Raw genomic sequence first — 57671 nt, forward strand, 5'->3', positions numbered from 1 at the left:
CTATACCGAGGAAGAGCTAAAAGTCAAATTAGAGGAAGCCCTCGAAGCTTATCGAGAGCAATTGGCAAGCTATGGTGAGGCAGAAGCGAACGGATATGCAAAGGGTATTCTTTTCCATCCTAAATCCTACCAGAAAAGGGAGGCCTTTGTAAAAGTAATCGAGCCTTCCGGAAATGGCCAGAATACCAGTTCCGTACCATTCGATAAAAAGAAAATGGGCGATTGCACGCCGAAGGAGCAGATCATCAAAATGAACCTGCGCGAAAACCGCAAGAAGCAGATAGAAAACAACAGGCAGTTTGAGGAAGTGACCAAGATGATCAGGGAAACCGACTATGTGGATATGAAGAAACCGCTTTCGGTGGATGAAATGGTGGCCATATCGATTTCGCTCCTCGAAAACAATGTGGGCTATGGGGGCGAGGAGAAATATTTTTCGGATCTGTTCAAGGGCACGGCAGAAATGACCGAGGCCGAAACCGTCGAGAGCTTCCGGAAAAACTTCAAAAAGGAAACGTTCCACAGGCTCATCCGGTTCATGATTGCCAAGCAGGTGCGTTTTGGAGAGAGCAACCATACCAACGACCTGACGAACATAGCGTTTTATAAAGCCGCACAGCGGTATTATGGAAAAGAGATGGCGGCTATCGAAAAGGGATATGCCGAAAAACGCGACAAGCGAGAGACACGCCTGAAGGAGCGTATCGCCGTCCTAGAAAATAAAATCCAGGAACACGGTGATTAGCATTTGTTGTCAGTAGGAGAGGTCGGCATCCGTGCCGGCCTTTCTTTTTTTGTTCAAAACACTTAAATGTCGCTTATTTGCAACATAATTATTATATTTATCGTTAATAAGCGACAATATGAATTCAAAGAAAGCAATAATACTTCCAAAATATCAAAAGATATTTGATGGTGTCGGTGAAAATATCAAACTGGCACGTAAGCGCAGAAAGTTGACCATGGAACAGGTTTCGGAACGAGCAGGCATACACCGTGCCACGCTGCATCGCATTGAAAAGGGTGACCCTACTGTGGCCATAGGTATCTATTTCAATGTGCTCAAAGTGTTGAATCTTGAGGGCGATTTTTCAAAAATTGCCCAAGATGATGAATTCGGTCGCAAACTTCAAGATTTGGATTTATTATAGGTATGGCACAGGGGAAATTTGATATTTATGTGTATGCGGATTGGATTGGTCTAAATGGTCCGGTTCAAGTAGGGGTGCTGTCGGCACATTTTGCGAAAGCTAAAAAAGCGTTCAGTTTTGAATATAATAAAAATTGGTTGGAAAAGGGTCTTTATCAAAACCTGGATCCAGATATTGCATTCTACTCTGGGCCACAATACCCTACTGACAAGGAAAATTTTGGAATATTCTTGGACAGTATGCCCGATACTTGGGGGAAGACGCTGATGAAACGCCGAGAAGCCCAAAACGCAAGGGAACGTGGAGAGAAGGCTAAAACACTTTATGAAATAGATTATTTGCTAGGGGTTTATGATGTAAGCAGAATGGGAGCATTGCGTTTCAAGAAGGATGTTGATGGTCCGTTCTTGGATGATGATGACCGCAACCCTACACCACCTTGGTCGTCCCTTGGCGATTTGCAAGAAGCCGTAGAACAATTGGAAAGCGATACCCAAAATGATGAAATAAGGCAATGGTTGGCTGTACTGATAGCTCCAGGCTCGTCTTTGGGCGGTGCGCGACCAAAGGCAAATATTTTGGGAAAGGATAAGAGTCTATGGATTGCCAAGTTTCCTTCTAAAGCAGATACGGTGGACAAAGCGGCTTGGGAATTTTTGGCCTATAAATTAGCGACCGCCTGCGGTATAGAAATGGCCGAATCAAAAATTGAAAAGATTTCGGGCCCTTATTACACCTTTCTCACCAAACGATTTGACCGTTCAGTAAATGGACGAATTCATTTTGCGTCGGCGATGACAATGACCGGGAACAACGAGGAAACGCTCAAAACCCAAACGGCAAGTTACCTAGATATCGTTGACGTCATCGAGAATTACGGAACCAATGTAGAAGCCAATTTACATCAGCTATGGCGTAGGATAGTCTTCAACATCGCCATATCGAACACGGACGATCACCTGCGTAATCACGGATTCATCCTAAACGAAAAAGGCTGGAAGCTATCGCCAGCTTATGACTTGAACCCATCCATTGAAAAGGACGGGTTGGCACTCCATATCGATATGGATGATAATGCCCTGGATTTTGAATTGGCGAAGAGTGTTGGGGAATTTTTTAGGTTGAACGAAGATGAAATGGATGCCATCATCAATGAGGTTATTACTGTGGTCAAGAATTGGAAGGTGATAGCTAAGGGAATTGGAATTGCTAATAAAGAAATCTTATTGATGGAGCCTGCTTTTAATACTGAAACTTATAATTAAAGGAAATGAATTAATAAGTTTAAACAAAATATTAGGGCAATACTTGAGTTTGGAAACCCGGGTTTGATTGTCCGCTCAGCACATTCCCCTGCGTTCCACGGCTCCCCGCAAAAAGGCGGATGGCCAATCCACTTCGGGAAAAGCGCTTCACTAAAAAACATCTTGAACACCATCCCCGTTTTTGCCACTCCATTGCGCTAACCCTTCCCGCGATGCTGGGAAGGAACGCTCCATTCCCTAGCCAAAAAGAGGATGGAGTCCGCTTGCCAACGGAAAGCCACCGGTGCGGTTTTCTTGACGAGATTTTTGGCAAGCCCTTCTTGGGACCTTGCTCAAAAATCCCTAAAAACCGAACCGTTGGCCTGCACATTTTAAGGGGTTTATAATGGATAAAGCCTTTTGCTGTTTTTCGGAGCATCGAAAAACGGGCAGGGCATAACCCATTCTAGATTAAATCCAATCGCTCGCCTCGCTCAACTTTCCGTATGCTCGGGTCGCCACTGGCTTTAAAAGAATTGCTAATGCCCTTGTGGAACCCGTCAAGACCGTGCAGGTTTCAGAAAAAAATAGGGTCTCTACTTCCTTGAAATCCCAAGGGATTTGCTACGTCGCAGACACTCCCGATTTTTTCCTGAAAGTCTTGACAGAACCCACTTTATCCATTGTGCTGCGCACGAAAGAAATCATACAACGCACCCCTTAAAATTCAGTTGTTTCCCTTGTGGTCACTGAGCGAAGTCGAAGTGAAGAAGGGAATTTCGGATGGACAGGGGAAATTATTAACCTTTTAAATTTTTTAGTTATGAGTACGATTAGAAACCATGTACAGTTGATCGGGAATGTTGGGCAAGAGCCAACGGTTACGAACCTAGAGAGCGGAAAGAAAGTCGCCCGTTTTTCATTGGCCACGAACGAACATTACAAGAACGGTAAGGGCGAGAAGCAGACGGATACCAATTGGCACAACGTAGTGGCCTGGGGCAAGACCGCTGAGATTATCGAAAAGTATGTCGAAAAGGGCAGGGAAGTCGGTGTGGTCGGCAAGCTGAAGACAAGGTCCTATACCACCAATGAGGGCGACCAACGTTACGTGACCGAAGTGGTTAGCGATGAAATCCTTTTGCTTGGAAGCAAGGGCGATTAGTAGAACCTAAAGGCAAAGGGGGCGTAACCGTCACGGTAAACGCTCCCTTTCTTTACAATGACAATCAAAAAACCAATAATTAAAATTTTAGAACGATGGACAAAAAAGCAAATATTATAAATGAGCGGCTCCAATATTTCAACGGAAGCGAAGTGTTTTACCAAATCCCCTTGCTCCGTACCCGTTTTACGGACGGTATAAAGTACCTCGCCGATGCAGCCGAATGTTTTTGGCTGGTAACGGACAGCTCCGTGGTCGCCAAAAGTCTAAGGGATCGCAGCAGTTGGGTGACCATAGACTTCAAACGGTTACCGAAGGACAAGCGGGAAGCCTCGGGCTATGAAGCCGAGATCATCTACAGTGATGGGAACGACAATGTTCTGGAAAGGCACGGGTATAATGTGACCGATTTTCCATTGGACGAGCTACGGTTGTTCTTTGTTAACGATACGCTGATGTTACCAAGCGAATATTGATACCCAATGGGAAACTTTACAGAGCTATGTGTCTGCACTTTTGTGTTGAATGTTTGAGAACACCAAATAACCACAAACAAGCCCTTATTAAATGAGGGCTTTTTCTATGTGAAAAGGTTAAAAAAGCATATCTTTATATCGCTGTAAATCAGTATGCAAAATTATATGGCTATCCCATTTTTGACTTTCGCCGATAGCCGTATCCATCATTTTTGAACATATCGGAATTTTTGGAATTCCGAAAAAAGGCAATCCATCTTTGGACTGGATTGTTTGGAATTTTGTTCGCCTTGCGGCGAACGAAATGGAAAAGCAAGAGGGTAACACGCGCAGCGGTGTTACATTTTTGATGTTCCTCTAGAACGCTTATATAATAAGGGTTTTGGGGCGGTGGCCGATTTGTGGTCTGGGCCTTTGGCCAAGATTTTTCAGAAAAAACCTTGGCAGCCCAATAAAAACAATAAAATTTTTCAGAAAAAATGGATAAAGGCTATGAAAAAGAACGATTTGAAAAACTAGGAATCAAGGCTTCGGTGGCCAAGAGGTTCAGGGTATTCTGCAAAAAGATGTCCTGTTCCCAATCGATGGGGCTGCTGATGATGGTCGATTTTTTCGAGGAGCACGGCATTTCGCCAAAGGAATCTTTGGGGCCAAACATGCAGACGTTGGAAAGTAAAATCAAGAAACGAATTAATGCCGTCATCGCCATCATGCGCGATGTGGAAAAGACCCAGACCAAGCCCACGGTCGCCATGTTACAATCTTTATTTGAGGTTGACGAACCCAAAAAGAAACCACTCATTCGAGAAAAGAAATATGCCGGGGATAAACAGAAAGAGCCCAAGTTCAGGGAAAAGAAGAGCACCAATGATAAACCTTAAACCAATCTACCATGTACATTACCATCACGCCCCAGAAATTGGGAACGGACTATCCGCAAAGTTCGGCCGACTTTGTGGGCTATCTTGAAAAGGAAAACGATGGCCTGGCCAAAGAAGATATGGAGCACTTTTTCAACCAGTACGGCGATAGAATATCGGCTGGGGAAGTGGTCAGGGAAATTGACGGCAACACCGCCAAGCTCAAAAAGAAAGAGCCCAAGTTCTATTCAATAACGGTCAGCCCCTCTAAATATGAACTGCGGAAGCTTCAGGACAGCAGCAAGGACCTTAAGCGCTATACCCGCGAGTTGATGAAGGACTACGTGGCCAGTTTCAACCGTGAGATCAATGGACGCCCCATAACGGTCGATGACATCAAGTATTTCGCAAAGATCGAGCACACGCGGACCTTCAAGGGCACGGACAGACAGGTGGGCGAAAATCAGCCCTTTGCCACAAAGATACTCGGGCTCAAGACTGAGATACGACAGATAGAGAACGGTAGCTTGGCGGGCAATGTCGGACAAAAACGGGTCCAGATTGCCAAATTGGAACGGGAGGCACCCCACCAACAGAATGGCAAGCGCATAGTTCAAGGCATGGAAAAGGCGGGCGACCAAAGTCACGTACATATCATTGTTAGCCGAAAGGATGCCTCCAACACCTTTAGCCTGTCCCCGGGCAGCAAGCACCGGGCCTCCCAAGTGGAGATGCACGGCAAGGTGGTGAAGCGGGGCTTCGACCGTGACCGGTTCTTTGAACGTGCGGAGCAGACGTTCGATAGGACGTTCGGTTACAAACGTAACTATGCCGAGACCTATAAGGCCAAAAAGAACTTTGTGCAACACCCGAAACTTTACTTTGCTGCCCTTATGGACCTGCCGGCCAACGAGCGGGCCATGGCCTTTAAGATCATCGGCAAGTCGGGGGCGCCAATGCTGCCCAGTATCCCCACCAGTCAGGCTCAAATGGCATTGCGGATATTCAAGCGGTTACGACGAGGCGCGGAAATCGCCGTGAAATCAAGCTCAATAGGAATCTAAAATCAAGATTATGGACAATTATATTCAGGTCATATTTGCAGTAACCGGTATGGGCGCCCTGTTTTACGGCAGTTTTGGTATGGTCAGATATGCATTTGCCCTAAACCTGTTGTTGACCGGTCTATTGGTGTTCTATCTATCAAGGGAGTTGGAAATGGCCCTAGCGTTGCTCTATTACGCCTGTCCGTTATTGCTTATCAACACAGTGGGCTATGTGTTCCTGCACAGGGCTGACCAATCAAAAACAGGAAACGATATATACCGTGTGGGTTTTGCCACTACCAAAGGCCGTTTCGAACTGAACAACATCAAGCGTGGTGCATCGGTAATCGGTTCCGCCGGGAGCGGAAAGACCGAAAGCGTGGTCTATGGTTTCCTAGAGCATTTCCAAAAACATGGGTTCTGTGGTGTCATCCACGATTATAAGGATTTCGAGCTCACCGAAATGGCCTATCCGCTTTTTAAGGATAGCGAGGTGCCGTTCAAGGTCATTTCCTTTGAAAACATCATCCATAGAGCCAACCCCATTGCCCCGCGCTATCTGGAAAGTGAGGAAAGCGTCAATGAGGTTTCCCGGGTACTGATCGAGAACCTATTGGAACAACGGGAAAGTGGCTCAACGGGCACGACAAAATTCTTCAACGATGCCGCCGAGGGACTTGTGGGAGGTCTGATCTGGAAACTGAGGACGGATTACCCCCAATACTGTACCCTGTCCCATTTGATAGCCATATACCAATTGCTGGACACGGACAGCCTGATCGGATTTTTGGAGACCAACACTACATCGAGGGCCATGGCGGACGCATTCATCAGCGGAAAGGATTCCGAAAGGCAGACGGCGGGTGTTAAAAGCACCCTGGCCAATGCGCTGAAACGGATCAGTACGCAACGTATTTTTATGGCGTTGTCGGAGGATGAAGTACCGTTGGATATCAACAGCGAAGAAAACCCTGCCGTTATTTCCGTGGTGAACAATCCCAAATATGAGACATCCTATGCACCGGTTATTGCCACCATCATCCACACCATCACCAAACAGATGAGCGTGCGCCATTCAAGACCGTCCTTTCTTTTGATGGAAGAAGCGCCGACCATTAGGTTGTTGAACATGCACCGTATTCCGGCAACGCTCAGGAGCTATGATATTGCTACGGTCTATGTGATGCAGGACAAGATACAGAACGATATGATGTACGGCGACAAGGCGAGCCGTGCGATCTTGGGCAACCTGTCCTATCAGTTCTTTGGGAAAGTGAACGACCCGGATACCGCCAAGTATTACGAGCGCTTTTTTGAAATAATAAAAGATCCGACAAAGAGTGTCAGCCGTGGGCACAACCTGGATTTTGATACGCGGGTTACTACAGGCGAAAAGGAAATACCGAAGGTTCGGGCGGACGTTTTTTTCAGGTTAAAGCAGGGCGAGTTCATTACCTATGCAGATGGCAGGGATAAAAAGGTACAGTTCAAACTGGCCAGAATACAGAGGGAACTGCCCAAAGGTGAAAGGCCATATTCAAGTGCCGACCTACAGGCCAATTTTGATAGGATATATGATGAGGCCCGGTCGATTTTTTCCTAACCCATCACATATTTGGTCAAAATTCTGTTTTCTTTTTAAGAGCTTCCAGTTCAACCCCCAAAGCATTGAACATCTGAAGAATACTGCTAATCTTCAATTCGTCGGGACTATATTCCTGTGTTTGGATGGCACAGGTGAACTCCCATAGCTCCAGGATTTCATCGGCCTTGATTTCATAGGGGAGGTATTCCCTGTTATCCGAAACCAAGAGCAGCGTCCCTTTGGAATGCAATTGGTCAAAGACCCGTTTATAGACCATGCCATCGTTTTTGGTCAAAAGCACATAGGTCGTGCCGTTTTTGATGTCTGCCATGTCCTCAACATAGCGACCAACAATGAACGAACCATCTTTCACGGGCAGCATCGAATCCCCTTTAATGGGAAAGGCGCGGTGCTTGCCAGAGGGAAGGAACGGTAACTTTATCTTCTCCAGTTGTTCGATGTACTCCGGATCATCATATCCGGCCAGATACCCAGCGGAAGTCTTTACGGGGACCACCTCGATCAGGTCCTCATTTTCTGAATCCACCATAATGGGGAACAGCACCCGTTGGTTGCCCAAGTCTATAAAAGAAAAATCTTTGGCCTTGGTGAGGTCCTTTTTGATAAGGATATCGACAGGTATCTTGAAGAAATCCGATAGGGTTACCAATAGCTCCAGATTGGGTTCGGAACGTCCTTCCTCTTTGGAGCCGAGGTTCGATCGGGAAATGCCCAATTCCTCAGCGAGTTGTTCCTGGGAAAGACCTTTTAAATCACGAAGATGCCTGATGTTTTTGGATATAAAATTCATAATACTACAAAATTAAGCAATAAAAACTACATATTGTAGTTAATTTTGCTTTTCCAATGGAAAATAAAATTCTACATCTCGATTTGGATACTTTTTTTGTGTCCTGTGAACGGCGACTGGATTACAGTTTACAGAAGCATCCTTTGTTGGTAGGCGGAACGGGTGATCGTGGCGTGGTTTCCGCTTGCAGTTATGAAACCCGGAAGTTTGGCATCCGCTCTGGTATGGCGATGAAGTTGGCCAGACAACTCTGTCCCGAGGCAGTGGTCATAAAGGGAAATGCTGGGACGTATACTAAATTTTCACAAGAGGTCACGGAAATCATCAAGGAGCAGGTGCCCATTTTTGAAAAGGCGAGCGTAGATGAATTCTATGCAGACTTGACGGGAATGGACAAATTCTTTGGCTGCTACAAATACGCCACAGAGTTGAGGCATAAAATCATCAAGGAAACGGGACTGCCCATTTCCTTCGGACTGTCATCCAATAAAATAACCTCAAAGGTGGCCACGGGTGAGGCCAAGCCCAACAACCAGATGAAAATCGATTTTGGTCTTGAAAAAGCGTTTTTGGCACCGCTGTCCGTGCACAAGATTCCTTCCGTAGGCGGCAAGACCTTTCAATCCTTAAAGAATATGGGCGTTTTTAAGGTGCAGACCATTCAGGAAATGCCGGAGGAAATGATGATCAGTGCGTTCGGGAAAAATGGGCAGACCATTTGGCGGCGAGCTAATGGCATTGATAGGCCGCCACTGATCCAATACCATGAACGGAAATCCATTTCAACGGAACGCACCTTTTGGGATACGACCGATATGGTAAAGTTGCGAACCACGTTAACGGCGATGGCAGAAAATCTGGCCTTTGCCCTGCGGAACGGCAATAAGCTCACTTCCTGTATATCCATTAAGATCAGGTATGCCGATTTTAACACGTATACCAAACAAGTAAAGATACCGTATACCAGTGCCGACCATATCCTGATTCCAAAAGTATTGGAGCTTTTTGAACAGTTGTACCAGAGGCGGTTGTTGCTGCGGTTGGTAGGTGTGCGGATGGGCGATTTGGTTTCCGGGAACTACCAAATCAACCTGTTCGACGATACCGAGGAAATGTTGAACCTTTACGGCGCAATGGACCATATCCGCAAGCGATTTGGTGAAAACAAGATCATGCGGGCATCCTGTATGGGTGCGAAATCCATCGGTAGATTTTACAATGCGTTCAATGGCGAACCGCCAATGGTGTTGGCCCACAGAACCCAATAGCCTATGTACCTGAACTGCCATACTTATTATTCCTTACGGTTCGGGACGTTTTCCGAAATCGACCTATTGCAGCTTGCCAAGGACAACGGTGTGGGCGAATTGGTGCTTACCGATATTAACAATACATCGGCCTGCCTCAATTTCATCCGTAAGGCTCTTGATTTTGGCATTCGCCCGATGGTGGGCATTGATTTTAGGGATGGGGCAAAACAACTCTACGTAGGTGTTGCAAAAAACAATGATGGCTTCCGTGAGCTGAACGCATTTTTATCGCAGCATTCCCATAATGCCATCAAACTTCCCGAGGTCGCACCGGAGCTGAAAAATGTTTTTATCATTTATCCTTTTGAACAGCTTTTGCAGCTTGATAAGACCTGTTTTTTGGACAATGAATTCATCGGCATTTCCATAGAAAATTTAAGAAGACTGCCGTTTTCCGCCTATCGGAATTTTACCGATAAATTGGTGGTGCAACAACCCGTAACCTTCCGAAATAAAAAGGATTTTAACGCCCATAGGTTACTTCGGGCCATTGACAACAACACGCTATTGAGCAAACTATCCACTACGGAAGAAGCCAGTGAAACCGAACGGATGCTGCCCTTGGAAGATTTGTTGGGGCGTTATCAAGACTTTCCCCATATCATCCAAAACACAGAAAATCTCTTGTCGGAATGCCACATTGATTTCAGTTTTGGTACTAACAGGGTATCGCAGAACCAACAGGTTTTTAGCGAATCAAAGGAGCAAGACTATAAGCTATTGACCGAACTCTGTAACAAGGGCCTGCCCAAACGCTATTCAAATCCCAATGACATCGTTCTTGCCCGACTGGAAAGAGAATTGCAGGTCATACGAAAGTTGGATTTTGTGTCTTATTTCCTGATTAACCATGATATTGTGAGCTATGCCAAGAGACAAGGGTATTTTTACGTAGGCCGTGGCAGTGGAGCAAACAGTATTGTAGCTTATATCATTGGGATAACCGATGTTGATCCCATAGAACTCGACCTATATTTTGAACGCTTTATCAATCCGTTCCGGGCTTCACCACCCGATTTTGACATTGATTTTAGCTGGCGTGACCGTGATGATGTTACCGCCTATATCTTCAAACGCTTTCCAAATACGGCATTGTTGGCTACCTACAATACCTTCAAATATCGGGCTACGGTACGGGAATTGGGCAAGGTGTTCGGATTGCCGAAAAGCGACATTGACCAATTGAGCGATGGAAACTTTCCACCCTCAAAATTGAACGACATCCATAGGCTCGTCATCAAATACGGTTCACTTATCCAAGGGATGCCCAACCACCTGAGCGTACATAGCGCAGGAATCTTAATACTGGATAAACCCGTTCATTATTATTCGGCGACCGATTTACCGCCAAAGGGATTTCCAACGGTACAGTTCGATATGATTATTGCCGAGGATGTGGGCATTTTTAAGTTCGATATCTTGGGGCAACGGGGGTTGGCGAAAATCAAGGATGCCATAGACATCGTAAAAGAGAACCGTCCCGAGCTTCCCGAAATCGACATTTCGCAAATTGAAAAATTCAAGAGGGACGACAACCTGAACCAAATGCTTTCCAAGGGAAAGGCCATAGGGGTGTATTATGTGGAATCCCCAGCAATGCGTGGGCTGATGAAAAAGTTGCAAGTAAGTGATTATTTAAGTTTGGTGGCCGCCAGTTCCGTAATTCGTCCTGGTGTTTCCTCATCAGGGATGAAAACCGAGTTTATCCGTAGGCATAGGGAACCGGAACGAAGAAAGGAAGCCCATCCCGTTCTGGCTAAGATTATGCCAGAGACCTATGGCGTGATGGTTTACCAAGAAGATGTGTTGAAAGTGGCCCACGAGTTTGCCGGACTGGATTTGGGCGAGGCCGATGTATTGCGACGGGGAATGAGCGGTAAGTTTCGCTCCCGGGAGGAGTTCAAGGCCGTGGAATTGAAGTTCAGGAGCAACTGCTTGGATAAAGGCTATTCGGAAACGGTCATCAATGAGGTCTGGGAACAGATTGCCAGTTTTGCGGGTTACGCCTTTGCCAAAGGGCATTCGGCCAGTTATGCCGTGGAGAGTTACCAAAGCCTCTATTTGAAATGCTACTATCCCTTGGAATTTATGGTGGCCGTACTCAATAACGGTGGTGGCTTTTATAGCAGCGAACACTACATTCAGGAAGCCCGGATGTGCGGTGGCATTATCCACGCCCCTTGCATCAACAATAGCGACCACGCCAACAGTATAAAGGGGGAACATATTTACTTGGGATTTGGCTACCTGAAGCATTTGGAAACTTTTTTGGTACAGCGGTTATTGACGGAAAGACAGCTCTACGGGAAATTTGAATCGTTGGATGATTTTATTGACAGGGTTGTGGTAAGTATCGAGCAACTGACGATTTTGATTCGCATCGGGGCGTTCCGGTTTACCCATAAATCGAAGCCTGAATTGCTATGGCAGGCTACGTTCAAATTGAATGCTTTGGGAAAGCGGAGCGCCCATCCGCAGTTGTTCCGTCCCAAACACCGAAATTTTCCCTTGCCCGAGTTCAATCAGGGATGGTTGGAAGATGCCTATGACGAAATGGAGCTTTTGGGCTTTCCGTTGTGCAGCTATTTCGACCTGATTTCAGAAACCCCAAAATCCAATTGGATGACCAAAGATATGCCCAAGTTCAAGGGCAGGGAAATGTTATTGTACGGCATTATGGTGAATTCAAGATTCCATAAAACAAGCCAGGGCAAGCGGATGCGATTGAGTACGTTTATCGATGATCAGGGCGAGTATTTTGATGGGGTACATTTTCCAAAAGTGGTCGATAAGTACCCCATTCATGGTAGGGGCGTATATGCCTGTTATGGCAAGATTACCGAAGAATTCGGGCATTTTAGTATGGATGTGATGTGGAGTAAAAAAATGCCCTTAAAGACCGACCCTCGCAGCCCTGATGAACCGACTTATGAGGATGTCTTTAAACTAAAATCCGCCAAACGAAAGGAAATTAAAAGCTAATTCGGTATATTGTAACAAACATTTTTTGTTATGTGTTACCGGACCAGACTCAACGCCAAATTAGAGGATATAGAAAAATCGTTCGATGCCTATTTTGAGGAAAAGGAGCGTTACCAACCCAGTGAGGAAATCAATGGTTTTGCACATTCGCCCTATCCTGTTATCGTGGATGAAAGCCCAGGCGAAATCCAATTTTATAGTTGGGGCTTGATACCGTTTTGGGCAAAGGATAGAAAAATCCAAAAGGCGACCTTGAACGCCAAGGTGGAAACCCTTGACGAAAAACCGTCTTATCGCAATTCTGTACAGAAACGGTGTTTGGTAGTGGCGGATGGGTTTTACGAATGGCAATGGTTGGATCCAAAGGGCAAGGCCAAACAAAAGTTCGTCATAAAACCACAAGACCAAGACATTTTTGCACTTGCGGGGATTTATTCGCTATGGAACAACCCCGAAACCGGGGAGGAATTGGGAACATATAGTATCGTTACTACCGAGGCAAACGAGCTGATGAGCGAAATACATAACACCAAGAAAAGAATGCCCATAGTTTTAAGGGAACAGGATAGAAACCGTTGGCTGACCAATGATGATTATAGCTCGTTCGCTTTTCCCTACGAAACCAATTTGGTGGCTTCCAAGTGTTAGATTTGCCAAAAATCAAAACGGGGATTTTTCACGTAATCCTTTTTCTGTAACCTTCCAGTGGCCATCCACTTTTACGAGTTTTAAGGTTTCGGGCTCATCGCTGTATGAAGTGGAGAACCTTACCCAGGCCGTATCGCCGTTAACGGCTTCATCCAGAACCTTGAAATTTGATGCGCCTTCCATTTTGGAGGGAACTAGTATATCATGAACGGCCGTAAAGGCTTCGTAGCTTTCGGGCGTGGTGTTCTGTTTTAAGGCGGAAAGGTCCTTTAGGTAAAAGCTTTCGATAACGATTTGGGCGGTTTCAACGGGTGATTTTTGTGCCGCGGTGCAGGCCATAAAAAGTATCAGCCAGAGGTAGGGGACTATTTTTTTCATCTGTTTGGGTTTTGGTAATAATCTGTTTTATTAATGTTTAAATGGTATGGCCTGTTGCGGGTTATCATTTAATAGTCTCAATTAGGGTTGTTAATGGTTCTGTGCGATATTTTCAACTTTAGGTTACGCTCACCGTTCCTTTCATTGAGTTCCAATAGGACCAAACGCTCGTCACTAATGGAAAACTTCGGTACAGCATAGACCACTTTGGCCTTTTGGCCTTCCTTGATTTTTGACGGTGCACCATAAATATAGAGCGGAGCGACATCCAAACGCTGTAATGATTTTTTTCTGCCCTTATTTCTGGTCTTGATGCTTAGGTCCAGAAAGTTTACATCATAATCCAATGACGATCGGTTCTCGATGGCCATCACGAAATACAGTTCCTCCCTGTCGAAAACAATATTCTCGACCCTCAGCACTATGCCGTCGTGCCGTTTTTTAAGCTTGCCGATGCGCTGCCTTCTCTTGACCAAATACGAACAGAACCGTTCATAATATCTGGTCTTCGGATCGGCGGAAGGCACCGATTGTATCGTTTTGTCCAAATGGGATGCCTTCGGTTTTTCATTACCAATGGACGCCGAACCCGGAATGAAATAATTCAGTTTTTCCAGTGTAGGACTATATCTTATAATATACGAAAAAATGTCACCATTATAGTTGATTATCAAAAGATTACTTTCTTTTCCAGGGGTGGCCTGCAACAATCCGAAATACTGCTGTTTTTCACGGTTATAGGTGAAAACGAAGTTGTCTGCACCGGTAATACCCTGTCTAATGGGATTGGGAAAGAACAGGGCCACGTTCTTATGTTCGTTGGCATAGATGGTGTCCAAGGTCATTTTGGGCTGGGCACTTAAAAAGGCCGTGGCCAAGAGGAAACTGAATAGGATGGATGGATGTTTCATGTGTCTGGATATTTATGGTTCTGGTTTCAATAGGAGCCTGTAGTTGTTGACCACGGTAACCTTTACGGTCCGGTTGTTGCGCTGGAACACTTTTTTGATGCCGCCGACCTGTGGAAGCCCGACGACATTGATGTCGTCGACAATGTCCTCCACGATCTCACGGCCGGCCTCGGCACGGAAACTGTTCTCCACATAGATGCCCTCAGTGCCGTCCTGTAGGTCAAAGGCCTTCAGTTTGATGGGGTGGTGCCCGATGTTTTCAATCCTTATCATCGCGCGATTGGGCTGGAAGCTGATAAATCCATATATCGGAGTGTTTTTTGGAACAACTTTATTCCCAATCTTGGCATCCTTTGCGAGCCGCATCCGTAACCGATGGTTGGTACTCACGGTCTGGTCGCCATCCACCGTCACATGTATTACGGAATCCGTATGGCGTAGGTCCAAAATAGGATTTTTGACCGGGGCAGAAGCAAAGAAGAGTTGGTGCTCCAGTCCCATTTCTTTGGCTCCAACTTTCGCATCCGTTTTGACCACGGTGTCCCTATCCTTTTTCGGCTTACGGTCAGTTGAACTTGGTATGGTCTTGGAATAAGTGTTTTCGGAATAACTTATCCTGTTGGCCCTATAGATGCTGTCCACGATATGGCGTTTCCTTTTGATGGGCAGGTCGGGGTCGTAAGTGCCGGTGGAGTCCAATAGGCTCTCGTCATAGATACTGGGCGCATTGGTCTGGCGGACTTCCTTCAGGTCGTCGATGGCCTCCAATTTGGAGTCATACTCCTTTTGTTCCGCTTCCAGTTCGGGCACCTGGACCTGCTCCAGATTTTCATCCCCATCACCGGCCCCGTCCATCAACATGGCGGAATAGGCGATCAGGAATATCACCACCGTGGCCAGTACCACGGCGAATACTATTTTGTTCTTTTCGATTTTCATGGTGTTCCGTTTTGTATTTTTCTAAGGCGCTTTTCAAAATAATCCGTGATGAGCAGGCCGTGCGGGTTGTTGGGAAAGTGACGGTCCACCCGTATGAGCTTCCCCGTGGTGATGAGCTCGTAGGTATCGGTGGTCGCCCCGCGGTTGATTTCAAAGACACACCTGGTCTCGAACCCGTAAGGTTCGTTCTGCACGTCCACTTTCGATTCAATGTCCAGTACCCTTTGCACCAGTGAGTACTGGAGCAAGCGGTTGAAGACCCCGTCCGCCTTTTTCTGCCGATAGAGGTTGTCCACCGAACTGTTGCCCAACCAAAGCGCCTTTTCGAGGTGCCTTTCATAATTGCTGGCATCGATGTCGTAGAAATAGGTATGGAACAGTTCCAGGTGCGACAATATCTCCACCTTCAGGTTCTCGTTCTGCGAGACCAGTTTCAGGGGAATGGCACTGCCATCGGTATTGACCACAAAGGCGCTGCCCACGGTGTCCCTGTGCAGTTTGATGACCATCAGTACGGATACGATGGCCGTGACCGCAGCGGCGATGACCGAGGCCAGTACGATGAACCGGTTCAGCTTTAGCACGTCGTAGATGTTCTTATAAGGTGTTTTCATTCATTTGGGTGTTGGTTTAAAAAAAAAATCAGCATGATTTGGTCTACCCGCCACTGAACAGCCGGAGCGTGAACGAAGTGGCCTTGCTGTAGAGCTTGAACTTCAGGAACACAATGAACCCGATTGAGCCCAACTGCAACAGGGGCGCAAAGAAATGGCTGCCCCAGTCCGTGCCGAAGAGGTTGCCCCAGAAATTGGTGTTGACCTCCGTGTAGAGGTTGTTGATGAACACGTTCACCAGAAAAAAGGCGGGCACGAGCATATAAACTGCGGCATAGAGCCTAAAGAACTGGTAGGCCATGGGCCTGAACTTCTCGAACACGGCCAAACTGATGACCAGTGGGAAAAAGGCCTGCATGATGCCCAACAGAAAATAGCGCTCCGCTAGAAAAAGGGGATAGATAAAAATATCCAACAGCCACAGGAAGATGCCCACGATAAAGGCGATGAGCTTCAGCCCATAGAGCGGCGTCACCAAGGCCTCGTACAGCAGGGCAAAGGCTTTTTTGGCGGCTTCCAGTGCGCCCACATCCCGTTCCAGATCGATGTCCTGCATCTGTAGTGGGAGGAGCGCCGGAGCCGTGTCGCGGTACTGGGCCTCAATGGCCACCAAAATGGCATCGAAGGCGCCCAGCACCTGTGTGGAAAAGATGACCAGTATGACCACCGCAAAGTTCTTGGCCAGTTCGGTAGGGGTGAGCCCCCAGGTATGGCCGTCCCTATCGGCGAGGCCCTCGTTGTACTTTTTCAGGATGTTGATCAGGAAAAAGAGAACCGCCAAGGTCTTCATGCCCGTAATGGTGTACTGCGAGAACTCGCTGTTCTTTATCGTCTGGAACACCGTGTCCACATATTCCAATCCTATGCCCAAAGGGATTCCAACCATGTTCTAATATTTGGCGGCGCGGTTATTGATGGCGTCCTGCATGGCCCTAAAGGCGATGATCTCGCGGTAGCGCTTGGTCTTGGCCTCGATCTCGGCCACCATTTCCCGGGATTCCTTTTCCTTGGCCTTGAGCACTTCAGCACGTTCAGCGTCCGTCATTTTCAGGGTGTTGCTGGTGAGTATCTTATCGATATACTCCAATCCTTCGAGGGAATTGCTGACGATATCGTTGAAGGAGTCCGAAATGCGGTCCACTTCATCGGCCTTGATGTAAGGGGAGTTGAGGATCTCCCTGAGGTCGTCCTGTACGAGGTCGAACAGGCGTTTGTTGTTCCGGGCCATTTCCCTGACGGCCTTGAGCTGTTTGATGGCATTGTTGACCTTTTCGATGTTCTCCTTTTGCGTCTTGAGGAACTGGACGGTCTTGAGCAATTGGGCGGTCTGCTTACCAGACTCGATCAGCGATTTGGTAAAACTGATAAAGTTGGTATTATCATACACCGGCATCCCCTGGCAGGCAGCGCCTGCGGGCAATAAAAGGACGAAGGCCAGTGCTAGTACAAAGGTTTTGGTATGCTGTTTCATGTTTAAAGGTTTTTAAAGGTTATTGATTTTTATGTTTTAAAAATTGTTCGATGGCGGTTTCCATGTCACCACAGGTTTCATAGAGTTCCATAATCTGGGTGCTTTCGCTGCCATCGGTCAGGTAGGCGGCAAAGACCTCTGGCGGTACTTCCAGCCTGAAGATGTTGCTCTCCTTGCCGATCTTGATGAACATCTCGGTGTGCTTGCGGTCACCGGTCAGGTTGTTGCGGATGGATTTGAGCTGGTTCAGGTCGTGGGCGGATAGGTTGAGCCGTTTCTTCAGTTCGGCGTAACCCTTTTCGTTGCGCAGGCTGTAGATGACCTGGGTGTTCTCCAATATACTGGCCGAGGTGGAGCTGTCGGGCAGTTGGTTGATGGACTGCAAAATGATGCCAATGGCGCCGTTCTGCTTGCGGATGGCCTGATAGTAGAACTCCACGCTCTCCAATACGTTGTCGAACTTCAGTTGCTTGGCGAACTCATCGAAAAGGATGATGCCCCGTTCGGAGCGGTTGCGCCAAATGGTGCGCTGGATGGCCGACTTGATGAGTTTTAGCATAACGGAAAGGATTTCTTTGTTGTCACGGACCTCGTCCAGTTCGAAGACGATGAGCCGTTTGTCCTCGATCTTATAGGTCTGGTCATCGCCCACATTGAACAGGAAGCTGTAGAGCCCGCCGTCCACATACTCCGAAAGGATGTGAAGAAAATCGGTGACGCTGAAATGGTCTTCCTTGATACTGAGTTCATGTAAGAGCGTATCCTTATGGCCATCGACAAAGCGGTAGAGCGATTCCAGTGAATGTGTCTTACGCACCTTCTTGTAGTAATGGAGCAGCACTTTTTTGATGGCGACCTCCTGGGCCTTGGTGGGACGGGTTTCGGCCATGAGCTCCAATAGGAACACTCCCAAATCCTCCAAACGTTCGGGTGTCAGGTCGGACTCCCGCGCCATAAAAAAGGGGTTGATGCCCAGGTTCTTGCCCTGTTCGTAGCGTAGGATGATGTGCGCATCGGGGTAGAGCTTGGCAAACTTGGAGTAGGAACCGCCCAGATCGATGATCACCAACCTGACATCCTGTTCAAAATATTGGCGAAGGATATTGTTGGCCAAAAAGGACTTGCCCTCGCCCGTAGGGGCGAAAATGGCAAAGTTCCGGGCCTTTATACGTTTCTTGTTCTCGTCCCAGACATCCTTAAGCACGGGGATGTTGTGTTGCCGGTCGTTGAATATGATGCCCTCGGCATCCGACCGGTAATTGGTATTGTTGATGAACAGGCAGAGGGCATGCTTCAGGTCGGTCACATACAGGTCGCTGTTCGAAAAATTGGAGCAGTGGCAGGGGTGCGAGTTCAGGAAATATTGCTTGCGCTCCTCGCCCTTTGGTGAGTAGGGCAGCATGTCCAGTTCCTTGAACTCCGTTTTGATCTTGGAGGCGACCTGGCCAAGACGTTCGGCATCACCGCACCAGAACAGTACATTGAGATGCCCGCGGATGATGCGCGATGAATCGTCCCGATTGATCTTATCGACGATGGCCTCAATCTTTTTGAGGACGACCTTGTTCTGTGTCCCGAAATTCGAACTTTTATTCAGCTCCTCGATTTTCTTCTCCAATAGCTTGCGCCATTTATGTTTGTCGTCGAGATAGAGGATATGGTTCACGATATGGTCTTCGTCCAGGTCCAGTCCGAGACCATCGATAAAACCCTGGTGGAACACGAAATCGTCGGAGGTGAAGCGGTCGTTGGTCTTGCTGCTCTGCACCGTTTCGCCAAAGCACAGCTCACTGTTGATGGCCAGAACGTCAAAATGGTGGTCACCGATATCGATATGGGGCTTTTTCAGTTGGATGTCCGTATCGAAGCCCTCGTTATAACCGTTGAAATAGTTGCCGGTAAGTGATATGATTTCGTTTTCACCCAATGGAGACAGGGAGACCCTTCGGCTGTTGTTCACAAAGGAGACGGCATCGTTCACCGCCGATATGAAGGCCTCGGCGTTGTGGTCCATTTGTCGGTATATGCCCTTGTCCAGCTTTCGGAAGGGGTTGGTGAACTTCGGGGCGTTCAGTGTCCGGTTGTGGGGCATTACAAAGAACAGGTAGCTTTGGTGCCGCAGGTAGCCGCGACCCTTGAAATAACCGTGGGTGGCCTTTTGAAGAAAGGTGCTGTTGGGCAACTGCTGTGCCGAATATTGGCATTTTCGGTATACCTCCTGTTTGTGGATGACCGTACCGTTGGGCAATGATTTAAAGGCTTGGAACCATGCCCCATGGATATCCTCGAAATCCGCTTCCGAAAGGGAATAGATCTCTGGTAGACTGACTCCATAACAGAGTACCAGGTTCCCGTTGCTGGCAAAGACGGTGTGTCCTTGGATATCCAATATGGGATGGTATGTGGAAAGGTTGATGTTATTCATGGTCCAATAGGCTCGTTTTTTTGTTGCTGATGGTCTTGGGGAACACTTTCTTTAGGTGCAGCAGTCCGGGGTTGTTGGCCATATGCACCAGGGCGACATAGAGCGCCCCGTTGAATGCCATTACCGTTAGGATGACCGCCCAGTTGAACGAAAAGATGATAAGCAGCAGGGAGCCGATAATGGATGTCATCATGAGCGCGAACAGGGCTATGGGCAATCCCATGATCATGGCGCGTTTTCTGATGTTCCTATAGACTTCGTAAGTTTTCATAAGGATTTAGGGTTTTTAAATGTCGCTTGGCGACTTAGACTACTATGCCTATGAGATAGGTGAATATGCCCACTACAGCTCCGGCAATGAGTACGAAGACGAGTACGCGGGTTATGCCTTTTTTAAGGTCTGCGTTCTCCCCGAAGAAATGCCCCGCATTGAACAGGAAACCGATAAGGAAGATGACGCCCAGGATGATGGGAAATATGGAACGGATGGTATCGGACACATCGTTAACGGAATCCTCGATGCCCCCGATCTGGGCAAAAAGGGACGTGGACAACAGTGAAAGCAGACTGGCCAAATAGAATGTTTTTTTCATGATGGATGGGTTTAGGTTTTCGGTTCATTTTTGTTATCCGAAAATTAATGTATTTTTAAATATAAATAACTGAAAATCAAATAATTGAATAAAAAATATTATTTGGTTTTGTTTGGTCTGCGTTGGTGTCAATTGACACTAAACTCTATGGGGTTTTGGAGCCAAACTGGTCAAAATCCAAAAAATGAAGATGAAAAAAGTGCCCAAAAACGTCAGATTTCGAATTTACACTGTTCAGATTGTAATGGTTTTGCTCCTCAAAAGTGGACTCCTTTTTGGACAGGATTTGGGTGTAAAAAAGGTAATTGTGATCGATCCCGGACATGGCGGAAAGGATTCCGGGGCCGTGGGGGTGAACCGGATAAAGGAAAAGGATGTGGTCTTGGATGTGGCCAAGGCCATTCTGGAACTCAACGAAAGGTTAAAATCTCCTTTTGATATCTATCTGACCAGATATGGCGATACGCTCGTTTCCCTTTCCGATAGGGCTAAATTGGCAAAGAGCCTGAAAGCAGATATGTTCGTATCGTTGCACTGTAACCATTCCGATTACCCCAATGCTAGGGGCGTTGAAGTGTATGCTTCCAATCAAAATTCTGAATTCTCGGATGATACCATTTGGTTGGCTTTTCAGTTGCAATCCGAGCTTAATAAAAATCTTGGTTTTACGAGCAGGGGCGTGAAGTTTGCCAATTTTCAAGTGCTTAGGGAAACGGTAGATTATATGCCGTCAGTTCTGGTGGAATTGGGTTTTTTGAGTAATGGAGATGAAAGTGGATATTTCCTGAAACCTGAATCGATAAGGGTTTTTGCAATGGTACTTTGGGAAAGTTTAATTAAAAATTTGGAAAGTTATGAGGGAATTGGGGATTGAGATAGTGAGGTGTTTAAAGGTAATTGTCATTCAAATGCTTATTGAAATCACTTCGATAATAAAAAAGAAGTGAAGAATTAATTATTTTTTAATCAATAGAATTCCCCGAGGCTCGCCTCGGGTGTAGTAAAGGAAAAGTTTTAAAAACGGATGGTTTTTCATAACGCTTTGAAAAAGCGTATATTTTCGGTGTGAAAGATGAACATATTTATAAGAGTCATAACAAGACGTTATTGCTTTATCATTTGGTGTTTCCTTTGAAGTACAGGAAGGCTATACTAACCGAAGAGACAGGAAGTACTTTGGTTGATATTTGTAATGAAATATCGAAACGATATGAGCTTGAGTTTGTTGAAATAGGATATGAGCCAGACCACGTTCATTTTCTTGTGCAAAGTGTTCGAAACGTTTCAGTGAGCCAAATGGTTAGAACCGTAAAAAGTATAGTTGCGAGGGAAATGTTTCGACTGCACCTTGAGATAGAACAGATGTTATGGGGAGGTAATTTTTGGTCAAGTGGGTTCTATGCCAACACAGTTGGTCTTTACGCAAGTAAGGAAGTGATTAAAAAATATGTTGAAGATCAGGGGAAAGTAAAAGAATACAAGGAAATTTACTCTGGGCAACTCAAACTATTCTAATACCTCGTGGGCTTGCCCCGAGGTAGTTTATTTTTGAATTTGACATTTCTTGACATGAATAAAATTGACAAATGGAAAGGCTTTCTGAATTACTGAAATCAAAAAGAGAAAAGAAAAGGCTGCTTTTAAGAGAGGTAGCATCAAGAATAGAAGTAGATACCGCTCTAATAAGTAAGATTGAAAATAACGATAGAATGCCAACGCAAGAACAATTAATGAAGTTGTCCCTAACGTTGGAAATCGATTTTGATAGACTATTGATTTTATGGTATGCAGAAAAAATATTTGAAGAAATAAAAGACGAAGCTTTAGCTCCAAAGATATTAAAAATGGTGTTGAGAAAAATCAAAATCAGAAAAACTAAATGGATATAGAATACTTAAACAAAACACCAAGTAATAGCTGTTATAAGCCTCCTATTGACGGTAATCAATTGATTTTACCTTTAGCAGATATGTCCTGGGAGGATTTTGAAAGACTTTGTTTAAGAATGGTTGAATATGTTGAGGGATTTGAAAGGGCAAATTGTGAAATTTTTGGAAGACCTGGACAAAAACAAGATGGAATTGATATTTACGCAAAAAAAGGAGTCGATAGTTATTTTACTTTTCAATGTAAACGTTATAAGTCTATTTCCGTTGCAGATTTAGAAAAAATCTTTTTAGAGTTTGAAAAAGGAACCTGGTTTCCAAAAACAAGAAAATTCGTTCTCTGTACTTCAGCTAATTTTTCTGATGTAAAGTTGCAGAAAAGATTTGAAGAAATAAGGAATGAATCTCATAAGAAGAATTTAGAGGTAGATAAATGGGATTTTACTTCCATCAATAGAATTTTAAAAACTCACCCTCAAATAGTTTATGATTTCTTCGGTTCTGAATGGTGCAAAAAATTTTGTGGAGAAGAGGTTTATAACAATTCAGTTGTAAGTCTGGATATTGTTAATATGGATGGGGCTTTGAAGAAAGCTTCTCTTTTCATGTCCCAGGTGAAAAACTACTTTGAAAAACAGCCAGAAACTCATATTGTTAGGAAGGAAACAAACCAAATTATCAGTTGGATAAAATCCGACCTGATTAGGCCCAAAAAAAACATTCTAGTTCTAGAGGGAGAAAAGGGAATGGGCAAATCCGTAATCCTGAAAGATGTATACGAACAATTGATCAATGAAAACATCTTGGTTCTTGGCATTAAAGCGGATAAATATTACGCTACCAACCCAAGAGAACTTGAAAACAAAATATTTGTAAAAGAAGATATTGCCTTCTCTAAAATAATTAGGGCTTTAAATACTCAGAAGCGACAGCTAGTTGTGATTATAGACCAATTAGATGCGCTTTCCCAAACACTTTCTTCAAACAGGGAGTATATTCAAACTTATAATAGGATAATTAACGAGTTACTTGACGAAAGAAATATTAGAGTAATTATTTCTTCAAGGAGTTATGACCTAAAGTATGATGCAGAATTGAGTGTCTATAGGTCCAATGAATTTCATAATATAAAAGCTACTTTATTAAGTGAAAATGAAGTTGTTCAAACCTTACAGAGATTTAACGTTAGTTGTTCCGAGAAAAAAGTATTAGAACTTCTTAAAACGCCGCATCATTTAGAGATATTCACTAAACTTCCCAATAAGGGTAAAATTAATCTTAATACAATATCTTCTTTAAAGGATTTGTATGATGCTTTATGGGACGAGCTAATTATTAAACAACGAAATTCAAAGCTTTTACAGTTATTATATAAAATTGCTGTAAAAATGTATGAAAATCAGCAGATAACGATAAGGAATCAATTTGCAAACGAATTTGATGCAGAAATCATGTATCTATTGAGTAATCAATTAATTATTCTTGAAAATTCAAGCCTTCAATTTTTCCATCAAACCTTTTATGATTATTGTTTTGCAAGACAATTTGTAGAACAAGAAACTGACATCTACCAATATCTTAAAGAGAACGAACAAAACTTAGAGGTCAGGTCTATAATAAAAATGGTTCTTGAGTATTTGCGCGAATATGACCATAAAAAATATATAACAAACACGACATCAATACTCAAATCTTCAAAATATCGATTTCATATAAAAGCTTTAGTCATTAGTAACTTGGGAATATTAGGAGACCCATCAACTGAAGAAAAAAGACTGGTAGACCGGCACATTTTGAAAAATCCTCTTTATGAAGACATATTTATACATTCTGTGTTTTCAAAAGAATGGAGCGGGTATCTCTTGGAAAATAAAGTTCTTAATGAATTTCTTTTCCCCCAAAGGGAATTGTCAAATAAAGCATATGAGGTTTATAAAAGGCAATCTATATTTCAATTAGATTTTTTAGAGAAGTACAATTATAAAAACATAGTTGAATACAGAAAAAATGCAGCTTGGATTTTTTTTAGAAACAATATTAATCATGCTCCATTACTGATTATAAAATTTTTAGATAAACTTCCTGACTTTTCAGAGAAGGACTACTTTATAGAAAGAATATTGATGAATCTTGACAATTGGCAAGAAATATCTCTTCTGCCTTTTTTTGAAAAGTATATCCCTTTTAATGAGGAGTCTAGAGGGAGAGATAATTTTTGGTTTTATCAAATACTCACAAAAATATTCGAGTATCATCAAGAGTATGTTTTCGGGGTACTAGCCCCTATGTTTAATAATGTATTTTATGGTGGTGAATCTTGGCATCACAATGAGTTGTCACATGACCAAGAAGAGTTGTTGAAAAAGCTATATGAACAAAGCCCTGAAAGGAGTTTTGAATTTGTTTTTAAAGTATTTGAGAAAATAATTGAGGACAACAAGGACTTTACCAATTTTGAGAATATAGATTGTCCGCTATACAATTGTACAAAGTTCATTGATGGACTAAGCTCATCAAAAGATGCGCATGTCATAATGGAAGAATTTCTGGTCAAGCATATAAGATCAAGATTGGAAGAAAGAGACTATATTATAGATTTCTTCAAAAAACATAAGAACTCAAATTCAGTATTTATTCTTAGAATATTGGTGCTAACATTAAATAATGATAAACATTTATTCTTGAATGAGACATCAGAACTAATATCAATCATATATAATAAAAAGGGCTTAAATGGTTATGATGATAAGTTTCAATTATACCTGAGACAACTTATTGCTAATTCTTTCCCCCATTTTTCTAAGAAATGTAAAAACCATATAGCTGAAATTTTATTGACAATAAAAAGTCCATACGATTCTGGATTTAATAAATATCAAGACGAGGATGGAAATCAAAAGGTTTATTTCTCCGGCTTTGGCAAAAAACAGTACTATTTCATAAAACAACTTCCAATAAATGAAATTGAACAAATCACTAAGCTAAAAAAAGTCTTTCAAGAATTTTATCGGAGATTTGGAGATGTTGACAGCAACAAAGCGCATCATATATCATCTTCCTCAGGAGTATATACCGTTGGACCTCCATTGTCTCAAAAAGCATATTCGAAAATGGACTTGCAAAATTGGAAAAACAGTATGGTAAAGTTCAATGACAACTATCATGAAGGACATGGGCCAAAAGGAGGAAAACATGAACATTCTAGAGCTTTTGAAGAAACCGTTAAAAATGAACCTGACAAGTATTATGATTTTATCAACGGTTTATTCCATGATGAAAAGGTTTCAATTGATTATGTTTCCAAAGGAATTGATGGTTTAATAGCTTCCAAATATTCACCTGATAAGGTAAAAGAACTATACAAAAGGTTTATTCGATTAGAATTAGATAGGGATAATACACTTTACGCGATATGGCAATCCAGATACTTTATAGAACATAAACTGGTTGATAAGGATATTATTTCTTTTTTAAGTGAAAGTGCAAAAAATCACCCTAACCCTGAGAACCCGATGAATGCAAATGACCCATCATTTGATAGTTTAAATACAGTTAGAGGAGCGGCCATTCATAAAATTATGCAGTGCTATGAGCAAGGAGAGTTTGCGGAAATGATATTCGAAACTGCCGAAAAAGGAACATTGGACCCTCAAATTTCTGTAAGGGTAGCTGTGATGCAAGAACTTGCCTATTTAAATTATCTGGATTTAAATAGAAGTTTCAAAATTTTCATGGAATTGATTAGAGATGCCGACATCGAGTTATTGAAAAACTCTTTTAGGACATCCCAATATTTTAATCATAAATTTCATTTTGAAATGTATCCATATTTTAACAAAATCATGGAACATAAAGAGCTTCATAATGAAGGAAATGTTATTGTTTTGAGTTGGTTAATTGAAGAAATAAATGATAAAAATTTATATACAAAATTTGTTAAGTTAAGTGATGAGGCAAAGCTTTGTGCATTAAAAATTGCAGAGGCCAACCTATTTGACAAAAATGGAAAACCAGATAAAAAATCATTCCAAATATTGATTAGTTTTCTAGATGAAAAAGGCGAAGATTTTGCATCCGCTTATTCCGGAATTGTTTTAAGAAAATTCAAATATTATAATTTCAAGGATGTCTATCCATTTTTGTTAAAATATTCAAGAAGCAAGTTATGCATGGCTCAACCTAGATACTTCTTTCAATTACTCTTAAGTTGTGTAAAAGACTATCCAATAGAATGCTTAACATTAGTTGAAAAACTAAAGTTTGACAGAATTCCAAATGTACAACTCAATGGGCACTATGATAAAGAACCTGTACAGTTAATTTTAGCTATCTACACCAAGTTAAATATGAATTTGAGTAAGAATAGAAAATATGTCAAAAAATCATTGGATATTTTTGATTCTATGCTCAAGCACAATCATTTAAGAATCTCAGTGAATCAAGCAATTCAATTAAGTACATAAGCCAATTTAAATTATATCCTCTTATCCCCAGTACCCTTATCAAACGCCACCAAATTGAACAGTTCCCGCATGCGGCTGCGAACCCTGTTGCCGTAGCGTTCTTCCAGTTCCTCAGCATTGAGGTTGGTGGTGGCATGGGTCTTTATTTTTCGGTTGCTCTTCATGTACAGTTCATGGCGGGACAACAAGACCTCGCCCATCACGTTCAGGTCCTTACCATAGAACCTACCGCTGGGCTCAACGCCCAAGTCGTCAAAACAGTAGAACCTGCTGTTGCCGTAGTCCTCGATGGTCTTAAATCCCAAATGGTTGAACCCAAAGGTCACGTTACGGCAGGGGATGACCTCGTAGGGTTTCCGGTGGGGTACGATATGGCGCAAGAGCTTCATAAGGCTGGTCTTGCCGCAGCCTACCGGTCCCGATAGCAGGATGCCCTTGTCGATGTCGATACCGTGGGCCTCACAATATTCCCGGTCCCTGATGCCGTAGGAGCAGAGCTTCAACAGAATGTCACGGTCGCTTTCATGGATCCTGAACTTTTTGCCGAACAGCAGTTTTCCTTTGGCATCGAGGTAGATGAGGATCTTCGGGAAATCGTACACGACGTTCCTGCCGTCAAAAGTGCCAATCGAATATTCCACGCCGCCTTCGGTGATCTTAGAGGGGTTGTCCATAGTCCTTGGTTTTACTGGTCCGTAGGTGGTCCTCTTTTTGGGACACTGGTTTTGGTTTGTCTCCGTTTTCCGCCCCAGTGCTAGTGCTGTGTTCCATCCAACTTATGGCCAGGGCCTGCCAGTCCCGTACCGGTTGTCCATCGACCGTTTGCCAATGATGGTCGGTATAATGCCCATGGAATTTTTTTGCTTCACCGGCACTAAAACCTTTTTTTTCAAAAAAATCGATGACCGCCCGACAGTCCTTTGGCCGTTTGTCAATGTTTTCCTGTTTGTTATTGTTTATATTAGGTACCAATGCTTGTCCACTGTTGGGACGCTGCGGGTACACTTCCTGTCCTCCATTGGGAGGGTGGTGTCCCGTTAGAGGTACGTCTCTGGGATGGTACCGTTCGGCAAGCTGTTCCAACATGGGACTGTTGTGTCCCGAATTCGGTACCTCTTGGCATAAATTTGCCATCCTTACCGAACTCCCCTTATAGGGGTTGTTGGACGGCAAATAGGAAAGGTAGCCCCACCTGTCCAGATCTACGATGCACCTGTGGTAGGTGGACTTGGAGCCGATCTTGGCCGCGCGCATGAGTTCCCTGCGGCTCACGAAGAAGCCATCGGCAAAGCGGTTGGCGTTCCATTCCAGGAACAGTGCCATATAGAGACTGATGTGCGTGGGGTTGGGGCGGTGGTCGAAATAAAGCCTTTCGAAGGCTGCGTTGAGGAGCTTGATGTAGTTCATGGTGGGAAATTAACGTCTCAGGCCGTGGTGCACGCGGTTGGCCTCCATGACCTTTTGTATCTCTTCGGCATCGTAGAAGATGATGCCGCCCACCTTGGTATAGGGCAAAGTGCCGTTGATGCGCAGGTTCTGTAGCGTGCCCGGGCTGATCTGCAAGAGGTCCATGACCTCGGAGGATTTCAGGTATTTTTTCAGGCCGCCCTTGGACTGTTTGGCCAGGAGTTCCTTGATGCCGTCAAGGAGTTCCATCTTGAACTCCATGAGGTCTTCCGTTGTAATGATGGTTGCTGCCATTTGTAACTGTTTTTTTTGGTTAAAAAAACAAAGCCGCCCTTGGCCCGATGGCGTTTGGGCGACTTTGCCCTGATTTGACTTTCGTACTGCAAATCTGGAAAGGATTATTTGAAAAACATCCATAGTCGACCCCAAGATGGGTGATTTTTTTAGACATTTATTTTGGGGCATTAAGTACTGGAACAGCAATAGAAAACCATAATAGAGGCACCAAAACGCCACAAATTTTATGTCTTTTGGAGGTTAAGGGGTTTTCCCAACTTGGGGTCGACTATGGATTGGCGTCGGACTCGTCCAGGCGCTTGGCGAGCACCTCGATGAGGCGATCCAGGAACTTGGTACGGCTGCACTTGCGTGCCCGTATCTCGATAAAGGTGTGGTAATAGTTGCCCAGGTCGATGTTGAACGCCTGCTCGAAGTGGGTGGCCATTTCCTTGATGTCGGCGGTGCCGCTGTTGATGGCCCCACTGGCCTGGAGCGCGTATATCAGTTCGATGAGCTCCGTTTTGCTGCCCGTCCAGAAAAGTTTTGATGATTGCCTCATGGGATGTGGTTTTGGGTTATCGGTATGGTTCTCCAGCTTTGCAATCTCCTGTTGCAGGTAGACAATGAGCATGTCGTAGGCCATGATGGTGGCTACGGTCAGGTCCTGACAGGTGGAAAACTGCTCATCTGTGAAAAAGTGGAAGGAATCCGTAGGCATGCGCAGGTCCGACCGCCCCCTGACGAAATACTGGTCGTCGAGGGAGGTGGCGCCCCTGCGGTAGTAATGGTAGAACTCGAGATTGTCGTTGAAATAGACCTGGAGTCTGTCGATCTGGGCATTGAGGTACTTGACCTGGAACTTGGAGCTGCTTCGGGGACGTTTGCTCTCGATGCCGTAGAGCTTGCCGTAGTAGATGAGCTTGCTGAATATCTGTGGCTTCACGTGCTTAAAGAAATGGATTTCGTCGCGCTTACCGGGGAATCCGTTGGCCACGATTTCGGAGCGGAGCCTCTTGATGCACCGCTCCGTATGCTGGATGCCAGTTTCCGCCTTATGCAGTATGTCGATATGGCGGGCCTCCAGCGCCTCCAGTTTGGCCTCAAATTCAGATATCAGGTTCTCGTACTCCATAGGGGCGCTCCATAGTCATTACCGGCCCTCAAGAACGCCAAGGCGTTCCAGTATATAATTATCGGCCGTCTGTAGGTAGGCATAGCGTCCCTCGACAAGGGCACCGAGCTTGCGCTTTTCAAAGGCGGCGGTCATGCCCAGGTCAATCTGTTCGAACTTTAGGGCAATGGCCCGTTCGATGGTGCGGTAAAGCAGTTGGCGATAGGTGCCGTAGGCCTCGTTGCAACCGTAGTCCAGCCCCACAAAGGCGGGAATGTAGGTGTGCCTTCCATTCTTATAGCAGAGCATCGCCCCGATAATTTGTTTTGGGCGTTCCTTGGGGGCGATGGCAATGAACTCCCATTGGGGATGGGCGGCCATATTATCGAACAGCTTGGCGGGAAACGCAAAGGTGTTCAGTCCAAGGTTGTTCTCGTGAACATTATTATAGAGCTCGCGTATGCGTTCCAGCTGTGCAGGGTTGGGAGATTCAATGATTTCAACTTGGGTCAAGGGCAATCTGGACATAATATCCTTTCTGAAATGCCGTCGGTTACGTGCCGATAGCTGTCCGATATAACCCCCAATGGAAATGCCCTTTTCCAAATGGACCGAACAGGAGTCCGGCATCTGGACACGGACAAAGCCCTGTCCCTGAAAGTGGCCGTGCAGGGCATCCTTTTCCGCAAAGTCGCGCAATACAACCATTTTTGCACCGTGCCTTTTTTCAAGGTGCTCCAATTGCTGTACAAGGATATCCAGGGCCTTATCCCTTAAGGGCGTAGAAGCATCCAGAAAAAGGTGGTCACCCTCGGTAAAGAGCGAGCCCATCGCGAGCACCCTAGAGGTCATGTGGTAAGGGTCGTCCTTTCTGAGTACCTCGATTTCGGTCGACAGTTTTGGTGGGGCCAGCATATCGTCCTTCCAGAGCGACAGGGTGAGGTAGGTGGCCAGGACGGGCGTCCGGTCATGCCCATAAATGATAAGATACCAAAACTTCCAATCGTGCTCCTTTTGACCGTTATCGCTGAAACTCTTCTCCAGGAACTTGAGGCCGTCCCAATCGAAGACCCCGCGACGGCCCATACAACGGTTCCAGGTCTCCCTATCAATGTTTTGGATGGAAGTCTCTAGCGTTACCGAAAGCCCATGGGTGTCCAGGGTTCCTGCCTCTGATTTTGGTTTTAGTTTAAAGGCATGGAACACCCTTTGCGGCGTGGTACCGGTATCGGCGAGTGCTTTTGGGAAATGGTAGGCCATGGCCTCGACCAGTCCCTTGATTTCCTTTTTTTGGTTGTGCCGTGAGATGGTTATGCGTACCCCCGTGTTCTTTACGGGAACGGCCGGGAACAGCCCGAGGTTGACATAATAATCCTCTTTCATGAGCCGGTTCACGAAGTTATAGCCGGTCTTGGGCATGCCCGTGCCGATATAAAAGACCGGTGAATCGTTATGGTCGACCAGGGGCAGATCGGTAGCCCCTAACAGGCCGTTGAAATATTTGATGCGCTCCCTCAGGTCGTTCTGAAGATCGTATATCTCGGGGGAGAGGTGGATGTCCGCCGAGGCGATGGCTGCCGCCACGGAGGCGGGCTCCAACTGTGCGGAAAAGGTGAGCGGCCCGCCGAAGGTCCTGATCTTGTTGTGCATCTTTTTATCGGCGCAGGCCAATACGGCGCCGCTGGCACCGAAGGTCTTGCTCAGCGTGCCGAAGAGCAGGACGTTATCCGGTAGTTCACCGAGCTCGGACAGGGTATGGCCCGTACCGTTCCTGCCGCTCCAGCCCATGCCGTGCACATCGTCGATGTAGAGGGAGAGTTGGGGGTACCTGTTGCAGAGCGCCATCAAATCACTGATGGGGGCATAGTCGCCATACATGGAATAAATACCGTCGGCCATGTACCAGACGCGCTCCCGTTTGTTGGAATGGGACTTTATCTTGTCCTCCAACATATTAAGGTCGTTGTGCCGTACCATATCAATGGGAACGCTACGGTTCTTGAGCACTTTGGAAGCGCTCTGGACGCTCCAGTGCACTTGGTGGTCCAGGATGATGGCGTCCCGGTCGCTGACTGCACTGGGGATGACTCCCAAATGCCCGAGGGTACTGTTCTTGGTGATGATGATGGGGCTGCCGTACATTTGGGTGACCTTTTGCTCCAATTGCCCATAGAGCGGATGGGAGACATAGGACTTGGACAGCGGGAACTGTGTGCCATAGGCCATGATGGCATCGGCGGCCGCCCGTTTGAGCCTTATGTCCTGTTCCAGTCCCAGATAGCCCGTGGTCCCAAAATGGAACAGTTCCCGGTCACCAATGCCGATAGTCCTTCCCGAAAATGAGCTCCCCTCTGCATAAAGGTGCAGTATACCTTCCTGTTTGGCGTCCGTAAAGACCTCGTTTACGGTGTCCAAAAAATTGTTGTGTTTGATCTTTGCCATATCGTTAGATTTTTATGTCATAAAAGTTAACACCATTTGTAGTGTTTTGGAACATGGTCGAGTTCCATAATCCCTTAAGGTCAACCTTAAATCCTTTCAGGACAACAAAAGGCCTTTCTAAATAGAGTATAAACAACTCATTATCAGGATATGTGTTGATTATTTTGTAAGTTTATTCAGAAAAACCAGTTTTCTAGACCATGTGCCGTTATTTTGAAAATGACTATTCGTCCTACCGCTTGGAGGGAGGTGTCCTCCATGTGACCTACCACAACCGTATCTATATCGACCTTGATGCGGCCATCCGTATCGTGGCGGACCGGATAGCGCTGCACGAGGGCCGTTCCCTACCCGTGCTCTGCGATGTCCGAAGCGTCAAGGGCATCAACAAGGCGGCCCGCCATTATTTGGCGATAGAGGGTTCCACCCTGATAAGGGCGGTGGCCTTTATCGTAGAGCCCACGGTATCCGAGGTCATGTCCCGCTTCTATATCCGTACCAGCCATCCGCCCATCCCAACGAAGTCGTTCAGGAAAAGGGAAGAGGCCCTCGAATTTTTGAGACCGTTCGTGGACACCCCCTGATATAAACTTAACAATGACAGTTACGACCATATGGGCAATAAGAGCAGAAAAAAACGAATGAAACAGATCAACCGGATGCTATTGGAAATGGCATCGGGCAACTTTTTTTACCGCTTGGAGCGGAGTTCCAGGAACGACACGACAGAGGCCCTGATGGTGACCCTGAACATGCTGGCCGAGGAAATAGAAGCTTTTATAAAGCACCAGGGCTATGTGAACACGGACAGCAGCATCGTGAACGTGGTGCAGATGAGCTTCTTGTTGGACCACAACGGGTCGGTGGCCATGGCCAACCAAGAGGGGTGCAACATCCTGTCCGTACTGCGGTCCGATATATTGGGCCGGCCATTTGGGACCCTGCTAACTGAAACCTCCAGGTCCAAGTGGCAACGCAAATGGATTGGCCTGCAGAAGAAATCTTCTTATGATACCAACATCGAACTCCTTTTTAAGACTGTTGGTAAACTGACTGTTCCGAAGCTTTGCTATATCACCACTTTTGAAGCAAAAGGAGAAGAGAGGAAGACTTTGGTAACGGCCATCCACCAGGCCAATAGCCAGGAGCTTATCCAGAAGCGTTTGAAAGGGGAGGTAATCGGTCATTCCAAAAAGCGGGAATCCCCTGCTGCACATAAAAAATCAAGGCCGAGACTGAGCTTTGAGGATGTGCGCAAGATCAGGAAAGCACATGATATCATCTTGGAGAACCTGGAAAGCGAGCTCCCGTCCCTCAAGGAGTTTGCCCTACAGCTGGGAACCAATGAGTTCAAGTTGAAGTACGGATTCAAGGAACTATATGGCACTACGGTCCACCGCTTTTTGCTTCGTGAACGTCTGCGCAAGGCCCAGATGATGATCCAGTTCAGCGACCGTTCTATCAAGGCCATCGCCCACATGACGGGCTTCAAGAGCACGGCGCATTTCTCGCGCAGTTTTAAAAAACATTTTGGCTACACCCCGAGCGAACTCCAGAAAAAGGCCTTTGGCAAGGATAGGTAAATAGGCCGCTCCTTTGCCCCGGAACGGTTATTTTTTGTCTAAATCCTTTACGGGCAAGACTTCATCCCTTAAAAATAAAATTTACTGCGGAACTTTACCATATCAAACCAAAAGCTATGGGACGCAAAGAATTTAAGTACCAAACGATAACAAAATGTATTGCACTTCTTTACGTGCTGCTGTTTACCTATGCCGCAACGTCCAAGTTATTGGATATGGAGCGGTTCATAGGTCAATTGGGGCGTTTCCCCTATATATCGGATTATGCCAAGGCATTGGCCTGGGGCGTGCCGACGGCGGAGCTCTTGGTCGTTGTTCTTTATCTTTTCCCGAAATACACCCTGGCGGCACTATATGCCAGTTTGTGGCTTATGGTGGCCTTTACCATCTATATCGCCTTGGTGCTCCGGTTCAGTAATCATGTTCCCTGTGCCTGTGGCGGGGTACTGTCACAGCTGGGTTGGACTGAACACTTGGTGTTCAACCTTGTCTTTGTGCTTTTCGCCGTCCTGGGTATCTATCTAAAAAACCAACAACAATACAAATGTATCTAAAAGATACTGTGCAGTGCCAGGGGAAGGCCGAAAACCTGCAAAACAGAGTAGGCCGTTAATTTAAATTTAAACATTATGAAAACGAAAGTAATGAAGGGGCTGTTGCCAGCCCTAGTGATGGTATTGGCCATCGGGCTGTCGTTCGCCACGACATCAATTGAAGTGAACCAACAGGGTTACTACTGGGACACAAATACCAATCAGGTAGAAGAGGTGCCCGGTGGCGTGGACTGTCCTCCAGAAGGCACCATAGCTTGTCTTCACGATGAGCAGCCCGTGTTTGCGGACGAGGACCGTACCATTCCCTTGTTTAAGGAGTAATGGTAATTGGTTGCCTTAAGACCACAAAAAGGTGTCCCAAATGGGACACCTTTTTTCGACCAACTCAAAATATGCCATAGGAAATGGCAAATATCAAATAACCTATTAAAGGTCCTCCATTAGTTTCAGGAGGCGCATAGCATGGCCCCGGGCCGCTTCCGTACCGCATTGGTCCAGGTTATCGGATACACGTTTCCTCAGTTTGACCAATTGTGCCAAGAACAGCGCCTTGGAGCGGGTATTATGTACAAACCTGTTTTTTTCGGCATTAATAGATACGGGTCTTTGTTCCAGGTTCTGTAGGACCCTGTCCACATAGAAATCCTGCAGGGCCATGTCCCTGGTGGCCATGGTTTCCGGAGAATCAAAAAACTTTTTAAATATGGCATGCTGTAGCCGTTGAAGAACCGCTTCGGTAATCCCATCATAGGTTTCGATATGCTCCAAATATTCCAGACGTTTTAACCTTTCATAATCGAGCAGTTCATAGAGCAGCCGGGTCTGCATTTCCAGCATAAGATCCGGATGGGTGGAGTACCGTGTCCTTTTTAAGGCCTTTGGGCATACCAGCCACTCGGGAGGGGATAGGGTCTGTTGCAATAGGAAGTCCAGGGCCTCCATTTGCTCACTATAGGGTATGGGTGTGTAGATGTTCCCCTTTTGTGAAGGGGACTTGTACTGTATGGAATAGCCCCCGACCATGGACATGACCTGTGCTAACTGGAGCCGCCAAAGATTGAGGACCTTATCATATAGCCTTTCGGCCAGGGCAAAGTCCCTTTCCCTTTTACTGATTGCGGAAAGGATGTCCAGTGTACGCTCCAGATTTTTCAGTGCCAGTGCCGTCCCCCCGATGGGGTCGCTGCTCTCAACGACTTCGTTGGTGGAGCCCGGCCCGATGGTCTCTCCTCTGTATTTGTTGTAACGGAACCAGGGTATGGAATCCTGTTCACGAACGATCATATCCAGAAAATGCCGTTCCGACCTAAAGTCCGTATTTTGGTACGGGGTATAGCCCCAACGGATGTTAAAGGTGTCCATGGGTCCCACTTTTTGCAGTAACAGGGACGGCGGGATACCGTCTTCCGGTTGTGGCAGTCCATTGTGGCGGGCATAGCTCATGATACTGGGGGTATGTCCCATGCGCTCCAGCCAGTCCGGGTCGCGCAGCTTTCCAAGGGGGTAGGCAAACTCCCCGTAATGGGCATCCATAAGCCCAAGGGCATGTCCGGTCTCATGGGAGACCAGGGATTGAATAAGCCCGCCCATAAGGTCGTCGGGAAAGGGATATTGCCGGGCCCGTTCGTCCAAGGGTGCGCAACGAATAAAATATTCGTCAGCCAAACGCTGCACGGAAGAGTTGATAATAATGTCCGATTTTAGGATTTCCCCGGAGCGCAGGTCAATAACGGACGAAACGGTGGCACCCCCACCCGCTTCAAAGCCCCTAACGCCCTTGTGCCTCCGCCAACGTACCATAGCATGGTCTGTACTGCTCCCCAAGATATCGGCATCCTTGGTAAAGGGATCGTTGACCATAATGGCGTCCTTAAATCCCGCGGTCTCAAAGGCCGGTAGCCATGCTAGGATGCCTGCCCTGACATAGGGCCGCCACTTTTTGGGAATGTCCTCCGTCAGGGTAAAGGTAATGGGTTTTATAGGGGAGCTAATGGCTTGTTCGGGATGTTTCTTTTCGAGGCGCCATCTTGTAATGGCCGCTTTGGCGTCATGCAGCCTGTAACTAATGGTGCTGCCCTTATCCTCACAGTAAAAACCTACGCGGTGGTCGAAGAGCCGGGGCGCCATGGGCTCGGTGAGCCGGTAAAAACTAAAGTCCACCTGGATGCTCCTTTTTACCTTTCCGTTGGAAGTGCTACGTGTGGTGCTGATAATGGTCTCGTTGTCCAGATTGGCCACGCTAGAGATATAGGACAGGTCCCTAATGGCATTGCCGAGGTCCCAACCGAGATCCACTTTGAGGAACAGCTCGGTGACATCGATAAAAACGGCCCTGGAACCAGTAGTTTCCTTGGTTATCGGAAACGTGGCCAGGGGGATGCTCGAGTCCTTTGGGGCACTGTCCATGGGGATGATAATGCCCGTCACGGAAACGGTCCTGACGGCCTCAAGAAGGATGCCGTTCCCTTGTTGGGTCCAGACAACCTGTTTGTAATCGTGGTCGTAGCCATCGTGGTGGCAGACCATCAGGATTGTGTCGCCCAACATCGAGCGGGGCATTTCCAAAATGACCCTTGTCCCGTCAAGTTCTGCTTTTAAGAACCCGTCAAGGTTGCGTACCATGGTTCTTGGTGCTTTCTCCAAAGGACTAGGGGCCGCTTTTGCACGGACAGGAAAGGCCGATAGCATATAGGCCAATATGATAAAAGGAATATAGATTTTCATAGGTGTTCGGTTTCTGTAGTACATCAATATCCAGGATTTTGGGGCCTCAGGTTGGGGTTGTTGCTGATTTCGTCCTCCGGTAGGGGGAGCAGGATGTCGGTGGGCTGCCAGTTCGCTTTGATAGGGGCGAGGACATCGCTGGCCAAGCCCGTACGCTTGAGGTCGAACCACCGCTGTCCATGCTCGGTAAAAAGTTCCGTCTGGCGCTCCCTGAGGATGGCCTTAAGGAGCGTGCTCTGGGTATCGGCCGAGGTGTCCCCCAGTCCCGCACGATGCCTTATGGCATTCAGGTCGTCCTGGGCCCCCGTGATGTTTTCCAAATGGGCGCGTGCCTCCGCACGGATCAGGTACTGTTCGGAAAGCCTGAAGACAATGGAATGCTCCGTGGACGCATCGTCCCTGAAGGTCTTCTTGTATTTATGGGCATAGTAAAGTGTGGTCAGCCCATCGTCACTGGTGTGGCTGCCCACCCAATGCACGAACCGCTGGTCGCCCGGTTCAAAGGCGGCCAACAGGGCATCGGTAAGGGCCATGGTCTGACCGGGAATGGCGTTGATGATAAAGGTACTGCCCTCATAGGTATTCATGTCCGATATCCCGTTCGGCCTGAACTGCCAAAGGGTCTCTGGGGATTCCTTGAGGAAGACCTTGGTGATATCGGGTTCCAGCCCATAATCGGTCAAGAGCCCAGTAGCCGTCGAGGCGGCCTGCTCCCAATCTTCGGCATATAAATGGATGCGGGCCAAAAGGGCCTTAGCGGTATCCCTATTGGGTACGACACGGCTACCGGTGGGGTCGTCGGCATCCAACAAGGCTATGGCCAGGTTCAGGTCCTTAATGATATGGCCATGGACCGTACTTACGGACATCCGTGCGGCACTCCCGTTGGCCACATAGCCTGTCGTGGTTACATAGGGGATGTCGCCGAAGAGTTCAACCAGCATGCTGTGCATGTAGGCCCTTACAAATAGCGCCTGTCCCTTGAACCCGTCGCGTTCATCCTGGGTCAGGGCATCGGAACCGTCGACGCCTTGGATGATGTCGTTGGCGGCATAGATGATATTATAGGCACGGCTCCACCAATCGGTTACAATACTGTTGGAAGGGGTCAGCACATTGCCATAGAATTGCGAATAATCGGTATTGGACAGGAAATAGTCCAGTTCATCACTGTAGAGTCCCATGAGTGAACTGAGCCCGTTGCGTCCGGAGACCATGCTCTGGTCGCGAAGGTCCAGATAGAGGTTGGCCAGTGCCGACTCTACGGTGGCGGGGTTTTCAAATACCGTTTCCGATACCAGGGTGTTCTTGGGCGGATCCACTTCCACAAATTCCGAACAGGCCCAAAAGGCAGTGGCCATGATTATTGCCATTAACGTTTTCAACGGCCATACTTTGGAAGCCCACTTGAGGGACTTCAAGGTTTTAATATTGTCTATAGATGTCATAAGAATACTGATTTAAATGATTAAAGGCCCAATTGTATGCCAAGGGTGAACTGTCGCAATGGCGGCAATCTAAGCAGCGATGTCTGTTCGGGGTCCGGCCCGTCGTATGGGGTAAAGGTCAACAGGTTCTGTCCCTGTATGTAAATGTCAAGGTCGATCCCTTGAGCCAGGCCATCGGGAAGCCTGTAGGTGAGGGATATGTTCCTGAGCCTGACAAAGGAAGCATCGGATACCGCGGCACTGCTGCTCCTTTGTTTCCCGCGATCGGAGGACAAGCTACGGTCCAGACCGGCTGTGGCCTTCATGATAGGGGTGTTGTCCCCGGGCTGTTGCCAATAATCCAGAAGTAATGTGGCACCATTGCCCCGTAGGCCCGGTGCGGAACGTGTCCTTAATAGGTTATAGCCCCTTTGTTTTTTGAACTGGAAGAACAGGTCCAGCGATAGGTTTTTATAGGTCAAGGTGTTGCCCAGTCCACCATAGAATTTGGGCGCAAAGTCCTCGATGTACCCCTTGTCCTGGGAACTGGTTATGCTGCCGTCACCGTTATAGTCCTCGAAGCGGTAGGTTCCCGTATCGGGGTCAACGTCCTGGGCATGGTAAAGGTCTACGATGGTGAGCGGTCTGCCGATGATATAGTCGTCAGCAAAGGCGGAGGACTCCAGACCGGGGAAAGCTGCCAATCGGTTTTTGGGAACGGTCAGGTTGAAGGTGGTGTTCCACTGGAAATGCTCCTGCCGAATGTTCTGGCTGCGCAGTTCGATTTCCAGTCCCGTGTTCTCCACGGTGGCATCGAAGTTGCCGGTAAGCTGCGAAAAGCCCGTGGTGGCCGCCAATGGAAGCCCGATGAGTTGGTTGGAGGAACGGTTCCGGAACCAAGAGGTGTTGAGCAGGATACGGTCCCTGAAGAATCCCAGTTCAAGACCGAATTCCAGTTTCTTATTGGATTCCCAGCCGAACTGGGGGTTGGCGATGCCCGAAGGTGCCAAGGTGCCCACGCCGTTGTAATCATCGCCCGTCACCTTATAGGTTCCCAGAAACTGGTAGTCGCCAATATTGTCACTTCCTGTGGTACCGTAGCTGCCCCGTAGTTTTCCGAAGCTGAGCACGTTACTGTCCCTTAAAAAGCCTTCCTCGGAAAAGAGCCAGGCCATACCGACCGCCCCGAAGTTGCCGAACTGCCGTCCCGGCCCAAAACGTGAGGAACCGTCCCGACGTCCCGTTAGGTTGAGGATATAGCGTCTTTTCCAATTGAGGTTGATGCGCCCAAAGAGGGCACTGTAACGGTATTCGCTATCCGAATCCCCATATATATTGAGACTGTTGGCCGCCGATAGGTTGAACAAGAGGCTGTTATTGGAAAATCCCCTTCCCCTTTGGATAAGTTGCTCGGAATCCTGCTGTTGGAAAGTGCTGCCCAACAGGACGTTCATTTCAAGATCTTTCCATTCCTTGCTCCAATGGATCTGTGGCTCCATGATCCAGGATTTGCGTGAACTGGAATTTATGGTTATGGAGGAATAACTCTGTGCTGTATAGCCGTACAGGGGATTTCTGGCATCATGCGGCAATAGTTTGTACGAGTCCAGATCGTAGGTGTTAAAGCCCAAATTGGTCCTGACTTCCAGATTGGGTGAAATTCTGTACGCGATGCTGCCATTGGCCATTAGGGTATTGGTCTTGGCCAGATAGTCCTCCAATAGAGAGGCCAAGGGGTTGTCCCAGGTGTTGTCTTCCCAGTTGAGCTGCCCATCCTCATCGTAGGGTTCGGGAGCATTGGGCTCCAGTCTGTAGGCCTTTCCGGTAAGATCGGTACGGGGCAGCTTGTTATGCTCGCGGGTATAGATTGTGGACAGGTTTAGGGAAAAGCGTCCGTCCTCGGAGCGGTGGTTCAGGGTGTTGTGCAATGAGGCCTTTTTATAATTGGAGTCGCCGGGGAATACGGTAGTCTGCTTCTGGATGCTACCACTGACCAAGAACTGGGTGTGCTCACTGCCACCTGAAACGGAAAGCTGTGCCTTGTTGCGGTAGGCGGTACCACCGATGAGTTCCTTTTGCCAATCGGTATAGCGGTTTTGGTCCCAGGTCTTTAGGTCTGGCCAGAGATAATCATATCCAGGGTCGTCGAGGTCGTCCCCCCGTCCATCGGCAATGATGCCCTCTCGACGTACTTTAAGGTACTGCTCGGTATCCATCAGGTCCAGAAAATGGGAGACCTGACCGAGGGAACTGCTTATGTTGGCCCGGAAGCTGGTCCTGCCTACTTTTCCTTTTTTGGTGGTAATGAGTACGACGCCGTTGGCGGCCCGTGATCCGTAAATGGCAGTGGCATCGGCATCCTTGAGGATCTCGATACTGGCGATATCGTCAGGGCTGATATCGTTGAGCGGGCTCACGTTGCCACTGTTAATCCCTGAGGAAACCCAAAAGGTCTCCATCGAGGTGCCGCCCATGGGGACGCCGTCTATGATATAGAGCGGTTCAGTGCTACCATTGATGAAGTTCTGCCCGCGGATATCGATTTCGAAACCGCCGCCGGGAACGCCTGTAGACTGTACGATGTTCACCCCGGCCAGATGCCCCTGCATGGCGGAAAGGGGATTGTTGACGGGCTGTTTTTCGATGGTCTTGGCTTCCAGTTTGGCAATATTGCCCGTGCGCTCCCTGTTCCTGACGGTGTAGTAGCCCGCGTTGATCTCCACGGTGCCCAGGTCGGTGATGTCGGGCTCCAATTGGACGTTGATGGTACTGCGCCCATCTAAGGAAACGTCCCGGGACTTAAAGCCCAAAAAGGAAAAATTAAGGGTGTAACTGGGATGGACCAATAGGCTGTATGTGCCATTATAATCTGTTATGGTGCCTTTTTGTGTACCCTTAACCGTAATGGCCACACCGGCCAGAGGTAGGCCGTTGCCATCCGTTACCGTGCCCGAAACCTGCTGTTGTTGTACTGGTAGGGCTTCCAGAGCATGGGTGGATAGGGAGAGGATAAGGACAATTAGAAGTTGGAGCAGGTGGTGCCTGCCCATAAATAATGGATTATTTTTCATAATTTTGGATTAAGATTTAACATATATTGTTGGATTTTGGCCTCCCTTGGAACCTGCGACAGTTTATTGGGGGGTTTTTTGTGTTCGTTCTATGCCATAGGCGTATTGTGTTTTTTAGGTTTGGATTAATAAATATGCAATCGGCATGACCTTGGTGCATGGCAATAAAGAGCTATGTCAAGGCATGTTAAAGGCGTTAACGGGTATTGTCCGGATGCAAAAGGATGGAGAAAATTTGGTTATGGGATAAAATAAAATCGTGGATTCCGGAAAAGGTATATCGTGGATCCCATAACAAGGCCCTTATATGGGGTTCTTGGGTTTCTTTTTAAAAAGGATGTCGAACACGGATACTTCCAGCACCAAATGGTGTTGGGATGTTTTGTTTTCCTGAGATGTGCAATTACTGTGTTGCATGCTCTTTAAATTAAAATCTTGCCATTCTTTAAAAAAGAAGTAACGCTGAGAATAGGTGGGTAAGGCTTTAAAATTTGAACACAAAAAAAGCGTGGAACCCATCTTACTGCACTAGAGGTACTGGTATACCGAGGAACAATAAGTGAGCCCACGCCATATGACGTGAGCATCTTACTTATCATCTCGTTCCTATAAAGTTACCAGTTTTCTAGTGCGAGATTCTAAGCGAATGCTTCAATATTTTTAATTTGAAGAATCGCAAATATAATATTTATGGTATCAAGATACCGAATCAAATATAATTAAAAATATCGGTACGCCAAAACGTACCGATATTTTATTTACTAAATAGTTAATTGCATTTATGAAACAAGAGCTAGAAGAGCTTATAAAAATAAAAATCGCAATTAGCTTGAACAAGTTATTGAAAGCACGTAAAGTAAGTGTTCAAGATGAAGATGGAAAAGATAATACCCCAGATACTTATAATAAAATAGCCCTTTTCTCCGACTTAAGAAAAGCTACTGTTTCAGACACTTTCAATGCAAAGTCTATTCCCAGTTCTGCAACGTTGATTTTAATTGTGGAAGCTATGGGGTTTGACTTAATTGAATTTTCTAAAGTATATTGTTCAATAAAAGAGAATGAAATAAGTGATTTTATATCAAGTAATTATTGATTCTTTCGCCCTGATTTTAATCATTTAGAAAACTATTACTAATAAGAAAAATATGACGTTTAACGCTTAAAGTAAACTAGAATTATAGTCATCTAAGACTAAAATTTGTAATATGTTATATAAAGTTCTAAATCCTTTTTTTTTATCCAATTCTGTTTTTTAAAAAAACGCATATATAATTTGTAGTTATTTCATTACATTTGAAATTAGACTCAAATTTAAAGAATACAAATGGGCAATTTCTTGGATAAAAATCTATTCAACCAGACTTTTTCGACGACAAACCTAAAGGAACTATTTCATCAAATTTTTAATGCCAAAGACGAAGTAGAATTACAATCTGTAATAGACGCTAATATTGAAATATTTGACAACAGTAATTGGAAAGCTTTAGGAGATAATAAGAGTAATTATGGCGTAGTAAAAAACCAACAATCTAGTCCAATTGCTGCTTTAATAGAAAAAACCACAAACTCAATTGATGCCATCCTAACAAAAAAATGTTGGGAATCAGGAATAGATCCTAAATCGAAAGACGCACCAAAATCTATGGATGAAGCCATAGAAATGTTTTATCCAAATAATAATTGGGACTTAACAGAATTCAGGAAGTCGCAGTCTGAAGAGATTCAGATAATAGCTGATGGAAAAGGACCTAGAACACAAAAGAAACAATACCCAACATCAGTAATTATATATGATAATGGAGAAGGACAACACCCTGAAGACTTCGAAGACACCTTCTTATCCCTTTTAAGAGGAAACAAAAATAATGTCCATTTTGTTCAAGGCAAATATAATATGGGAGGAAGTGGCGCAATAGTTTTTTGTGGTAAAAAAAGATACCAGCTTATAGCTTCAAAAAGATTTGATAATACCGGTGATTTTGGCTTTACACTAATTAGAGAACATCCTAAAACTGAAAATGATCAAGCCAAAGAAACTTGGTATGAATATTTGTTAATAGACGGAAAAATTCCATCATTTAAAATAGATAATCTTGATTTAGGGTTAGAAAACAGAGTATTTAAAACTGGTACAATAATTAAAATGTACTCTTATCAGTTCCCTAAAGGATATTCTGGTTTTGCACAAGACCTAAATCAAAGTATTAATGAATTTCTTTTTAGTCCAGCACTTCCAATGCTAACGAAAGATAAAGCTGAAAGATATCCCAATAACAAAGTACTTTCAAATGATCTGTTCGGTCTTAAAAGAAGACTTCAAAAAGAAAAAGGGGATTATATATCTGATCAGTTTTCTGAAGTGTTTGAAGATGAGTTATTTGGGAAAATGAAAGTTTCCTGTTTTGTTTTTAATGTGAAAGTCAAAGATTATGATTTGAAGAAAACTAAAGATGAAATTGGGAGGCGATATTTTAAAAATGGCATGAACGTCATGTTCTCCATGAATGGTCAAGTACATGGTTATTATACGTCAGAATTTATAACCCGTTCATTGAAACTTAACCTTCTTAAAAACCATCTATTAATTCATGTGGACTGTACCGAAATGAAGTACGAGTTTAGAAAAGAACTCTTTATGGCGTCAAGAGACAGGTTAAAAGACGGAGAAGAAACACAACAATTGAGACATTATTTAGCGACTAAATTAAGCTCAAAAGATGGCAGATTAAGTGAAATCCAGAAATTTAGAAGACAAGCAGTTAATGTAGATACTTCTACAAACACTAATCAGCTACTTAAGAGTTTTACCAAAAACTTACCTCTGAATTCCGATTTAATGAAGTTACTTGGTGATACATTTAAATTAGATTTAAAGAAAGAAACAAAGAATAAGAAAGAAAAGAAAAAATCTGATACCACAAAGACTGAAACGCCATTTATACCTCAACGATTCCCTTCGCAGTTTAAAGTAAATTCCAAAGCTAAAGGAGACACAGAAGTAGCCAAAATACCTCTAAACGGGGAGAAAACCATTCGGTTTAGCACAGACTGCGCTAACGATTATTTTGACCGTACAGAAGATCCTGGAGAGCTAAAAATTGCAGTTCTAAAAATAAAAGACAATGAAACTAAAGGTGGCAACCAAATAGGAGAACCTAAAGAAATAAGCGATTTATTCAACGTAAATAAAAGTAGTCCTAATAAGGGGACTATACGAGTTAACCTCAACCCAAAAGAAGAATTGAAAGTCGGTGATGCAGTTCAATTAAAAGTCTCATTAACTGCTCCAACTGGAGATTTTGATGAAATATTTTGGGTAAAAATATCTGACCCTGAAAAGAAAAAGGCAAAGACACCAAAGGATGAAGATGATAATGAACCTTTAGGGTTACCTAAAATGGTTTTTGCTTATCAAAGCAAAGAAGATAAAGGAGACGATGCTGTCTCTTGGGAGGACGTTGAAGAAGCCACAGGTTTAGAGATAGACTTTAAAACAGTTATGGTTCCTGAGGCAGAAGGTGATAATTTAAATAGTATTTTCATTAATATGGATAGTACAGTTTTAAAGAATTTCAAATCTAAATACAATAACCCAAATGAAGATCAAATTGAAATAGCCAATAGAAAATACTACACAGCTGTATATTTTCACACCTTATTTTTATATACGATTACTAAAAACAGAGGTTATCAGATTAACCAAAAAAACATAAATACTAATCAATTTGAAGAAGTAGATTTAGGCCAATATTTAAAAGATTTATTTGACCATTATTACTCTACATTTATTCTAAATTTTGGTGGTATGGAAGAAATGATGCAAGGATTGGCAGATTAATATGAATTAACAGGCAAATTTATATATATCATTTTTCTTCAAATGACTAATAAGATCCTTTAGCTTGATTAAGTATATGCTTGAAAAAGACTCTAAACCAAAAACTTCCTTATGTTGATTAATAATATTCAAAACTCCTTGGTATTTACCGTTCCTGTTTTTTATAAAAAAATCTCTAATAGAATTTATTTCATTAAAAGAATGATTTTCGAGTGAATTAATCAGCCTTCTTAAATTCTCATTATAACGTCTATCTTTTCTTAAAGATGTTGGAATCGAGTACTTTCTTAGCTTAGACAATAAAACACTTACATCTGTTGAGTATTTAGAAAACAAGGCACTTAACAATCTTATCAATTCTTTTTTTGAAAAACCTTCATCCAACCTGTAAAGAAGCAATAATAAATCCGCAGTATCTTTAATACTGCCTATTTGATGTAAATTATAAAAACTCAGGAAATCTTCCTTTGCAACATAGTCATCTGTATAGAAAAATAATTTAGTTGGGGTTGATTGAGTTATGTATACAGAAAGTGCTGTAGAAAAAAACTCTCCGTTTCTTTTTCTATAATTAGACAGTGAACCTATTTCAGAATAAAAATCTTTACCCATATCAAGCTCCACATTAGTATCTGAAATTTTAAAACTCAAAAATTTAGATATTGCTTGGGAAATTCTAGCTCTTTCTTCGGGAACTGTAAAAGCATTTGATTGTATCTCCTGATACACATATTCACTAATATAGACTTTTAGATGAGCAAGCTTCTTAATAAGAAACTCATCTTCACTATCAATTTGAATCAAATTAATTATTGTACACGCATCAAGAACTGTAGTAATAGAACTCATACTAAATGTCCCAAATAATATCCTGAATATTTTTTATCAAAAAATCCTCATTAATTGGAACTTCTGCTTCATCTAGATCCGCTAATTCAAGTAAAATTGAAAAAGCTTCATTGAAACGCCTTAAAGAAAAGCCTTGGGTCTTAGTAATCAAGTTTTCAACTACTTCATCTGAAAATGGGTGGTAATCGTTCTTTTTGTCTATTCTATAAAAACTTAGAATCTCTTTCAAATAGATTCTGAAGTCATCATCAGAAGGAAGGTCAAAGTTATTTCTTTCTTTAATTCTAGATTTTACAGATTCGTATACATATTCTCCTAAATCTTCAGCACCAATCAAAGCTGACTGAGTTAAGTTTATAAACAACAAAAGATTATTAGGAGTATTGTCCATTACCTCTCTTAAAAAATTATTGGCCTTATCAATATTGGAACTGTTAAGAACAGCAATGTCCTCAAATTCATCAATCCACAAGATAACCAAAGAATAAGCTTTTTTATCAAAGGTAATACAACTAAATAATCCAGATAAAAATAAAGTATAGTCATTATCAGAATTTAACTTTCTTAATATCCCATAATCATTTAATTCTTTCAGTTCTGTATTTGTAATATTTCCGTATAGGAATTTTCTTAAAAAAGATACGTCTATACCATTATCAAATATCGCTTTCAGAACAGCTTTTATATGAATATTGTCACCATAACTATCTATAAAACTAGAAATTTCTTCATATTCAATTTTACTCCTTAGCTCTTCAATCTTCAACTTGTCAATAATGGAGATAAACAAGCTGTAAACAGGTTCTTTCCCCTTTGGCAACGATACAATTATTGGGTAAGGTTTAGGTAAATCACCACTTATATCTTCAAGAACAGATTCTTTACTAAAGTATCTAGCTGAATGTGTTTTGCCGCTCCCATATTCACCCCAATTTAAAACTAGACTTGAGTTTGGAAGCTTAATACTCCTCTTTATTCGTTTCTCAATCTTATTTTTTATTTCCTCAAAACCAGCCCAAACTATTTCTTCTGAACTTGTAGCAGGAGTAAGCCTAAAAGGATTTGATTTTAAGTTAAATTTTTCATTGAACCCCATCTTTATTTATCTTTTTTGAATATATCCATCTTTATACTGATTCTGATATTTATAGATATATTTTTCTTTGTTATTATTTAAATAGTTTACAATATATTGATATTCTACTGGTACACCATAATTTAAGAAAATCATATACTTTGTGTAATTCACAGCTTGTGATAAAGTAGTTCTATTAGGTGCTAATGTTTTAAATATCTCAAAACTTTCATCTATATAACATTCTATGTGAGTATTGAGCGACTCAATACTAACTTTCTCAGTTTTAAAAGAATCATCGTTAGAATAAGCGTATGAATGTTGCACAAATCTATTGACATACTCACTAGGGTTAATTATAAAGGCAGTTTCAAGGTCATACCAACAACAAATATGAGCCATATATTTCTCACCTTTTTTTGTTATTTCAAATTCTCGACTTTTTTTATTATCAAAAACAAAACCTAAATCAACCAACCAATTTATTCTAGGCATAATAATATGTTCCAAATACACCTCAGGTTTTTTCCAATTCAAAACTCTTTTTCTAATTGACTGAATTTTACGTTTAGTTTTTTCTTTTAAAGCCAATTCCTTCAAATAATAATTTAATCGGTTTAAAATGCTATTCTGATAAATAGTTTTCAGCTCTTCAAATGATACTGATTGATTAATATATAATAACTCTAACAGGATTGACAAATAAAAAAAATCATTCTCTAAAATTCTTTCGACAAAAAAAAGTTTGTCAAAATAAGACAAGTTAAAAACATTACTCGATTTGTTAATGTTTTTCTCATTAACAACCCTGTAAACCTTCATTCTTTTTCCTTCAGAATATATATTATTAATCTTAGTTAATAACTCTAAATTTTCGGCAAGTGTAATATAAGGTAAAGCTGAAATTCCTGAACTTGTTTTTTTTATGCGACCTTTATTGTCTGTATAGTTTAAAAGTTGATTATCAATTAAATCTGAGGTCGAAAACTCTTCAAACTTTTTGTTAATTCTGGATTCGGGTATTTTTTTCTCATTTTGAATAAATTCATTCAACAGCTTCAAATAACCTAATCTTCTAGTTTTTGTATTAGTAGTCAATATCTTTGGAGAACTATTATCATCAAAAGGAAAACTTTTCTTATAGAAAATCCAATAGAAATCTGGTGGTAAGTAATCAATTCTGACTTTGTCTAGCTCATCAACTATTTCAATAATATTTGTTTCATTACAATTTAGCTCAATTTTAAAAAAATAATTGGGCTGAGTTGAGCAAAATGGATCAGGATTATCTATAAAAATCCCATAATCTAATACCATGTTTTTATCTATCTTATTTAGCGTTCTCAAATAAGAAAACATTTGAAAAGAAATAGATTGCGGGTCAGAATATTTAGGAATATCTTCCCTATAACCGAGATACTCATGATGAGAAACATTAATAGACAATATCTCTATTCCTTTTTTTTGAAATAAGTCCAAGTATTCAGATACAGACATAAAACTTTCAAGTACATCTAAATCTGATCCATCAACAAACTCAATTGATAAAATAATCTCAAATCCTAAAAAATCAAAAAATAATTCAGAGTTAGTTGTTATGTGAGATTGATGACACCTATTATTGAGTTCAGTAATTATCATATAAAGCAAGCAGTACAAGCATCACTTTCTGTATCATCTAATATATCTAATAAAAATTTAGAGTTTTTAGATTTATGCTTGTTTGTACGTTTTAAATGGTCTAATTTAATTTCTTTTATTCTTTTAGGATCCATCAGTTCTTTTAAAGACTCGTTTGGAATCCACGTGAAATGCTCCTCTTCATTCTCATACTTCATTGCTTCCTTAAACTTTTCAGGATGCTGTTCGTATAGCCAAACCCATTCTATTTTTTGTTGAAAGAAGCAAAAATAGCAACCTGATCTACTTCTAGCGTATTCGCCAACTTGACCATCTACTTCGTACTTTACTTTGTTGTAATATGCTGGTACACCAACTCCGCTATCTTCAAGTATTTTAAAAATATCAGCTCGCACTAAATTGTCTTCGTTTTCTAACAAAGGGTAATCATCTTCTATAGACAATGGGTAATCCGTAGTTTTAAGAAACTGAAAAACACTTTTGTTATACTCTGCAACGCCGAAGCCTAATAGCGCATCTAGTTTTTCTTTTATAATCCGCTCTTTCTCTAATCTGTAATTTCTATTAAATGATATTGGTTTTGAAAAAATGGCTTCAACCTTATCCAATTTACTCCCTTTTAAGTACTGACTGTAATAAGTCAATAATTGTTCTTGATTCTCAGGAGTAAATATCTTTTCCAATACATCTTGACTCCATATATTTCTTCTAAATGGAAATATGGATTGAATATTTTTTTCTCTAGATATGTAACCTTCTCGCTGCTCATCACCTCTAATACCTACATAAGACACCGTTGGATTACCACTAACGAACTTTTCAAAAGGTTTCAACTTCATTAATGCAGTACACCATCTTGCTTGCGGAGAAGGCAAATAACCCCTAAAAGACTTAAAATGGAAATCAAAAGGGTCTTCATTTGTACTTGCAATTTTTTCATCCTCCAGTCTATTTACTTCAATTCCTAGATAACTCTCCAAATTATCTATTAATTGATAAGTCTCATCTAACTCTTTTCCTGTATCTGTGAAATAGTATTTAAAATTAAAACTAGGGTACTTATCTTTTAAATAGATTGCTAGTGCCGCACTATCTTTTCCGCCTGAAATGCCTAATACATGATCTAGTTTACTCATTTAATTCTTTTTTCAATAATTCTGTTAAGACAGCTATTCTCAACTGTTTGTCGTCCCCTAAACTACTATTAATTTTTGCAATAGACTTTTCAACCTTTTCTTTTTGTTGTTTAGAAATACGTATCAGATGGTTTTTTAAGCCTAGGTCTTGAGAAGTGAAATCTACTTTATAAACCTCTTCCTCCTCATCATCAAAGTTAACATTTTTTATATCACATAAGTTATCCAGCTCTTTGACAGTAAAACTTAATTTCTCCTTTAAAATATCTTCTTCTTTATCTGATATTCTGTCTAAAGGCCTCATCAACAATGAAAAACAGATTGAATTTAACCAACTATCTCTGTCATCAAGCTCTGAATTTACTCTTAACATAAATGTCTTTTGAGAAGGTAAAATCTGATGCTCCTTTAATGAATTAAATCTTTTTTGTAACTGTGTTTTATATTGCGGAAAATCACTCTTAATCCCTAAAACTTCAATTCTTAAAAAGTTTTCAAATCGATTTAACAGTTCCTTATAGGAATCTTTTACTTCAATAATTGTTCTCTGAAACTTGATAATATACTCATCAAACAACTGTTCATTTTGAATTAATTCTTTGACATTATATCCTAATGCTATTGGAAACTGCTCAAAAAATATTTTTTCAGGATCCTTCGCTTTGGAAATTGCATTCCTTAATTCCAAAGCTTCTGGTGTAAGTCTTTTTGTTTTTGTTGAATATTCTGTAAGTCCTTTATATAAAACTAGAAATGGTCTAACACTCTCAATAAAAGACTCATTAGACATCGACTCCTGTTTATTCTGATTTAGATATACCCTATACTTATTAAATAAGTTTAGTCGTAAATTATCAAGTTCGAATGACTTGACTGAATATTCATTAGGGTTTCTTGTTATTAAATATAAAATGGTTTCATTAATGTAAGGCATATAGCCTCCATCAATATTGTAAAGTGCAAAATCACCTCGTCTTACAAATAAAAAGGTTGGTATTAAAAAATCAATAACACCTTGCTTCAGTTTATATGGTTTCTGTTTTAAGGTATTGATTAAATCTGTAATTTGTCTTTGTTCTTTTTTAGCCTCATTTAAAAACAACTCGCATTCTTGCCAAACTCTAATAAAATTTTCATCATCACAATTAGGTGAAGTTAATATGTAACTTCCGTCTTCTTCTCTATGAATGCCGTTATTTTTAATTAAACTCCAATAGATTGTTTTATCTGAAGGAAACTTGTCATCAGGATAACCTAAATCCTTTTCATTCCAATTATTAACTAATCTATTAAAATATGATTTTCTAGCAGAGTTTATTGCTCCTGATACCTTATGCTTATTTATTAACTCCATATTGATCTTAGGAGCATATGGGTAAATAGATAAACAAATTTCAGAAAGTATCTTGTTTAACTCTTGCTTACTTTTAATTATTCGTCTTTCCCCATTGAAAAACCACTCAATATTCTTTGAGTACAAAGAGTCCAAAACATAATGGTTTAGTAATGATTTCTGACTTTTAATGATATTTTTTAGCTCTATTTTAGCAAACTTGTCATCGACGTCAACTTCACTTAAAACCTTTTCTGTTTTCACAATATCTAACAGTGTCTTCCTAATCGTTGATGAGTTTTTATATAAACCATAAAGAATTGGTAAGTCTTTATTAGAGGTTTTTTCTACAATGTCCTTGTCTATCAATTTTTCATTAAATATTAGGTTAATAAACCCATCTATTTCATTAACAGGCGTTTCAAAAGACGGATTTTCACTAATATTAAATTTAAAAAGTCTCGGAGTTCCTGTAGTATATAAAGTTTCTTTAGCTGTTAATATTGGAAAATCAAATGCCTCATTTAACCTATAAACTATATCAAGATTTTCATCAATATTATTACTTGCTTTTAAGATAGCGTCCTCAATATCGATATCTGTACCACCAAAAAGCTTATAGGAGTTATTAAAGCTGTTAAACCTAATGATTTTTAGCTTTGTTAGACTTTTCAGAGTCTTTTCAATATCATTTGAACTGAACTTATATGACAAATAATTTGATAAAAACCAATCATCAATACTTGCTCCTTTACTTACAAAAAGATTAACCAAACCTATAACCTTTAGAAGGTCTAGCGCTAAATTTTGATTTTCTTCAATATTTGTTTCAGCCCGTTCAATTGAGTTTTTTATTAATGCCCATTGTGAATAATCAGGATTATGTTTACTAACTAAAGTTGAATATAAGTTGACTAATAAATAATCATAGAGTTTCGGCAGGTCAAATAAATCACCTTCTTTTAAACTCTCTATTCCTAAATGATCAGAAGTATTTAAGAATGTAAATAATGACCTTTCATTTTGACCATATCTTTGTAGAGAATAAGTTAGAGTAATTGCAGAGAAAACATCTAAAGGAAATAGATTGTTTCCTATATTGTTCAAATACTCTTTAGATATTGAAAAACAATTATTGCTTTGATTTAATTTGTTCAGGATTTCGTTATATCCATTATACTTTTTAGTAGCTTTATATTTCGATCCAAAATGCTGTGATGCTAAATAAAGTAATTGCTCAACTGGTTCATTAAATGTAATTTCACAAAGTCTTCCTTTTACTTTTTTCCATTCATTTTTTTGTGAATCAGTTAAACCATTCGAATATGAATCTATTGCTTGATGAACAGATGTCAGTAATATTATATTTCTACTTGAATCATTAACAAATTCTGCTAATTGCTGAATAAAATACATTTCCTTTTCAGGATTATGTTGAGATGCATACTCTAAAAATTTGCCAAACTCATCAATACAAATAACCAACAAACCATTTTGCTTATTTACCTCTTCATATTTCTGATAAATGCAATCAAATATCTCTTGATTTCCTTTCAACTTGTTCTCAATGGAAAAATATGTCTTAAAATATGATATAAGTGAGTTATACTCTCCAACGACATTAATAAATTCACAATTCTTTATGGCGTTGGAATTGAAGCCAAAAAAATTATCGTTGTTGGAATTAGAGATACTTCTACTAAAAGCCCACAAAAACGAAGATTTACCTGTGCCATAAGAGCCTATGATGTTAAAGCTGTGAACACCTTTGTCAAATTCATTTAATATAAAATTAGCAATGCGTTCGGAATTTCCAGTAGGAATATATTGGATAGACTTGTCTTGATCTCTAATTATATTTATCGAAGATAACTGTTTTATGTTATTCATAGTATTGTCTTAAAATATCAAAAGAATTTGGCTTTTTACCTTTAAATTGTAATTCTTTAACCCCAGATTCATTTGAATATACAATGTCTTCATACTTCTCAGAAATAAGTATGAGTTTTTTTTCAAGCTGCTCTTTCGAAAAAACAAAAATATTACCCACACTATTATAATCACTATAAAGATTTTTAAAACTTATGGATTTACCATATTCTTCATTTTCCAAAATGACATATAATACTAGCTCTATTGGAATGTCTTCTTGCTTATTGTTCTGGATAATATATTTTGTAGAATGATTTCTCTTTATCTCTTGAATCAATTCAAGATCAGATAAAATTCCAGAAAAACTATCTTCAATATCCTTTTCGCTTTTTGAATAATAGGTTCTTAAAAAGACTGAAAAATCTTTAGCTAATGTATTCTGGTTAAGATCTGAATCAACCCCCTCAATGTAAGTAATAAAATTTTCTTTACTAAATTCTGGTTTTAGTTTTCTAAACTCATTGAATATTATGGAATAAATAGAGGAGAAATTACTCACAATCAACAAGTAATGCAGCAACCAGAGAGACGTTTCGTTTTCTAAATACTTATCCTTTCCATTACTTTCATTAAAAAGAAAGTTTGCAATGTCAGTAGAATTTTCATTCTCAAAATCAACAACATTGAAAGCTTTCAACCAGAACCTTATTGAACTAACCATGTTTCTACCCACTCCCAAATCAATACATGCCTGATCTACAAATCTACCATTGTTTTCAACAAAATCATATCCTTTTTTCAACCACAGCCCCTTACAATGGAAAGTTTCGTGGCCTGAAAAAACAAGTTTATCACTCATATTTATTATATGTTGTCATTTTGTGTAAAAGTACAACTTTTAAGTAGATTTTTTTTATGCAAGAAGAGTTCAGTTAGGTTCTGATTATAACAATAACAAATATTAATTGATACTTATTGGAACAATGAATTTACAGAGCGGCTGCAGTAAGTCCATTATGAGAATTGTTATAAAAGCAAGTTTTCAATTTACCCAAAACTTTTCAACAGCAAAGAAGCTTGTAAATAATGTTTCCCGGTTCTAAAATTCTTTTTCTTTTCAAAATGGAGGTTGGTGATTTCACCAAATTTGGTGTGCTGTTCCAGTTTGTGGATGAGTTTTAGTATGGCATTGAAATCGCCTTCCAAAGTAAATTGATGGGTGTTTATCTTTAAATCATTTTGGAGGATGACATGCGGTTCCAAAAACGAAACCACTTTGATGTTGGAGCTGTCAGCCACTGTATTGATGGTCTTTAAAAGGTTGTTCTGAAGTGAACTCCCGTTAATTTGATATTTGGTCAGCAGCGAATCGTAGTATTTTTGCTTCTGTTTCAGCAAGGAGATTTGTCTCGGGGTGTTTTCAAACAGGGTTTCCTGCTTCTTGAGGGCATTGTATTCTTGTTTTACCACAATGGTCTTTAAAATGGCCAATTGGTAACAGGTTATCAATGCGATGATAAAACCAATGCCCAACGCTATGTTTTTTTGCTTAATCGTCATCGTTCATATTGATTGTAAGGCTAAAGTTTGAGATTTGTTGTGAAGCGTCCCCGTAATTTAAAATCTCAACGGAACCGACCCAATCCATGGTTTCAAGTTCGACCAACCATTTCGAAAATGCTTCGCTATCGTTCGACTCCCCGGCGATGATGATGGTATTGGGTTTCAGTTCCACGGGTTTATCTTTTTTTATGTTTTTGGCCAAAGGTTGATAGTCCAGTTCCGATAATAAAACTGATTTTGGAAGGCTCAGCATAATGGCATTGATATAAAAAGAGCTTTTGGAGATGCTGCTCTTGAGCATATCCTCCACCATTTTTTGGGATTTGTTCACTTCCTCATCCAGTTTCAGCAAGGTCTGTTTCGTCGCTTGATTAACCTGCGAAGTTTGTTGCAAGGTGCTTACTGCATTATAATAATGGTTGAACACAAAAAAATTGACCAATAGGATGCCCAATATCAAGACCAATCCTATTTTAGAGAACTGTGCCACATACCTGGACTGATTGAAATGCTGTTTTAAATCAATTTTTAAAGCATCAAAATTGGTGATGGGGTGTATATGTTGCAGCGCCATGATCAATGCCGATGATAAAGACAGTACATAGTTGCTCTCCACTTCCAGTCCATTGATGTTGTAGGAAGAGGTTTCTACGTCTTGATGATTTTCAATATTGGAAATAGTTCTGCTTTCAAATGAGACTTTTGCATTTGAGGTGAATACAGTTTGTTGCTCAACAAAGCTGGAAATGGAAGAAACCACCAAGTTTCCTAACGAAACATCAATAATGTTTATTCCTTTGGTTTGGTATTCCTTAACCAACCCATTCAAATAATCCTTTCGGCAAATGGAAATAAAGTTTGTGTTTTTTTGACTAATTATTTCATAATAAAAATGTTCTAGGTTGATATTTGGAAAAGCATTGAAAACCATTTTGTCGGCATCAGAAAGTCGACCCAAAACCTGTTTGGTCAATACGTTATCGTCGTTTATGACCAAAAAAGCAGCCTGCTTTTTCTTTAGCTTTTCGGCCAGTTCTTCTACTGAAGTAGCCTGGAAGCTTTGCTCTATATCCAAAGATGTTTTGGACTTTTTTAAAACAGTGGCATATATGAAATCCTGACCAGTTTTCGAACTGTGTTCAACACCGCAAAAACGGTTGTTGTAGAGCAAATATGTTTTTAGGTTTTCGAGCATCAATAAATGACCGTTGGTTTGATAAGAACCGTAAGCTTGGCTTTGGAATCGGTTCGTTTGCGTTTACTGAACAGCCATTTGATGACCGGAACGCGGGCCAAAAATGGCACACCAGACCCCGAATCGTTCTTTTCCTGTTCTTCAAGTCCTCCAAGTACTACGATGTCTTGGTCGCGTACCCGAATGATGGAGGTAAACTCCCGTGAGCTTAAATCGGGCGGGGCATCCTCGGCGACACGTAGCCCAAAACTGGACTGGACCACGAATACATCCAAGGTTACTTGGCCATCACCAGATACCATGGGCTTAATGGTGAGTCCCAGTTCGGCGTCAATAGGTTCGTAATTGGTGATTTCGGAGGTTTGGGGATTGTCCGTGCCATAAATGTTACGCTGTGTCACGGCATAATAGGAGGTCTGTCCGTTGGAAAAGGTAGCCCGGTGTCCGTTGAGTGTCGATAGTTTGGGTGTAGAACGGATTTTAATATTGCCATTGTTTTCCATGGCCTTGATGGTAGCGAAAAAGTTCGGGACGACCTTTCCGATATTGACATGTCCAAAACCGTCGAACCCATTGAGCACTTTATTAATGGTCTTGGCGCCGAGGGTCAAATCCGTTGTAGGGTAAATACCGCCTTTGGTTTTCATGGGCTCATCACCAAGCCCCCAGGTTACACCTGCTTCAATTGTAGCATTTCGGCTCACCTCAATGAGCATAACTTCAATCAAAATTACGGGAACGGGCTTGTCAATTTTTTTCACAAAGGTCTTAAAGCGCTCAATATTAGCACCAGTGCCCGTGACATAAAAACTATTGAGCTCAAAATCGATTTTCACCTCCAGATCTTGGGTAATTTCATCGGGAAGAATGCTCAAAAGCGCTTCGGCCTTAGTCCCAGAATCGCTAAAGCTGGTTCTTGTGCCGGTATTTATGGGCGTTCTATTCGTACCATTATTTATTCCCGAATTGTTGCCGTACGAGTTGTTGAAGTTTCTGTTCGAGTTGGAATTACCATAACCGCTATTATACCCCATTTGACTTCCGCCATAGGTTCTGCCAGCCGTTCTGGAGCTGTAGCCTCCAGAAGGGTCGGCCAATAGTTCTACCGAACGGTGCTGAAGGTGGATAATTTCTACTGAACGAACGCTCAATTGGTTTTCCGTACCGAAGAAATAAGTGTCGCCTTCTTTTTTAAACGTAAACAATGCCGAACTGAAATTTGGACTAGAAGTGTTTTGGTTCGGGTTGGCCCGGTTGCCATTGGGGGTGTTTTCCCGATTAGGACCAGGTTCAGGCACTTGGTTGTTTTGCGACTCGAACATTTTGATGAGCAAGTCATCAAACGGAATAGATTCGGTTTTAAAGGTCACTGTGCCCGCTTCGTCTAAAGGAGTGGCCGTAAAAATATTAAGGTTAAGCTGTTGTGCAATATCAGCGATAATGTTGGCTATGGGCGTATTGTTAAAATCAACCTCCAACACTTTTCTGTAGGCATCCAATACCTTGAAGTTACTTTGGTTTCGTCTGCTGAATTGTTGGGGCGTCCCTGCGTCTGTTTCCGCGTCTTCGAAAACATAAAAATTATCCTTGGTCTTTTCCACAAACAGTTG

General features: G+C 42.6%; 48 protein-coding genes (2 of these 48 running past the window's edge). 21 read left to right on the top strand and 27 right to left on the bottom strand.

The features are described from left to right. The 8 genes from ACIEHO_RS10660 to ACIEHO_RS10695 form a co-directional block, all read left to right on the top strand. Positions 1-745 carry the end of a ParB/RepB/Spo0J family partition protein gene (locus ACIEHO_RS10660; RefSeq protein ID WP_406971481.1) on the top strand. 1043 nt of this gene lie to the left of the window's left edge, so the window shows 745 of its 1788 coding nt (coding positions 1044-1788); its start codon lies beyond the left edge, outside the window; the stop codon is at positions 743-745. A gap of 118 nt (positions 746-863) precedes the next feature. Next, positions 864-1151 carry a helix-turn-helix domain-containing protein gene (locus tag ACIEHO_RS10665; RefSeq protein WP_406971483.1) on the top strand — a complete coding sequence of 96 codons (288 nt, stop codon included), beginning with the start codon at positions 864-866 and terminating at the stop codon, positions 1149-1151. 2 nt (positions 1152-1153) lie between these two features. Continuing rightward, a complete protein-coding gene (locus ACIEHO_RS10670; RefSeq protein ID WP_406971485.1) occupies positions 1154-2416 on the top strand; it encodes a type II toxin-antitoxin system HipA family toxin in 1263 nt (420 codons plus the stop codon). A gap of 802 nt (positions 2417-3218) precedes the next feature. Further along, positions 3219-3560: a single-stranded DNA-binding protein gene (locus tag ACIEHO_RS10675; protein ID WP_406971487.1), complete on the top strand. Its 342-nt coding sequence runs from the start codon at positions 3219-3221 to the stop codon at positions 3558-3560. A gap of 95 nt (positions 3561-3655) precedes the next feature. After that, positions 3656-4036 carry a DUF6876 family protein gene (locus tag ACIEHO_RS10680; RefSeq protein WP_406971489.1) on the top strand — a complete coding sequence of 127 codons (381 nt, stop codon included), beginning with the start codon at positions 3656-3658 and terminating at the stop codon, positions 4034-4036. 479 nt (positions 4037-4515) lie between these two features. Next, positions 4516-4917, top strand: coding sequence for a BfmA/BtgA family mobilization protein (locus ACIEHO_RS10685; protein ID WP_406971491.1), 402 nt, complete (start codon positions 4516-4518; stop codon positions 4915-4917). A gap of 11 nt (positions 4918-4928) precedes the next feature. After that, complete coding sequence (gene mobB, locus ACIEHO_RS10690) at positions 4929-5960, top strand: MobB family relaxase (protein ID WP_406971493.1); 1032 nt, start codon at positions 4929-4931, stop codon at positions 5958-5960. Between the two features lie 49 nt (positions 5961-6009). Beyond that, the gene (locus tag ACIEHO_RS10695; protein ID WP_406971595.1) at positions 6010-7545 is read left to right on the top strand and encodes a type IV secretory system conjugative DNA transfer family protein; all 1536 of its coding nucleotides are present in this window, start codon (positions 6010-6012) and stop codon (positions 7543-7545) included. A 16-nt stretch (positions 7546-7561) separates the two neighbouring features. Here ACIEHO_RS10695 and ACIEHO_RS10700 read toward each other — a convergent pair whose 3' ends face one another. Next, entirely contained in the window at positions 7562-8338 is a 777-nt protein-coding gene (locus ACIEHO_RS10700) for an XRE family transcriptional regulator (RefSeq protein WP_406971495.1), read from the bottom strand. A gap of 56 nt (positions 8339-8394) precedes the next feature. Here ACIEHO_RS10700 and dinB point away from each other — a divergent pair, with 56 nt between their 5' ends. From dinB to ACIEHO_RS10715, 3 genes are read left to right on the top strand one after another with little or no spacing between them, the layout of a single operon-like run. Continuing rightward, positions 8395-9606: a DNA polymerase IV gene (dinB, locus tag ACIEHO_RS10705; RefSeq protein WP_406971497.1), complete on the top strand. Its 1212-nt coding sequence runs from the start codon at positions 8395-8397 to the stop codon at positions 9604-9606. Positions 9607-9609: 3 nt separating this feature from the next. Then, entirely contained in the window at positions 9610-12630 is a 3021-nt protein-coding gene (locus tag ACIEHO_RS10710; protein WP_406971499.1) for a DNA polymerase III subunit alpha, read from the top strand. A 30-nt stretch (positions 12631-12660) separates the two neighbouring features. Beyond that, positions 12661-13278, top strand: a complete 618-nt coding sequence (locus ACIEHO_RS10715; RefSeq protein ID WP_406971501.1) for an SOS response-associated peptidase — start codon at positions 12661-12663, stop codon at positions 13276-13278. A gap of 12 nt (positions 13279-13290) precedes the next feature. Here ACIEHO_RS10715 and ACIEHO_RS10720 read toward each other — a convergent pair whose 3' ends face one another. The 9 genes from ACIEHO_RS10720 to ACIEHO_RS10760 form a co-directional block, all read right to left on the bottom strand. Further along, a complete protein-coding gene (locus ACIEHO_RS10720) occupies positions 13291-13617 on the bottom strand; it encodes a hypothetical protein (protein WP_406971503.1) in 327 nt (108 codons plus the stop codon). 116 nt (positions 13618-13733) lie between these two features. Then, positions 13734-14567: a DUF4138 domain-containing protein gene (locus ACIEHO_RS10725; protein WP_406971505.1), complete on the bottom strand. Its 834-nt coding sequence runs from the start codon at positions 14565-14567 to the stop codon at positions 13734-13736. Positions 14568-14579: 12 nt separating this feature from the next. Next, complete coding sequence (gene traM, locus ACIEHO_RS10730) at positions 14580-15506, bottom strand: conjugative transposon protein TraM (RefSeq protein WP_406971507.1); 927 nt, start codon at positions 15504-15506, stop codon at positions 14580-14582. Then, positions 15503-16120, bottom strand: a complete 618-nt coding sequence (locus ACIEHO_RS10735; protein ID WP_406971509.1) for a conjugal transfer protein TraK — start codon at positions 16118-16120, stop codon at positions 15503-15505. The genes traM and ACIEHO_RS10735 overlap by 4 nt, the downstream gene beginning before the upstream one ends. Positions 16121-16163: 43 nt before the next feature. Then, positions 16164-17006: a hypothetical protein gene (locus ACIEHO_RS10740; RefSeq protein ID WP_406971511.1), complete on the bottom strand. Its 843-nt coding sequence runs from the start codon at positions 17004-17006 to the stop codon at positions 16164-16166. A 3-nt stretch (positions 17007-17009) separates the two neighbouring features. Beyond that, positions 17010-17591, bottom strand: a complete 582-nt coding sequence (locus ACIEHO_RS10745) for a conjugal transfer protein (protein WP_406971513.1) — start codon at positions 17589-17591, stop codon at positions 17010-17012. Between the two features lie 19 nt (positions 17592-17610). Then, positions 17611-20016, bottom strand: a complete 2406-nt coding sequence (locus ACIEHO_RS10750; RefSeq protein ID WP_406971515.1) for a TraG family conjugative transposon ATPase — start codon at positions 20014-20016, stop codon at positions 17611-17613. Then, positions 20009-20287 carry a hypothetical protein gene (locus ACIEHO_RS10755; RefSeq protein WP_406971517.1) on the bottom strand — a complete coding sequence of 93 codons (279 nt, stop codon included), beginning with the start codon at positions 20285-20287 and terminating at the stop codon, positions 20009-20011. The genes ACIEHO_RS10750 and ACIEHO_RS10755 overlap by 8 nt, the downstream gene beginning before the upstream one ends. A gap of 34 nt (positions 20288-20321) precedes the next feature. Further along, positions 20322-20609 (bottom strand): hypothetical protein, encoded by a 288-nt coding sequence (locus ACIEHO_RS10760; protein WP_406971519.1) that lies wholly within the window; start codon positions 20607-20609, stop codon positions 20322-20324. Positions 20610-20793: 184 nt separating this feature from the next. Here ACIEHO_RS10760 and ACIEHO_RS10765 point away from each other — a divergent pair, with 184 nt between their 5' ends. The 4 genes from ACIEHO_RS10765 (at position 20794) to ACIEHO_RS10780 (ending at position 26958) form a co-directional block, all read left to right on the top strand. Further along, on the top strand, positions 20794-21483 hold the full coding sequence (locus ACIEHO_RS10765) for an N-acetylmuramoyl-L-alanine amidase family protein (RefSeq protein ID WP_406971521.1): 690 nt from the start codon (positions 20794-20796) through the stop codon (positions 21481-21483). Positions 21484-21674: 191 nt separating this feature from the next. Further along, complete coding sequence (tnpA, locus tag ACIEHO_RS10770) at positions 21675-22124, top strand: IS200/IS605 family transposase (RefSeq protein WP_406971523.1); 450 nt, start codon at positions 21675-21677, stop codon at positions 22122-22124. A gap of 71 nt (positions 22125-22195) precedes the next feature. Beyond that, positions 22196-22498, top strand: a complete 303-nt coding sequence (locus tag ACIEHO_RS10775) for a helix-turn-helix domain-containing protein (protein ID WP_406971525.1) — start codon at positions 22196-22198, stop codon at positions 22496-22498. Beyond that, positions 22489-26958, top strand: a complete 4470-nt coding sequence (locus tag ACIEHO_RS10780) for an AAA family ATPase (RefSeq protein ID WP_406971527.1) — start codon at positions 22489-22491, stop codon at positions 26956-26958. The genes ACIEHO_RS10775 and ACIEHO_RS10780 overlap by 10 nt, the downstream gene beginning before the upstream one ends. An 11-nt stretch (positions 26959-26969) precedes the next feature. Here the strand turns inward: ACIEHO_RS10780 and ACIEHO_RS10785 are convergent, their stop codons facing one another. The 5 genes from ACIEHO_RS10785 to ACIEHO_RS10805 form a co-directional block, all read right to left on the bottom strand. Further along, complete coding sequence (locus ACIEHO_RS10785) at positions 26970-27632, bottom strand: ATPase (RefSeq protein ID WP_406971529.1); 663 nt, start codon at positions 27630-27632, stop codon at positions 26970-26972. After that, positions 27616-28092, bottom strand: coding sequence for a hypothetical protein (locus ACIEHO_RS10790; protein ID WP_406971531.1), 477 nt, complete (start codon positions 28090-28092; stop codon positions 27616-27618). The genes ACIEHO_RS10785 and ACIEHO_RS10790 overlap by 17 nt, the downstream gene beginning before the upstream one ends. Before the next feature lie 282 nt (positions 28093-28374). Next, positions 28375-28659 carry a helix-turn-helix domain-containing protein gene (locus ACIEHO_RS10795; protein ID WP_406971533.1) on the bottom strand — a complete coding sequence of 95 codons (285 nt, stop codon included), beginning with the start codon at positions 28657-28659 and terminating at the stop codon, positions 28375-28377. Positions 28660-28930: 271 nt separating this feature from the next. Beyond that, a complete protein-coding gene (locus tag ACIEHO_RS10800) occupies positions 28931-29776 on the bottom strand; it encodes an RteC domain-containing protein (RefSeq protein ID WP_406971535.1) in 846 nt (281 codons plus the stop codon). An 18-nt stretch (positions 29777-29794) separates the two neighbouring features. Continuing rightward, complete coding sequence (locus ACIEHO_RS10805; RefSeq protein ID WP_406971537.1) at positions 29795-32197, bottom strand: aminotransferase class I/II-fold pyridoxal phosphate-dependent enzyme; 2403 nt, start codon at positions 32195-32197, stop codon at positions 29795-29797. 200 nt (positions 32198-32397) lie between these two features. Here ACIEHO_RS10805 and ACIEHO_RS10810 point away from each other — a divergent pair, with 200 nt between their 5' ends. The 4 genes from ACIEHO_RS10810 (at position 32398) to ACIEHO_RS10825 (ending at position 34655) form a co-directional block, all read left to right on the top strand. After that, positions 32398-32781: a DUF7793 family protein gene (locus ACIEHO_RS10810; RefSeq protein ID WP_406971539.1), complete on the top strand. Its 384-nt coding sequence runs from the start codon at positions 32398-32400 to the stop codon at positions 32779-32781. A gap of 57 nt (positions 32782-32838) precedes the next feature. After that, positions 32839-33780, top strand: a complete 942-nt coding sequence (locus tag ACIEHO_RS10815) for an AraC family transcriptional regulator (protein ID WP_406971541.1) — start codon at positions 32839-32841, stop codon at positions 33778-33780. A gap of 116 nt (positions 33781-33896) precedes the next feature. Then, positions 33897-34334, top strand: a complete 438-nt coding sequence (locus ACIEHO_RS10820; protein WP_406971543.1) for a MauE/DoxX family redox-associated membrane protein — start codon at positions 33897-33899, stop codon at positions 34332-34334. A 75-nt stretch (positions 34335-34409) separates the two neighbouring features. Continuing rightward, entirely contained in the window at positions 34410-34655 is a 246-nt protein-coding gene (locus ACIEHO_RS10825) for a DUF6520 family protein (RefSeq protein WP_406971545.1), read from the top strand. Between the two features lie 105 nt (positions 34656-34760). On the opposite strand, the gene ACIEHO_RS10830 is transcribed toward ACIEHO_RS10825, so the two are convergent. Genes ACIEHO_RS10830 through ACIEHO_RS10840 form a run of 3 tightly spaced genes read right to left on the bottom strand, consistent with a single transcriptional unit; the run spans position 34761 to position 41556 of the window. After that, complete coding sequence (locus tag ACIEHO_RS10830; protein ID WP_406971547.1) at positions 34761-37058, bottom strand: zinc-dependent metalloprotease; 2298 nt, start codon at positions 37056-37058, stop codon at positions 34761-34763. Between the two features lie 23 nt (positions 37059-37081). Then, a complete protein-coding gene (locus ACIEHO_RS10835; protein WP_406971549.1) occupies positions 37082-38506 on the bottom strand; it encodes a RagB/SusD family nutrient uptake outer membrane protein in 1425 nt (474 codons plus the stop codon). A gap of 20 nt (positions 38507-38526) precedes the next feature. Beyond that, positions 38527-41556, bottom strand: coding sequence for a SusC/RagA family TonB-linked outer membrane protein (locus ACIEHO_RS10840; protein WP_406971551.1), 3030 nt, complete (start codon positions 41554-41556; stop codon positions 38527-38529). 781 nt (positions 41557-42337) lie between these two features. Between ACIEHO_RS10840 and ACIEHO_RS10845 the strand changes: the two genes are divergently transcribed. Further along, complete coding sequence (locus tag ACIEHO_RS10845; protein WP_406971553.1) at positions 42338-42652, top strand: hypothetical protein; 315 nt, start codon at positions 42338-42340, stop codon at positions 42650-42652. Positions 42653-42883: 231 nt separating this feature from the next. Next, positions 42884-45397, top strand: coding sequence for a hypothetical protein (locus tag ACIEHO_RS10850; RefSeq protein WP_406971555.1), 2514 nt, complete (start codon positions 42884-42886; stop codon positions 45395-45397). Positions 45398-45403: 6 nt separating this feature from the next. Here the strand turns inward: ACIEHO_RS10850 and ACIEHO_RS10855 are convergent, their stop codons facing one another. The 9 genes from ACIEHO_RS10855 to ACIEHO_RS10895 all read right to left on the bottom strand — a co-directional run. Further along, the gene (locus ACIEHO_RS10855; RefSeq protein ID WP_406971557.1) at positions 45404-46246 is read right to left on the bottom strand and encodes a hypothetical protein; all 843 of its coding nucleotides are present in this window, start codon (positions 46244-46246) and stop codon (positions 45404-45406) included. Between the two features lies 1 nt (position 46247). Continuing rightward, positions 46248-47342 carry a hypothetical protein gene (locus ACIEHO_RS10860; protein WP_406971559.1) on the bottom strand — a complete coding sequence of 365 codons (1095 nt, stop codon included), beginning with the start codon at positions 47340-47342 and terminating at the stop codon, positions 46248-46250. Positions 47343-47348: 6 nt separating this feature from the next. Continuing rightward, positions 47349-48962, bottom strand: a complete 1614-nt coding sequence (locus ACIEHO_RS10865) for a hypothetical protein (protein ID WP_406971561.1) — start codon at positions 48960-48962, stop codon at positions 47349-47351. Continuing rightward, positions 48959-50098 carry a phosphoadenosine phosphosulfate reductase domain-containing protein gene (locus ACIEHO_RS10870; RefSeq protein ID WP_406971563.1) on the bottom strand — a complete coding sequence of 380 codons (1140 nt, stop codon included), beginning with the start codon at positions 50096-50098 and terminating at the stop codon, positions 48959-48961. Before ACIEHO_RS10870 ends, ACIEHO_RS10865 begins: the two co-directional genes overlap by 4 nt. Next, positions 50091-53321 carry a hypothetical protein gene (locus ACIEHO_RS10875; RefSeq protein WP_406971565.1) on the bottom strand — a complete coding sequence of 1077 codons (3231 nt, stop codon included), beginning with the start codon at positions 53319-53321 and terminating at the stop codon, positions 50091-50093. The genes ACIEHO_RS10870 and ACIEHO_RS10875 overlap by 8 nt, the downstream gene beginning before the upstream one ends. Then, positions 53314-54162, bottom strand: coding sequence for a DUF4007 family protein (locus tag ACIEHO_RS10880; protein ID WP_406971567.1), 849 nt, complete (start codon positions 54160-54162; stop codon positions 53314-53316). The genes ACIEHO_RS10875 and ACIEHO_RS10880 overlap by 8 nt, the downstream gene beginning before the upstream one ends. Before the next feature lie 188 nt (positions 54163-54350). Then, a complete protein-coding gene (locus ACIEHO_RS10885; protein WP_406971569.1) occupies positions 54351-54863 on the bottom strand; it encodes a hypothetical protein in 513 nt (170 codons plus the stop codon). Beyond that, positions 54853-56061: a hypothetical protein gene (locus tag ACIEHO_RS10890; RefSeq protein ID WP_406971571.1), complete on the bottom strand. Its 1209-nt coding sequence runs from the start codon at positions 56059-56061 to the stop codon at positions 54853-54855. Before ACIEHO_RS10890 ends, ACIEHO_RS10885 begins: the two co-directional genes overlap by 11 nt. Next, on the bottom strand, positions 56061-57671 hold the 3' portion of the coding sequence (locus ACIEHO_RS10895) for a type II secretion system protein GspD (RefSeq protein WP_406971573.1). Its footprint extends 591 nt past the window's final position; only the last 1611 of its 2202 coding nucleotides appear in the window; its start codon lies beyond the right edge, outside the window; its stop codon occupies positions 56061-56063. The genes ACIEHO_RS10890 and ACIEHO_RS10895 overlap by 1 nt, the downstream gene beginning before the upstream one ends.

Origin of the sequence: Flavisericum labens, from assembly GCF_045446075.1 — a bacterium.
Taxonomy (GTDB): domain Bacteria; phylum Bacteroidota; class Bacteroidia; order Flavobacteriales; family Flavobacteriaceae; genus Flavisericum; species Flavisericum labens.

Excerpts from the sequence above, each read along its gene's own strand:
- ACIEHO_RS10665 (WP_406971483.1), top strand. The coding sequence starts at position 864 with ATGAATTCAAAGAAAGCAATAATACTTCCAAAATATCAAAAGATATTT.
- ACIEHO_RS10670 (WP_406971485.1), top strand. The coding sequence starts at position 1,154 with ATGGCACAGGGGAAATTTGATATTTATGTGTATGCGGATTGGATTGGT.
- ACIEHO_RS10675 (WP_406971487.1), top strand. The coding sequence starts at position 3,219 with ATGAGTACGATTAGAAACCATGTACAGTTGATCGGGAATGTTGGGCAA.
- ACIEHO_RS10680 (WP_406971489.1), top strand. The coding sequence starts at position 3,656 with ATGGACAAAAAAGCAAATATTATAAATGAGCGGCTCCAATATTTCAAC.
- ACIEHO_RS10685 (WP_406971491.1), top strand. The coding sequence starts at position 4,516 with ATGGATAAAGGCTATGAAAAAGAACGATTTGAAAAACTAGGAATCAAG.
- mobB (WP_406971493.1), top strand. The coding sequence starts at position 4,929 with ATGTACATTACCATCACGCCCCAGAAATTGGGAACGGACTATCCGCAA.
- ACIEHO_RS10695 (WP_406971595.1), top strand. The coding sequence starts at position 6,010 with ATGGGCGCCCTGTTTTACGGCAGTTTTGGTATGGTCAGATATGCATTT.
- ACIEHO_RS10700 (WP_406971495.1), bottom strand. The coding sequence starts at position 8,338 with ATGAATTTTATATCCAAAAACATCAGGCATCTTCGTGATTTAAAAGGT.
- dinB (WP_406971497.1), top strand. The coding sequence starts at position 8,395 with ATGGAAAATAAAATTCTACATCTCGATTTGGATACTTTTTTTGTGTCC.
- ACIEHO_RS10710 (WP_406971499.1), top strand. The coding sequence starts at position 9,610 with ATGTACCTGAACTGCCATACTTATTATTCCTTACGGTTCGGGACGTTT.
- ACIEHO_RS10715 (WP_406971501.1), top strand. The coding sequence starts at position 12,661 with ATGTGTTACCGGACCAGACTCAACGCCAAATTAGAGGATATAGAAAAA.
- ACIEHO_RS10720 (WP_406971503.1), bottom strand. The coding sequence starts at position 13,617 with ATGGCCTGCACCGCGGCACAAAAATCACCCGTTGAAACCGCCCAAATC.
- ACIEHO_RS10725 (WP_406971505.1), bottom strand. The coding sequence starts at position 14,567 with ATGAAACATCCATCCATCCTATTCAGTTTCCTCTTGGCCACGGCCTTT.
- traM (WP_406971507.1), bottom strand. The coding sequence starts at position 15,506 with ATGAAAATCGAAAAGAACAAAATAGTATTCGCCGTGGTACTGGCCACG.
- ACIEHO_RS10735 (WP_406971509.1), bottom strand. The coding sequence starts at position 16,120 with ATGAAAACACCTTATAAGAACATCTACGACGTGCTAAAGCTGAACCGG.
- ACIEHO_RS10740 (WP_406971511.1), bottom strand. The coding sequence starts at position 17,006 with ATGGTTGGAATCCCTTTGGGCATAGGATTGGAATATGTGGACACGGTG.
- ACIEHO_RS10745 (WP_406971513.1), bottom strand. The coding sequence starts at position 17,591 with ATGAAACAGCATACCAAAACCTTTGTACTAGCACTGGCCTTCGTCCTT.
- ACIEHO_RS10750 (WP_406971515.1), bottom strand. The coding sequence starts at position 20,016 with ATGAATAACATCAACCTTTCCACATACCATCCCATATTGGATATCCAA.
- ACIEHO_RS10755 (WP_406971517.1), bottom strand. The coding sequence starts at position 20,287 with ATGAAAACTTACGAAGTCTATAGGAACATCAGAAAACGCGCCATGATC.
- ACIEHO_RS10760 (WP_406971519.1), bottom strand. The coding sequence starts at position 20,609 with ATGAAAAAAACATTCTATTTGGCCAGTCTGCTTTCACTGTTGTCCACG.
- ACIEHO_RS10765 (WP_406971521.1), top strand. The coding sequence starts at position 20,794 with ATGAAGATGAAAAAAGTGCCCAAAAACGTCAGATTTCGAATTTACACT.
- ACIEHO_RS10775 (WP_406971525.1), top strand. The coding sequence starts at position 22,196 with ATGGAAAGGCTTTCTGAATTACTGAAATCAAAAAGAGAAAAGAAAAGG.
- ACIEHO_RS10780 (WP_406971527.1), top strand. The coding sequence starts at position 22,489 with ATGGATATAGAATACTTAAACAAAACACCAAGTAATAGCTGTTATAAG.
- ACIEHO_RS10785 (WP_406971529.1), bottom strand. The coding sequence starts at position 27,632 with ATGGACAACCCCTCTAAGATCACCGAAGGCGGCGTGGAATATTCGATT.
- ACIEHO_RS10790 (WP_406971531.1), bottom strand. The coding sequence starts at position 28,092 with ATGGCAAATTTATGCCAAGAGGTACCGAATTCGGGACACAACAGTCCC.
- ACIEHO_RS10795 (WP_406971533.1), bottom strand. The coding sequence starts at position 28,659 with ATGGCAGCAACCATCATTACAACGGAAGACCTCATGGAGTTCAAGATG.
- ACIEHO_RS10800 (WP_406971535.1), bottom strand. The coding sequence starts at position 29,776 with ATGGAGTACGAGAACCTGATATCTGAATTTGAGGCCAAACTGGAGGCG.
- ACIEHO_RS10805 (WP_406971537.1), bottom strand. The coding sequence starts at position 32,197 with ATGGCAAAGATCAAACACAACAATTTTTTGGACACCGTAAACGAGGTC.
- ACIEHO_RS10810 (WP_406971539.1), top strand. The coding sequence starts at position 32,398 with ATGTGCCGTTATTTTGAAAATGACTATTCGTCCTACCGCTTGGAGGGA.
- ACIEHO_RS10815 (WP_406971541.1), top strand. The coding sequence starts at position 32,839 with ATGAAACAGATCAACCGGATGCTATTGGAAATGGCATCGGGCAACTTT.
- ACIEHO_RS10820 (WP_406971543.1), top strand. The coding sequence starts at position 33,897 with ATGGGACGCAAAGAATTTAAGTACCAAACGATAACAAAATGTATTGCA.
- ACIEHO_RS10825 (WP_406971545.1), top strand. The coding sequence starts at position 34,410 with ATGAAAACGAAAGTAATGAAGGGGCTGTTGCCAGCCCTAGTGATGGTA.
- ACIEHO_RS10830 (WP_406971547.1), bottom strand. The coding sequence starts at position 37,058 with ATGAAAATCTATATTCCTTTTATCATATTGGCCTATATGCTATCGGCC.
- ACIEHO_RS10835 (WP_406971549.1), bottom strand. The coding sequence starts at position 38,506 with ATGACATCTATAGACAATATTAAAACCTTGAAGTCCCTCAAGTGGGCT.
- ACIEHO_RS10840 (WP_406971551.1), bottom strand. The coding sequence starts at position 41,556 with ATGAAAAATAATCCATTATTTATGGGCAGGCACCACCTGCTCCAACTT.
- ACIEHO_RS10845 (WP_406971553.1), top strand. The coding sequence starts at position 42,338 with ATGAAACAAGAGCTAGAAGAGCTTATAAAAATAAAAATCGCAATTAGC.
- ACIEHO_RS10850 (WP_406971555.1), top strand. The coding sequence starts at position 42,884 with ATGGGCAATTTCTTGGATAAAAATCTATTCAACCAGACTTTTTCGACG.
- ACIEHO_RS10855 (WP_406971557.1), bottom strand. The coding sequence starts at position 46,246 with ATGAGTTCTATTACTACAGTTCTTGATGCGTGTACAATAATTAATTTG.
- ACIEHO_RS10860 (WP_406971559.1), bottom strand. The coding sequence starts at position 47,342 with ATGGGGTTCAATGAAAAATTTAACTTAAAATCAAATCCTTTTAGGCTT.
- ACIEHO_RS10865 (WP_406971561.1), bottom strand. The coding sequence starts at position 48,962 with ATGATAATTACTGAACTCAATAATAGGTGTCATCAATCTCACATAACA.
- ACIEHO_RS10870 (WP_406971563.1), bottom strand. The coding sequence starts at position 50,098 with ATGAGTAAACTAGATCATGTATTAGGCATTTCAGGCGGAAAAGATAGT.
- ACIEHO_RS10875 (WP_406971565.1), bottom strand. The coding sequence starts at position 53,321 with ATGAATAACATAAAACAGTTATCTTCGATAAATATAATTAGAGATCAA.
- ACIEHO_RS10880 (WP_406971567.1), bottom strand. The coding sequence starts at position 54,162 with ATGAGTGATAAACTTGTTTTTTCAGGCCACGAAACTTTCCATTGTAAG.
- ACIEHO_RS10885 (WP_406971569.1), bottom strand. The coding sequence starts at position 54,863 with ATGACGATTAAGCAAAAAAACATAGCGTTGGGCATTGGTTTTATCATC.
- ACIEHO_RS10890 (WP_406971571.1), bottom strand. The coding sequence starts at position 56,061 with ATGCTCGAAAACCTAAAAACATATTTGCTCTACAACAACCGTTTTTGC.